The organism is Sphingomonas changnyeongensis (assembly GCF_009913435.1).
In the GTDB taxonomy this organism is placed as follows: Bacteria; Pseudomonadota; Alphaproteobacteria; order Sphingomonadales; family Sphingomonadaceae; genus Sphingomonas_B; species Sphingomonas_B changnyeongensis.
The window spans coordinates 2,350,738-2,405,713 of record NZ_CP047895.1 but is presented as its reverse complement, the minus strand read 5'-3'; the positions used below and the strand labels follow the sequence as shown (position 1 = coordinate 2,405,713).

Here is a 54,976-nt window from a genome sequence, read left to right as displayed (position 1 = left end):
TTGAGGCGCCGATTGCCGACTGGGTGAAGGAAGAGGCGGTCGAGCCGGAAATGATCGAGGAACGGCTGCGCGCGATGCTCGACGCCGAGATGGCGGCCAAGGCCGCCGATCTCGACGCCGACACCTGGACGCAGGTGGAAAAGAGCATCCTGCTGCAGACGCTCGACCATCACTGGAAGGAGCATCTGGCGACGCTCGATGCGCTGCGCCAGGTCGTCCATCTGCGCGCTTATGCGCAGAAGACGCCGATCAACGAATATAAGCAGGAAGCCTTTGCACTGTTCGAGCGCATGCTGGAGGTGATCCGCGAGGACGTGACCCGCACGCTCGCCTTTGCCCGCTTCATGCCGCAGGAACCGGCCCCGCCGCTTCCCGCCATGCCCGACATTTTCACCACCCATATCGATCCGCTGACCGGCGAGAATGACAGCCTTGGCATCGATCCTGACGGGCTGGTCACCACCCGCCTGCCGCCGCTGCAGATCGTGCAGCCCGATACGGGCAATGAGCTGGGCGACGATCCTGCCCAGTGGGTGGGACGGGTCAGCCGCAATGCGCCCTGCCCATGCGGGTCGGGGCTGAAATACAAGCATTGCCACGGCGCGCTGTGACGCGCCCGGCGCGGGCGGGCTAGGGCGGCGGCAATGCCCGGCCCTGCCTGGGCGGCCCCGGCGGTGCCGGCCATCTGGCCGCTCGCCGGGGGCTTTGCCCTTGCCGCCGCGCTCTATGCCAGTGTCGGGTTCGGCGGCGGCTCAACCTATGCCGCGCTGCTGGCGCTGTCGGGCTTTGACTATCGGCTGCTGCCGGCGATCGCGCTCAGCTGCAATCTGATCGTCGTCACCGGCGGCACGATCCGCTTTGCCGCCGTCAGGCAGCTGCCCTGGCGGCGGGCGCTGCCTTTGGCGGCCATCGCCGCCCCCTTTGCCTGGGCAGGCGGGCTGACGCCGGTGGCGGAGCGGCTGTTCCTTGGTCTGCTGGGCGTGTCGCTGCTGGTCGCAGCGCTCGCCCTGCTGCTCGCCCCGCCGCAACCGGTCGCCGCGTCCGCGCCCGACGCGCGGCGCCCGCGCTGGCGCGAGCCGGTGATCGGGGCGGGGATCGGCTATCTGTCGGGGCTGGTGGGCATTGGCGGGGGGATTTTCCTCGCCCCCGTGCTGCACCTGACGCGCTGGGCACCGCCGCGGCAGGTGGCGGCGACGGCGTCGCTGTTCATCCTGGTCAACTCGCTCGCCGGGCTGGCCGGGCAGGTGCAGAAGCTGGCCGGGGCTGGGCTTGCCGGTGCGGCCGCCGGCGCATGGCCGCTGGCGCTGGCCGTGCTGGTGGGGGGCAGATCGGTTCGTTCGCCGGAGCGCGGCTGCTGGGCGAGGCGCTGGTCCGGCGGCTGACCGGGCTGTTGATCCTCTATGTCGCGCTGCGGCTGATCGCGCAGGTGGCGGGCATTTAGATCACGCCCCACGCACCCAGCGCCAGCCGCGCGCCGATGGCGATCACGACCAGCGCGAACCCGGTTTCGATGAGCCGTTTCTGCCCGGCCAGACGGCTGCCGAGCAAAATGCCTGCCGCCGCCCCCGGCACGCCGCCGGCGACCATCAGCGCCGCCACCGCCCAGTCGACCCGGCCCGACAAAGCATAGGACAGGGTGGTGCCCGCGCCGAACATGGCGACGGCGACCAGCGATGTCGCGACCGCATTTGCCATCGGCATGCGCGTTGCCAGCATCAGCCCCGGCACGATCAGAAAGCCGCCGCCAATGCCGAAAAACCCCGACAGCAGCCCGACCGCCAGCCCGATCGGCACCAGCCGGGGCAGCAGCCGGGGGGCCGTGTCCCGCGTCAGCCGGACATCGGGATCCTGCCCGCCGCGCCGGGGGCGCAGCATCGCCGCGCCGATCACGACCATCAGCAGCCCGAACAGGCCGAGCAGCCGTGCGCCGTCCATCGCCTTGCCGGCTTCGGCACCGATCAGCGTGCCGGCAAGCCCCGCTGAGGCGAAGATCGCCGCGCAGGGCCATTTCACCCGTCCCGCGCGCGCATGGCCGGTCAGCCCGGCCAGGGCGTTCAGGGTGACGGCGACCGCGCCGGTGCCGATCGCGACATGCGGCGAGGCGATGCCGACGACCGAGACGAGCAGCGGCGTCGCCAGGATCGACCCGCCGCCGCCGATCAGCCCGAGCACCAGGCCGATCAGCGCGCCGGCCCCCAAGGCTGCGGCGGTCGGGTCCATCGCCTCAGGCCCCGACCCGGCGGTTCCAGGGCATGGCCCCGAGCAGCCGGGCCATCCCGCACCAGCCGGTCACCCCGGCAAAGGTCAGGCCGCAGCCGACAAAGGCCGACAGCGCGATGAAGCCCGGCGCGACCGTGAGGCCGAGGATCAACCCGGCGAGGATCAGCAGCCCGGCGGCGATCTGCACCTGGCGCATCAGCTCGATCGGCTGGCCGCGCTCGGCGATGACCGGCAGGCCCGCCTTGCGCCAGCCGTCCAGCCCGCCGTCCAGCACATAGGCCGGGCAGGGCGATGCCGCATCCAGCCGGCGGCCATGGGCAGCGGTGCGCGCGCCGGAGCGGCAGTGAAAGATGATCGCCGGCGCCGCGCCGGGATCGATCGACACCAGCCGCGACAGCGGCATGTTGCGCGCACCGGGCAGGCGGGTGCGGGCATGTTCGTCGGCCTCGCGGACGTCGATCAGCAGCGCGCCGCGCGCGATCAGCGCCTGGGCATCAGCGGGGGAAATCGGAGTTGGGGAAATCTGGGTCATGTCAGTTCGCCTTGCAATAAAGCTGGTAAAGGGTGGCGAGCAGCGTCTCGATGCGGGGATCGGCGATCCGGTACCAGAGCGACTGACCCTCGCGGCGAAAGGTCACCAGCCCTTCGTCGCGCATCCGGGCCAGATGCTGCGACAGCGCCGACTGGGACAGGCCGGCCTGATCGGCCAGATCGCCCACCGTCATCTCGCCCTGTTCGACCAGGCGGCACAGCACCATCAGCCGGCGCTGGTTGGCCATCGCCTTCAGAATGTCGGCCACCAGCGCGGCATTGGCCTCGAAATCGGCCATCGCCAGCGGCGGATGGATCGGCACGCGGACGGGATCGGCGGGGGACGCTGGCGGCATCGGGACGTTTCTCCATTAGCACTTGCTAAATAAGGAGATGCTAATATATTGTCAAGCACAGCCGCCTGGCCAGCCCCGCAGGCCGGGACGGCGCACACGCAGGAGACTGGCCATGGCCGCCACCATCACCGCCTTTTTCGATGAACCGACCAACACCGTCAGCTATCTGGTGATCGACCCGGAAACGCGCGACGCCGCGGTCATCGACCCGGTGCTCGATTATGATCCCGGGGCCGGCACGGTCGACATCGCCTCGGCCGACCGCATCCTTGCCGCTGCCGCAGCGGCCGATGCGCGGATCGTCTGGGTGCTTGAAACCCACGCCCATGCCGATCACCTGACGGCTGCGCCCTATATCAAGGCGCGGACCGGCGCGATGATCGGGATCGGCACCGACATCCGGCAGGTGCAGCAGATTTTCCGGCCGATGTTCGATGCCGGGGATCTGGCCGCCGATGGCGGGGATTTCGACCGGCTGTTCGTCGATGGCGAACGCTTTGCGATCGGCAATCTCGAGGTCGAGGTGATGCACACGCCCGGCCATACGCCTGCCGATGTCAGCTACCGGATCGGCGATGCGGTGTTTGTCGGCGATACGCTGTTCATGCCCGATTACGGCACCGCCCGCGCCGATTTTCCCGGCGGCGATGCGCGGCAGCTGTTCCGCTCGATCCGCCGGCTGCTGGCGCTGCCGCGCGCGACGCGGCTGTTCATGTGCCATGATTACAAGGCTCCGGGCCGCGATGCCTATGCCTGGGAAACCACCGTCGGCGATGAGCGCGACCACAGCGTCCATGTCCATGACGGGGTGGACGAGGATGCGTTTGTCGCGATGCGCACCGCGCGCGACGCCGGGCTGGCCGCGCCCCGGCTGCTGCTGCCGTCGATCCAGGTCAACATCCGCGCCGGGCGCTTCCCGCCGGCCGAGGAAAATGGCGTGCGGTTCCTGCGCATCCCGGTGCGCCCGAAAGGCGGGGCGGCGGCGATGCTGTCGGCCATGGACTGATGCCGGGCGGCGGGCGCGGCAGCGCGCGCCCCGCCGCAGCGTTGCGGCAAGTTTCGATTAACGGCCGGTAAACCCAAAAAAAATCATCGGTTCGCGGCCCGACTGGCGAAAGTCTTTCCACAATGAAGAGCGGCCGGAAGAATTCGGCCGTCGCGGGCCGGCGATACCGGCCCAGGGCCGCAGAAGGCGGCCTTTCTTCCAGAAGGATTTTCTTATGTCGTTTACCGTGAACACCAACATCGGCGCGATGGCTGCCCTGCAGAGCCTCTCTGCGACCAACAAGGGCATGGCGACCACCCAGAGCCGCATCAACACCGGCCTGTCGGTCTCCTCGACCAAGGACGACTCCGCGTCGTTCACCATCGCGCAGACGCTGCGCGGCAATCTGGGCGGGCTTCAGGCGGTGACGTCGTCGCTCAACCGTGCCAAGAGCGTGACCGATGTGGCCGTTGCCGGTGCGGAACAGATTTCCGACATCGTCAACGAGATGAAGAAGAAGGCCTATGAAGCGGCTGACGCTGGTATCGACCAGGCCAGCCGTGACGCGATCAACCAGGATTTCGTTGCGCTGCGCAACCGGATCACCACGATCGTGAACTCGGCCGACTTCAACGGCACCAACCTGCTCAAGAGCGGTGGCGGCAGCGTTTCGGCGCTCCAGTCGCTGCAGACCTCGGGCGCGGGTTCGGCCTGGGTGCCGGATTCGCTGTCGGTCGCCAACCAGGCGCTCGGCCTTGGCGGGTCGGTCGTCACCATCGCGTCGGGTGGCCAGATCAACACCCAGGCTGCGGCCCAGGCGATGGTCAACACGATCACCACGACCCAGAACAACCTGAAGACCACGCTGAGCACGCTCGGCGCGGCTTCGCGCCGGATCGACGCGCAGCTCACCTTCACCAGCAAGCTGAGCGACGTCGTCGAATCGGGCATCGGCAACCTGGTCGATGCGGATCTGGCGAAGGAATCGGCCCGCTTGCAGGCCCTGCAGGTGAAGCAGCAGCTGGGTATCCAGGCGCTGTCGATCGCCAACCAGGCGCCGCAGGCGATCATCTCGCTGTTCCGTTAATCGGACGGCCGGAACTGATACGGCAAACTTCGTTGGGGGCCGGTCCTTCGGGACCGGCCCCCTTTTTTTGAGCCGCGCGGGCAGCGTCGCAGGCGGCAGTTTTTTCCCAGTGGCCGTCCGGCCGGGGCGGCACCGTTCTATGATGAGATGGTAAACCGGGGACGGGATCCCCGGTCGGGGACCATCTGGAATGAGCATCTATCCGCACCAACTGCCCGACGCGCTGGCCGCCCATCCGGCGAGTATCCTGTCGCTCGACTGTTTCGACACCCTGCTGTGGCGCCACGGGCACCGGCCGACCGACGTGTTCGCCGATTTCGGCCCCGACATGCCGGCGCAGGACCAGCGGATCCGCGCCGAGTCCGAGGCGCGGGCCTATGCCTATCTGTCGCGCGGCGCGGCCGAGGTGCATCTGACCGACATTTATTCGCGCGCCATGCCGACGGCGACGCCTGAGGACTGGGCGCGCGCCGCCGCCGCCGAGGTCGCGGCCGAACAGCGCCATTGCTACGGCTTTGCCCCCACGATCGCCCTGATGCGCAACGCCCGCGCGGCGGGGGCAAAGATCGTGATCGTGTCCGACACCTATCTGAAGGAAGCCGAGCTGCGCGCGCTGATCGCGGCGGCGGCGGGGCCGGACGTCGCCCAGATGATCGACCGCATCTTCTGTTCGTCGGATTATGGCGTCGGCAAGCCCATGGGCCTGTTCCGCCATGTGCTCGACCAGCTGAAGGTCGCGCCGGCCGACATCCTGCACATCGGCGACAATCACGACGCCGACTGGCGGGCACCGACCGAGCTGGGCATCCAGGCGCTGCATCTGCGCCAGTTCAGCGACGAGACCGACCAGCGGCTGCGGCTGGAGGCCAATGCCTTTGCGATGCTGCACGGCAGCCGCCGGGCGCACACGGCATGGCAGCCCCACCGCGCCCGCATCGCGATTGCCGAGCCGCAGATCGGCGATCCCGCCGCGATTCTCGGCTATTCGGTGCTGGGTCCGCTGTTTGCGACCTTCGATCGCTGGCTGAAGGACGAGGCCAGCCGCCTTGCGGCGGCGCGGCCGGGCGGGCGCGTCCATGCGCTGTTCCTGCTGCGCGACGGCCATCTGCCGCATGCCATGTGGCAGGCCTCGGGCGGCCATCCCGATGTCGGCGCCCACCGCGTCGAAATCAGCCGCTTCACCAGCATCGCATCGAGCTTCATGACCGAGGCCGATATCCGCCGGCATCTGTCGCAGACCGCCGGCACGGGTAACTTCGCCGCCATCGCCAAGCAGCTGCTGTTCACCAAGGCGGAGGCCAAGGCGATGGGCGTGACCGGTGATGACGGCCAGATCAACATGGGTTTCCTCAAGAAGATGCAGCGCCGCCAGGTGACCGACCAGGTGCTGCGCCGGTCGCGCGCGTTCGGCAACCGGCTGATCGCCCATGTCCGTGCCGCCTGCGATCCCCAGCCGGGCGATACGCTGATGCTGGTCGATCTCGGCTATAACGGCACCGTGCAGAACGCGATCGAGCCGCTGCTGGCCGAGCGGCTGGGCGTGCATGTCGCCGGGCGCTATCTGGTGCTCAAGGAAGACCAGATGAGCGGGCGAGACAAGGCCGGGCTGTTCGATGCCCGCCATTATGACAGCGCCGCGCTCGCGACCTTCATCGACAATATCGCCGCCGTCGAACAGCTGGCGACCGTCGCCCAGGGCAGCGTCGTCGATTATGCGGTCGACGGCACCCCGATCCGCGCCGACAGCCATGTCGCCCATGAACAGGGCAGCACCCGCGATCTCGTCCAGATGGCGTGTCTCGAATATGGGCGGGCGGGCTTTCCCAACTGGGCGAAATCGCCGGCCTCGGACACCGAGACGACGCGGCGCGAGGCGGCGGCCGCCATCCTGGTGCGGCTGCTGTTCCTGCCGCTCGAATCCGAGCTGAAGGTGCTCGAACAGTTCGAACATGACGTCAATCTGGGCGGCGAGCAGATGGTCAGGCTGTTCGACCGCGCCAGCGGCAGCGAAGGGCTGCGCCGCCACGGCCTGTTCTACATGAAGAACGCGTCGCGCATGTTCCAGCCGGCCGAATTGCGCGGGCAGGGGCTGCCGCTCAGCCTCGCGCTGTTCTCGCAGCGCCGCCTCGCGCTCGAGCTGCGCCGCGCCGATTTCGAGGAGCCGGTGATCGAATTGCCGATCATCATCGCCGAAGGCGGCAATGTCAGCATGGCAAGCGTGACCGCCAGCCGCACCCATGACGGCTTTTTCGCCGCCACCATCCCGGTCGGCGATTATCGCTTCTCGGTCGGCGTGCAGTTTGGCCGGTTGTATGAATGGGTGGAAATCCGCTCGGCCGATTTCGTGCCGGCGAATGGCCTGCTGTTCGGCGAGGCGGTGCAGAATCTGGTCACGTTCGAGGCAAAACCGTCGCTCGAGGGCTTTGATGCGGTCGCGGGCGGGCTGGTGCACTGCACCGATCCGGCCGGGTTCATGATGATCCCCCCGGCGGGCAAGCGCGGCGGGCCGGACATGGTGCTGACCGTCATCTTCCGCCCGATCGTGGCGCGCGCCGATGAAACCGTGGCGCCTGCCACCCCGGCCGAGGCGGTGCGCGCCGCATGAGGCCCCTGCGCGCGAGCCTTGCCCAGGACGTCGCCGCGCTGATCGCGCTTGTGGGGGCGGAGGCGGTGATGCCGCGCTTCCGCTGCCTCGCCGCCGACGAGATTGACGAAAAGACGCCCGGCGATCTGGTGACGGTCGCCGACCGCGAGGCCGAGCTGCGGCTGACGGCGGGGCTGGCCGCACTGGCACCGGGCGCACGGGTGATCGGCGAGGAAGCGGTTGCCGCCAATCCCCGGCTGATGGACGGCATCGGCACCGGCGAGGTGTGGATCATCGATCCGATCGACGGCACCGGCAATTTCGCCGCCGGCGAGGGGCCGTTCGCGATGATGGTCGCGCGGCTGATCGATGGCGAGACGGTGGGCGGCTGGATCCACCACCCGGCTGACGGGCGGATGATCGTCGCCGAACGCGGCGCGGGCGTGACCGGGCTGGACCGCGACGCGCGCGAGCCGGAACGCCCGGCGCTGGCCGGCATCGTCAGCCGCCTTGAACGTCCGGCGGCGGCAGAGGGCGCGATTGCCGCGCTCGCCGCGCGCTGGGGCGCCCCCCGGCCCAGCCGCCGCTGTGCGGGGGCCGAATATCCGCTGATCGCGGCGGGAACGCTCGATTATGCCGTTTACTGGCGCACCCTGGTCTGGGATCATGCCGCCGGGGCGCTGATCCTTGAAGAAGCAGGCGGCATCGCCCGCCGCCTCGACGGCAGCCCGTTTCGTGCCGCAGGGCCGGGGGCGGGGGTGCTGCTGGCACGCGATGCAGGCGTGGCCGCCGACATCGCGCCGTTTTTCGCGCCCGGCCTGCTGACCCCGCACGCCGCGCGCGCGGCCTGATCGCGGCAGCAATGGTTCGGGCGCGTCCTCAGCCGCGCCTGACGTGCACGAACGGCTCTGCTGTGACCGGATAGCCAAGGCCGTCGGGGATGCACAGATGGGCGGCCCCGTCGCGCTCCTCGACCCAGGGGGTGATCAGCTCGACCGGATGGACGAGCGCATGGTCGCGCGCGGCGTCGAAACTGTCGAACTGGGCCAGCCGTTCCAGATTGCGGCGGGTGGGGAAGATCAGCTGCGCCTCGCCGCGCGCCGCCATGTCGAGCACGGCGGCCGCGCTCGCCCAGAATGCGCGCACATTCTCCGTCCCGTCGGCGACCGGATCGGGTGCATCGGCAGGCACCGGGGCGATGTAGAAACGGGTGTCGAACGTCCGGCTTTCCTTGAAATTGGGCCGCCAGCGCGCAAACGGCGTGAGGTCGGCGGGAGTCAGTCCATAATCGCTGCCCGTCTCCTCGCGCGTTTCGCGCAGCGCGGCGATCCGCGCCGCCGCATCGTCGGGATCGAGCGCGTCCAGCCCCAGCGCGGGCAGCGCTGCCTCGACCCGGTCTTCGTCATCGATGCGCCCGCCGGGAAACACCAGCGCCCCGGCGGCAAAGGCCATGATCGCGCCGCGTTCGACCATCAGCAGCTCGGGCGGGCCATCGGCGGCGGGGCGGAACAGGACGAGCGTGGCGGCGGGGATCGCGTCTGACATGGATCAGGTCTTGGCCGAAAAACGCGCGGCAAGAAAGTCGATCAGCGCGGTCACCCGCGCCGGGCGCAGCATGCCGGGCGGGGTCACCAGATGCAGCGCAATGGGCGGCCAGCGCCACTCGGTCAGGATCGCCTCCAGCCGCCCGGCGGCCAGATCGGCATCGATGATGAAATCCGGCAGCACGGTGATGCCAAGCCCCGCCCGCACGCTGTGCAGCAGCGCCTCGCCGCTGTTGGCGAGCAGCGGCCCCTGGGGCCGGATCGCGATCTCGCTGCCGTCCGTCCCGGTATAGCGCCAGACATCGGTCGGCAGGTTGGTGTAGGACAGGCAGCGATGATCGGCCAGCTGGGCCGGGTGGGTCGGCCGGCCGTGCCGCGCCAGATAGGCGGGGGCGGCGACTGTGTGGCGCGCGATCGGGGCAAGGCGGCGGGCGCGCAGCGAACTGTCGGGCAGCTGGGCGATGCGCAGCGCGACGTCGAACCCCTGTTCGACCAGATCGACCGACCGGTCGTCCAGATGCAGGTCGACCGTCACATCGGGATAGCGGGCGAAGAAATCGGGCAAAGCGGGCGCAACGCGCTCAAGCCCGAAGGTCATCGGCGCGGCCAGCCGGACAAGGCCGCGCGGGCTGAGCGCGGCATCGGCGGCGTCTTCCTCGGCGCACTGGCCCTCGGTCAGGACGCGCGCGGCGCGCGGGGCGAGCGCGCGGCCGGTTTCGGTGAGCGACAGGGTGCGCGACGTGCGGTGGAACAGGGTCGCGCCCAGCCGCTCCTCAAGCCGCGACACTGCCTTGGACACCGTCGCCTTGGACAGGCCGAGCGCGCGGGCGGCTGCGCTGAAGGAGCGCTGCTCGACCACATGGGCGAAGATCGCCCAGGCTTCAAAATCGGGAAGACGCATCACCGGCCCTTTGGCTCAGAAACGGAAACGATAGGTTTCCAACGTTTCTCTTTTCGGATCAATCCCGGATGCTATCTGAAGGCGGTGCAAGACGGGAGACTGTCGATGATCGAGAAAAGAGCTTTTGCGACCCTGGGCCATGCCGATCATGGCTGGCTGAAGGCCCGGCATCATTTTTCCTTTGCCAATTACTATGATCCGGCGCGGGTCAGCTGGGGCGCGCTCCGGGTGTGGAACGATGACGAGATCGCGCCCAACAGCGGATTTCCGCCGCATCCGCACCAGAATATGGAAATCATCACCTATGTCCGCTCGGGCGCGATCACCCATCAGGATTCGATGGGCAATGTCGGGCGCACCGAGGCGGGCGATGTGCAGGTGATGAGCGCGGGCAGCGGCGTGCGCCATGCCGAATATAATCTCGAACCCGAAGTGACGCGCATCTTCCAGATCTGGATCGAGCCGAAGCGGCTGGGCGGCACGCCCGGCTGGGGTGCCAAGCCCTTTCCCAAGGGCGACCGGTCGGGCCGGTTCGTGACGCTGGCGAGCGGCTTTGACGACGAGATCGCGGCCGGTGCGCTGCCGATCCGCGCCGATGCCCGGGTGCTGGGCGCGACGCTGAAGGCGGGCGAGAGCATCGACTATGATCTGGGCGAGGGGCGGCACGGCTATCTGGTGCCCGCGACCGGCGAGATCGAGGTCGACGGCATGCTGCTGTCGGCGCGCGATGGCGGCGCGCTGTCGGGCGGCGGCCGGTTCCGCATCACCGCCCGCGCCGATGCCGAGCTGGTGATGGTCGATTCCGAATAAGGCCGGGTCCGCAGATCCGCTCAACCGTTGATCAAGGGAGCATGTCGATGACGAAGCTGCTGGTTCTCTATTATTCCTCCTACGGCCATGTCGAGGCGATGGCCGAGGCCGTGGCCGAGGGCGCGCGCGCCGAAGGCGTCGAGGTGAAGATTGCCCGTGTGCCGGAAACGGTGCCGGCCGATATCGCCGCCGCCGCCCATTTCCAGACCCCGGCTCATCCCGAAATCGCCAGCGTGGATGCGCTTGCCGATTATGACGCGATCGTCGTCGGCGCGCCCACCCGCTTTGGCCGCATGCCGTCGCAGCTGGCGGCGTTTCTCGACAAGGCGGGCGGCCTGTGGGCGCGCGGCGCGCTCAATGGCAAGGTCGGCGCGGCCTTCACCTCCTCGGCCAGCCAGCATGGCGGCAACGAGACGACCCTGTTCTCGATCCTGACCAACCTGCTGCATTTCGGCATGACCATCGTGGGTCTGGATTATGGCTATCAGGGCCAGCTGGGCCATGACGAGGTGCGCGGCGGCGCGCCCTATGGCGCGACGACGATTGCGGGCGGGCAGGGCGAACGCCAGCCGAGCGAGGCCGATCTGGCCGGTGCGCGCTATCTGGGCGCGCGCGCGGCGCGCACCGCCGCCCGGCTCGCCAGCTGAAACCCTGGCTGCATTTCCCTCTCCCGGTCGGCCGGGAGAGGGGGTAGGGAGCGGGGATGCTCGACGACCGCATCCTCTATATCGACGCCGAAGCGCTGGTGATCGACAAGCCTTCGGGCCTGCCGGTCGACCGTCCGCGCGACGGGACGCCCGCGCTCGCCGACATGGCCGAGGGGCTGCGCTTCGGCTTTGCGCGGCCGCCCGGGCTGGTCCACCGGCTGGACCGCGACACGTCGGGCTGCCTGCTGCTTGCCCGCAATCATGGCGCGCACCGGCGGTTTTCGGCCAGCTTTGCCGAGGGTGCGGTCGCCAAGACCTATCATGCGGTGCTGGCCGGCGTGCCGGACGGCGAGGCCGGGGTGATCGAGCTGTCGCTGGCCAAGGTGTCGAGCCCGTCGGGCGGCTGGCGCATCATTCCGGCGCGCAAAGGCAAGCCGGCGGTCACCCATTGGCAGGTCGAACAGGTGATTGACGGGCGCGCGCTCGTCCGTTTCGAGCCAAAGACCGGGCGCACCCATCAGCTGCGCGTCCATGCGGCAAGCGGTCTTGGGCTGCCGATCATCGGCGATCCGACCTATGGGGCAGGCGGCGACGTGCCGCTGCTGCTCCATGCCAGCCGGCTGGTGATGCCGCGCCGCAGCAAGCCCGCCATCGATGTCGCGGCACCGCTGCCCGCGCGGTTCGGCGGTTTTGCGGCGGGCGGGGCGGGCTGATCCCGTGCCCGTGCCTGCGCCCGACCGGCCGGCGCTGCCCGAAGCGGCGATCGAGGAACGCTTCCTCGCCGCCACCGGGCCGGGCGGGCAGAATGTCAACAAGGTCGCGACCGCCGTGCAGCTGCGGCTCGATGTCTTTGCCCTGCGCCTGCCGCCGCCCGTCTATCAGCGGCTGAAGGAACTGGCCGGCAGCCGCTGGACCAAGGAGGGCGAGATCGTGATCACCGTCCGCGCCCACCGCACCCAGGATGCGAACCGGCAGGATGCCCGCGCCCGGCTGGCCGAGCTGGTCGGCCGCGCGTTCGAGCGCCCGGCCAAGCGCGTGAAGACGCGGCCCAGCCGCGCCGCCAAGGCCCGGCGCGTCGATGCAAAGAAAAGCCGCAGCATCGTCAAGCAGGGGCGGGGCCGGATCACCCCGGACTGACCGGGGGCGGAAACGGCCAGGGCTTGCAGGCGGGGGCGGGCGTCCCTAACTGCCGACGCCTCAGACGGGGACCAGCCATGTACACGTTCGACATCGCCGCCGGCAGCAAGGCCGAGCTTTACCGCGATCTGGCCGGCGCGCTCGACGCGCTGACCGCGGGCGAGAGCGACGCCATCGCCAATATGGCCAATGCAGCGGCGCTGATCTATGAATATCTGCCCGATCTGAACTGGGCGGGCTTCTACCGGCTGGTCGGCGACCAACTGGTGCTCGGCCCGTTCCAGGGCAAGACCGCATGCATCCGCATCGCCATCGGCAGCGGCGTGTGCGGCACGGCGGCGGCGACGCGCGAGATCCAGCTGGTGCCCGACGTCCATGCCTTTCCCGGCCATATCGCCTGCGACGCGGCCTCGGCGTCCGAACTGGTGGTGCCGGTCGTCCATGACGGGCGGCTGATCGGCGTGCTCGACCTGGACAGCCCCAGCCCGACGCGTTTCGATGCCGAGGATGCCGCCGGCTGTGCCGCGCTGGTTGCGCTGATCGCGCCGCGTATCGCGGGGTGATTCAGCCCGGCGCGAAAATGCTCTAGCTCAGCCGGTCAACCTCCTCAGCCGACAGCGAGCCGGGGATGATCATGATCGGGCAGCGCAGCCGCCCGGCATCGGCCCCGGCGAAATAGCTGACCAGCGGCCCCGGCGCGCCGCTTGCGGCCGCGCCCAGCACCAGTGCCGCAACCTCGTCATGCGCGGCAAGCAGCGCGCGCACCACCTGCACCGGATCGCCCTGGCGGACCATGATCGACGGGCGGATGCCCGCTTCCTCGACCAGCGTGCCGGCGGCGGCGGCGACCAGAGCCTCGGCACGCTGGCGCGCCTCCTCCTCGATCGTCGCCTGCACGCCGCCCCATTGCACGAACTCCGCCGGCTCGATCAGCGCCAGCACCAGCACCGCCCCGCCGGTCTTGGCGGCACGCCGCGCGGCAAAGCGCAGTGCCAGTTCGGCCTCTTTCGTCTCGTCCACGACAGCCAGATAGGTCCGCATGGCCACACCCCTGAGATCCAGAATGGCTGGATGAACCAATGGCCGCGTCGCTGCAAGCGCTTGACCCGACGGGCCCGGTTGGCCGAAGGAGCGCAGCGCACGAAGACGTAAAGGAAGATCCATGCCGATCGAGCTCAAAATGCCCGCCCTGTCGCCGACGATGGAGGAAGGCACGCTCGCCAAGTGGCTCGTCAAGGAAGGCGATGCCGTCCGCTCCGGCGATATTCTGGCCGAGATCGAGACCGACAAGGCGACGATGGAGTTCGAGGCGGTCGATGAAGGCGTCATCACGCAGATTCTGGTCGCCGCCGGCACCGATGGCGTGAAAGTCGGCACGGTGATCGCGCGGCTGGCGGGCGAGGGCGAAGAGGCCGGTGCCGCGCCGGCCCCCGTCGCTGCTCCGGCCCCCGCGCCCGCCCCGGCATCCGCACCCACGCCTGCTGCCCCTGTGGTGGCCGCGCCCGCCCCTGTGCCGGCCCCTGCTGCCGCCGCGTCGGGCGAACGGATCAAGGCATCGCCGCTTGCCCGCCGGCTGGCCGAGGCGCGCGGCGTCGATCTTGCGGGCCTGACCGGGTCCGGCCCGGGCGGCCGGATCGTCAAGGCCGATGTCGATGCCGCCGGCGCGCCCGCCGCCGCCGCTGCCGCTGCGCCGGTTGCGGCAGTGGCCCCGGTTGCCCCGGTCGCCGCCGCCCCGGTCACGGCCGCTGCCGCTGCGCCCGCTGGTTTTGCGACCGACATTCCGCATGAAGCGATCAAGCTCAGCAACATGCGCAAGACGATCGCCCGCCGCCTGACCGAGGCCAAGCAGACGATCCCGCATATCTATCTGACCCTTGATGTGCGGCTCGACGCGCTGCTCAAGCTGCGCGGCGAACTGAATGCGGCGCTGGGCGCGCGCGGCGTCAAGCTGTCGGTCAACGACATGCTGATCAAGGCGCTGGCCGTCGCGCTGCGCCAGGTGCCGGAATGCAATGTCACCTTCGCGGGCGACCAGCTGATCAAATACAGCCGCGCCGACATCGCGGTCGCCGTGTCGGTGCCCAACGGGCTGATCACGCCGATCGTCACCGGAGCCGAAGCCAAGGGCGTCGCCGCGATCGCCACCGAGATGAAGGAACTGGCCGGCCGCGCCAAGGACGGCAAGCTGCAGCCGCACGAATATCAGGGCGGCACCGCCAGCCTGTCCAACATGGGCATGTTCGGCATCAAGCAGTTCGAGGCGGTGATCAACCCGCCCCAGGGCATGATCATGGCGATCGGCGCGGGCGAGAAGCGGCCCTTCGTGATCGACGATTCGCTGCAGATCGCGACGGTGATGTCGGCGACCGGCAGCTTTGACCACCGCGCCATCGACGGGGCGGACGGGGCGCGGCTGATGCAGGCGTTCCGCGAGATCGTCGAGCAGCCGCTCGCGCTCGTCGCCTGAGCGGGGCGGCGATGGCCCCGGCACCGGCCCCCGAATCCCCGCGCCGCCGCCCGGCGAGCCGGCGCTGCGCGTGACCACCATGCCCGCCGACGCCAACCCCTATGGCGACATCTTCGGCGGCTGGCTGATGAGCCAGATGGACATGGCAGCCGGGCTGGTCGCGGCGCGCCATGCCAAGGGGCGCGCGGTGACCATCGCGGTCGACGCTATGCAGTTTCACCGCCCCGTCGTCGTGGGCGACGAGGTGTCGGTCTATGCCCGCCTGGTCCGGGTGGGGCGCACCAGCATGACCATCGAGGTCGAAAGCTGGTGCCGCGACCGGCATGGCGAACAGCTGTGTAAGGTCACCGAGGCGCGGTTCGTGTTCGTGGCGATCGACGAAGCGCGGCGGCCGCGCGCGATCTCGGCGGGCTGACGATTATCCTGGCGCCTGCGGGCGCCGCCGGGCGGCATCCGCCGGATGCCGTCCGCATCAATGTTGGATGGTGACGCAAATGGCGGAAAATTACGATCTGGTCGTCCTCGGTTCGGGTCCCGGCGGCTATGTGGCGGCGATCCGCGCCAGCCAGCTTGGCCTCAGGACCGCGATCGTCGAGCGCGAGTCGCTGGGCGGCATCTGCCTCAACTGGGGCTGCATCCCCACCAAGGCGCTGCTGCGTTCGGGCGAGATGCTGCACCATATGCGCCATGCCAAGGATTACGGGCTGGTGGCTGAAAAGATCGGCGCGGATCTGGACGCGGTGGTCAAGCGCTCGCGCGGGGTGGCGAAGCAGCTCAATCAGGGCGTCACCCATCTGATGAAGAAGAACAAGATCGCCGTGCATATGGGCGAGGGGCGGCTGACCGCCCCCGGCCGGCTGACCGTGACCGGCGCGGACGGCAAGGCGACCGAACTGGCGGCGAAGAACATCATCGTCGCCACCGGCGCGCGGGCGCGTGAGCTGCCCTTTGCCAAGGCCGATGGCAAGCGCGTGTGGACCTATCGTCACGCCATGGTTCCAACCGAGCTGCCGTCGCGGCTGCTGGTGATCGGATCGGGCGCGATCGGGATCGAGTTCGCCAGCTTCTACAATGATATGGGCGCGAAGGTGACGGTCGTGGAAATGATGGACCGCATCGTGCCGGTCGAGGATCACGAGGTGTCGGCCTTCCTTGAAAAGGCGCTGGTCAGGCAGGGCATGACGATCATGACCGGCGCGGGCGTGAGCGCGCTCGAGGTCGGCGCGGACGGCGTGACCGCCCGGCTGAAGGACAAGACCGGCAAGGACCTGACCGAGACGTTCAGCCATGTGATCGTCGCGGTCGGCATCGTGCCCAACACCGAGAATATCGGGCTTGCCGAACTGGGCGTCGCGATGGACGAGCGCGGCTTCCTGAAGACCGACGCCATGTGCCGGACGAACATTCCCGGCCTGTGGGCGATCGGCGACATCACCGCGCCGCCCTGGCTGGCGCACAAGGCGAGCCATGAGGGCGTGATCGCCGCCGAGGCGATTGCCGGCCACCATCCCCATGCGATGGACCCGCGCAACATCCCCGGCTGCACCTATTGCCATCCGCAGGTGGCGAGCGTCGGCCTGACCGAGGCGCGCGCCCGCGAGGCCGGCTATGACGTCAAGGTCGGCAGCTTTCCGTTCATCGGCAATGGCAAGGCGATCGCGCTGGGCGAGGCGGAAGGCTTTGTGAAAACGGTGTTCGACGCCGCGACCGGCGAACTGCTCGGCGCGCACATGGTCGGCACCGAAGTGACCGAACTGATCCAGGGCTTCACCGTCGGCAAGACGCTGGAGACGACCGAGGCCGAGCTGATGGCGACCGTTTTCCCGCATCCGACGCTGTCGGAAATGATGCACGAAAGCGTGCTCGCCGCCTATGGACGCGCGCTCCACATCTGACGGCCGGGGGCAGGAAAAAGCACGCCATAGGGCCGGGATCGCGCGCCACCGGCTTGTCAGCCCGCCCGGCGCCTGCCAGCACAGGCGCCGGGAGGATTGATGATGCGCATGAATGTGATTGGCCTGACAATGGGTGCGGCACTCGCTCTGGGCGGTGTTGCCGGCGAGGCGCGCGCTGCGACCGACAAGGTCGTGGTGGTGACGGCGGCACGGATGGTCGATGTGCTGTCGGGCCGGATGGTCGAGCGCCCGGTGGTGGTCATCAAGGGCGGCCGCATCGCATCGATCGGCACCGATCTGCCGGCCGGGCTGCCCGCTGATGCGCAACGGATCGATCTGGCCGGCAAGACGATCCTGCCCGGGCTGATCGACATGCATGTCCATCTCGACAGCAATCCCGTTTACGGCGGCTATACCGGGCTGCAGTTCACCGATCTGTTCTGGGCGGTGCAGGGCGTCGCCAACGCCCAGTCGATGCTGCGCGCCGGCTTCACCACCGTGCGCAATGTCGGGTCGAGCGATTATGCCGATGTCGCCTACAAGCAGGCGATTGACGAGGGGCTGATCACCGGGCCGCGCATCGTGCCGGCGGCCCATGCGCTGGGCGCGACCGGCGGGCATTGCGACGAGACCTATCTGCCGCCTTCGTTCCGCGCCAAGGGCGAGGCGGTGGGCGACGGCCCGCAGCAGCTGCGCCAGAAGGTGCGCGAGCAGCGCAAATATGGTGCGGAGGTGATCAAGGTCTGCGCGACCGGCGGGGTGTTTTCCCGCAACACCGAGCCGGGCCAGCAGCAGCTGGCCGAGGAGGAGCTGCGCGCGATCGCCGACGAGGCGCATCAATGGGGGCTGCGCACCGCCGCCCATGCCCATGGTGCTGCCGGCATCAAGGCGGCGATCCGCGCCGGCATCGACACCATCGAACATGCAAGTCTGGTTGACGAAGAGGGCATCCGCTTGGCCGCCGAGCGCAAGCAGCCGGTGTGGTTTTCGATGGATATCTTCAACACCGAATACACCCAGGCCGAAGGCAAGAAGAACGGCGTGCTGGAGGACAATCTGCGCAAGGACCGCGAGGTCGCCCAGATCCAGCGCGATAATTTCCGCAAGGCGCACAGGGCCGGGGTGCGGATGGTGTTCGGCAGCGATGCCGGGGTGATGCCGCACGGCACCGCCGGCGGGCAGTTCCGCGTGATGGTCGAATATGGGATGACGCCCATCGAGGCGATCCAGGCGGCGACGCGCAACGCCGCCGAGGCGTTGGGGCGCACCGGCGATGTCGGCGCGATCGCGGTCGGCCGTTATGGCGATATTGTCGCGGTGGACGGCGATCCGACGCAGGATGTCCGGCTGCTCGAACGCCCGGCCATGGTGATCAAGGGCGGCGAGGTGGTCGCGACGCGCTCGTGAGCGGACGGTCGGAGCGGGCGTCCGGCCCGATGCGCGGCCCGGCACCCGGCCTCTGGCCGGGGCTGGTGCTGATCGCGCTGGCGCTGGCACTGGGCATTGCGGCCCGCCTGTCCGGCCATCTGCCCGGCGATGTCGAAGCGCTGCAGGCATTTGGCCGGGCGCGGGGCAGCGCCGGGCTCCATGCTCCCGGCCTGTGGCTGGTGGTGACCGGGCTGGGCGACTGGCCGGCGCGTGTCGCCGTCGCGCTGGCGGCGGCGGCGCTGCTGGTGCGCCGCCACCGGCGCCGGGCCGCTTTGGTCATGCTGCTGACCCTGCTTGTTCAGACGCTTGCCAACTCCGCGCTCAAATGGGCATTCGGCCGGCCCCGGCCCGATCTGTTCGCGCATCTCGACCATGTCTCGGACCTGAGCTATCCGAGCGGCCATGCCGCACAGACGGCTTGTGTGTGGCTGCTCGCCGCGCTGCTCGTCGACCGGCGTCTGGCCTGGGCGGGGGTGCCGCTGGTCGTCGCGGTCGGCGTGTCGCGGGTGGCGCTGGGCGTGCACTGGCCGTCCGACGTGCTGGGCGGCTGGCTGGTCGGGGCCGGCTGGGCGCTGATCGGCTGGCATATGGCGATGCGGCCGGGAATGGGCGTGGGACGATGGAACTGACCGAACATGAAGCGGCATTGGTGCTCTATTCCGGCGGGCAGGACAGCGCGACCTGCCTGGCCTGGGCGCTTGAGCGGTTCGCGCGTGTCGAGACGATCGGCTTTGCCTATGGCCAGCGCCATGCGATCGAGCTGGAGACGCGGCTGAAGCTGCGCGCCGGCATGGCGGCGCTCAAGCCCGGCTGGGCGGCGCGGCTGGGCGAGGATCATCTGCTCGACCTGGCTGTGCTGGGGGCGATATCCGACACTTCGCTGACCCGTGACGCCGAAATCGCGATGGGGCGGAGGGGCTGCCCAACAGCTTCGTGCCGGGGCGCAATCTGCTGTTCTTCACCCTGGCCGGCGCGGTCGCCTATCGGCGCGGCATCCGCCATCTGGTCGGCGGGATGTGCGAGACCGATTATTCCGGCTATCCCGATTGCCGCGACGACACGCTCAAGGCGCTGCAGGTGGCGCTCAACCTCGGCATGGACCGGCGCTTCGTCCTGCACACGCCGCTGATGTGGCGCGACAAGCCCGCGACCTGGGCGATGGCCGAACGGCTGGGCGGGGCGGGGCTGATCGAGCTGATCCGCGTCGACAGCCATAGCTGCTATCTGGGCGACCGCACGGTCCTCAACGACTGGGGCTATGGCTGCGGCCATTGCCCGGCCTGTGAACTGCGCGCCGCCGGCTGGCACGGCTTTGCGACAAATCGCGACAAAATCGCCGGCGCCGCGACAAAGGATTGCGACAGCCGCGACGCATAACCGGTTCGTGGCCGGGCCTACCCCTCCCGGTTTGTGATCGACCCCATGAGGCGGCCCCGCTCTTCCACCCCTGGAGCGGGGCCGTTTCTGTATCCGCGCCTGTTCATCTACGGGTTATTCCTGATTGTCAGGGATCTTGCGCGTTAAGCGGCAGGCATTAAATCAGCACTCATGCGGGCCGGGCCCCTCTGGCGATCGTTGTGACGGTCGTGATGTCGGACCGCATCGAGCACGCTCGATGATCGGGTCCGGCTTCGGTTTTCAGCCGGCTTTGGTGATCGACGCTCGTATCCTGATCGTGGAGGAGCGAGAAATGTCGTCTTTCAAGAACAAGATTGTGGTTGCCGCCGCCCTGGGCGGTGCGTTTCTGTCCGTCCCCGCGCTTGCGGCTGAGCCCGGCCGTTGCGCCGCCGGCACGGTGGTTGAGGCGGGTGCCGACAAGGTGGTGATCTGCGCCGGGAACCAGCAGCTGGAAACCGGCAAGATCCTGACGGTGCGCCGTCTGGTCCCGGCCCAGGGTGCCGGCCGCCAGCCGATGTTCATCAATGCCGAGCGCGCGACCATCCGCGTCACCGGCGCGGGTAACGGCCAGCTGGTCGAAGCCGTGATCGTCAAGGGCGATGTCCGTCGCCATGACCGGGTCGATCTCGATCTGGTGCTCTGACCGGCACTGCTTTCGGGCAAGAGATTGAACGGCCGGGGGCGGCATGGGCCACCCCCGGCCGTTTTCTTGTGCCCGACCCGTTTTGCAGCCTGCCTCAGCGCGCGGCGGCGTGGGCGGTGACGGTCTGCGCGCCGCGATCGTCGAACGCCGCCAGCGTCAGCGCATCGCCTTCGGCCCGCGCGCACAGGGTCAGCGGCCGGTCGGCAAAGGCGGGGGCCAGCGCGCGGAAACCGAACCGCCCGACCGGCCGGTCCCCCAGCACATCCTGCGCCAGATGCAGCAACAGGGTCGCGACCAGCGGGCCGTGCACGACCAGCCCGGAATAGCCCTCGACCTCGCGGGCATAGGGCAGATCGTAATGGATGCGGTGGCTGTTGAAGGTCAGCGCTGAATAGCGGAACAGCAGCGCCGGGCCGGGCAGCAGCGTGCGCCGGTGCGGCCAGTCGTCCAGCGCCGGTGGCGGAGCGGCGGGCTGTGGCTGGCTGGCGGGCGCTCCGGCCTCGGCGGGCGCGCGGAACACGATCGTCTGCATCTCGTCCTGCACCGGCTGCCCGTCGGCGGTCAGCGTGTGCGCGACCTCGACAAAGACCAGCGGGCCGGTTGCCCCCTGTTTCGCGCGCACCGCCGCGATCCGGCTGGTCCGGCTGACCGCCGCGCCCGGCGCGATGCGGCCGTTGAGCACCATTTCGGATGCCGCCCACATGCGCCGGGGCAGCGGCACCGGCGGCAGGAAATCGCCGCGCGGCGGATGGCCGTCGGGGCCAAGCCCGGCGGTCGGCGCATCGGGCAGGCACAGGCACCAGCCGAGGCCGAGCAAAGGTGCATCGGCGGCAAGGTCGAGCGTTACCCGGTAGCGCGCGGCCAGCCCCGGCGTCGCCACATCTGCCGCTGAAACGCTGCGGCCCACCCAGTCCTGCCAGTCGGTCATCCCTGGCCCCTCAGGCGATCCGGGCGGGCTGGGCGGCGGCGTCGCTGTCGAGCGACTGTTGCGGGCCATCGCTTCCCAGGGGAACACGAACCAGTCCTTGACCTGGGTGCGGTCGATCGTGCGGGCGCGATATTCGACCGTCGCGCGCGATACGACATTGTCGATCAGCACGGCAAAGCGGATCCGCTCCGCAGGCGCGCCTTCGGCGGCCAGGCTGGTCCGCAGCCTCAGGATCGTGCCGCCGCTGTCGTTGATGTCGTCGACGAACAGCAATGTCTCCCCGGCCCGTGCGCGCGCGGCAAGCCGCGCCAGCACATCGTCGGCAAACTCCTTGACCGCGCTCGACAGGTCGCACGACAGCGTCGGGATGCCGGTCGCGTGGCTCAGGAACACCGCCGGGGCCAGCCCGCCGCGCCCGATGCCGATCAGGAAATCGGGCCGCCAGCCGGGTTCGGCGGCAATGCCGGCCGCCAGCGTGCGGACATCGGCGACGAACCGGTCATAGCCGATTTCGGTGAACACCGGCATCAGGCGGTCTCCAGATAGCTGTCGATCGCCGCCAGATGCCGCGCAACCGTGTCGTCGTCGAGGAACGAGCCGAGGAAGCTGTTGCGCGCCAGCGTCGCCAGCGCCGCCCGGTCAAGGCCGCGCGCGGTTGCGACGGCATGGTAATTCTCGCCGATATAGCCGCCGAAATAGGCCGGATCGTCGGAGTTGACCGTCGCCCGCAGCCCGAGTTCGAGCATCCGGTCGATCGGGTGGCGGTCGAGCGACGGGATCACGCACAGCTTCAGATTGGACAGCGGGCAGACGGTCAGCGTCATGCCGCTGCGCGCCAGCCGCGCGGTCAGCGCCGCATCCTCGAGCGCACGGTTGCCATGGTCGAGCCGGTCGATCCCGAGCAGATCGAGCGCCTGCACGACATAATCGGGCGGGCCTTCCTCCCCGGCATGGGCGACGCGCCTGAGGCCGAGCGCGCCGGCCGCGGCGAACAGCCGGGCGAATTTTTCCGGCGGATGGCCGCGTTCCGACGAATCGAGCCCGATGGCGGCGATCCGGTCGAGATAGGGGGCGGCGGCGGCCAGGGTGGCAAAGCCGTCGGCCTCGTCCAGATGGCGCAGGATGCACATGATCAGCCGCGAGGTGATGCCCAGGTCGCGCTCCGCCGCCGCGCAGGCGGCGGACAGCCCCTCGATCACCTCTGCAAACGGAATGCCGCGCGCGGTGTGGGTCTGCGGATCGAACATGATTTCGGCATGGACGACGCCGTCGGCGGCTGCGCGGGCGAAATAGGCGGCGGCCAGATCGTGGAAATCCGCCGCCGTGCGCAGCACCGCCGCACCTTGATAATAGATATCAAGAAAATCCTGCAGATTGCTGAACTGATAAGCCGATCTCAGTTCCTCGACCGAGCCATAGGGCAGGGCGATGCCGCCGCGTTCGGCCAGGGCGAACATCAGTTCGGGTTCCAGGCTGCCCTCGATATGAAGATGGAGTTCGGCCTTGGGCAGGCCGGTGATGAAGGTGCGAAGGTCTGACATTATGGCCACAAGGATCGCGGCTTTCGGCGCGCCGCACAAGCCCCGGCGGCGGCGGCGGCGCATGATCGCGATGAACGGGTTTTTGACCATTTGCCGGCGAGCGGCCTAAGAGGGAAGGATGCTGCCACGAAAACCGGGCCCGACGAACGGGCCAGACATTTGGGGAAAGGCACGGCCATGACATTGAAGGCGGATCTGTTCTGGTCGTTCCGCAGCCCTTACAGCTATCTCGCGATGCCGCGTTACCGGGCGCTGGTGCGCGATCATGACCTTGAGATCGTGCTGCGTCCGGTCTGGCCGCTTGCGGTGCGCGATCCGGGGTTTTTCGCGCACAATCATCCCAACTGGCTGAAATATACGCGCCTCGACGTGCTGCGGCTTGCCGATTTCCACGGCGTGCCCTTTGCACCGCCCCGGCCCGATCCGATCGTGCAGGACATCGACACCGGCGAGATCGCGGCCGAACAGCCCTTCATCCGCCGGCTCGTCCGCCTCGGCCAGGCGGCGGCGCGGCGCGGCGCGGGCTTTGCCTTTGCCGACGAGGTGTCGCGGCTGATCTGGGGCGGCACCGAAAACTGGCATGAGGGCGCGCATCTGGCGAGCGCCGCGGCCTGGGCGGGGCTGGTGCTCGAGGAGCTGGACGCCGAGGTGGCCGACGATGCCGCCGCGCTCGATCAGGAGATTGAGGGCAATCAGCAGGCGCTGGAGGCGGCGGGCCATTGGGGCGTGCCGACTTTGGTGTTCCAGGGCGAGCCGTTTTTCGGGCAGGACCGGATCGAACTTGCCAAATGGCGGATGGAACAGGCCGGGCTGACGGAGCGCGAATGACCGGGGCGACGACGCATTTCTTCACCGCCGATGACGGCATCCGCCTCGCCTGGCATGAAATGGGCACCGGCCGGCCGCTGATCCTGATCCACGGGCTGTTTTCCAACGCCGCGACCAACTGGATCCGTTACGGCCATGCCGCCAAGGCGGCGGCGCTCGGCTACCGGGTGATCATGCCCGATCTGCGCGCGCACGGGCAGAGCGCGGCACCGCATGATCCGCGCCATTATCCGGGCGATGTGCTGGCCGATGACGGGCTGGCGCTGATCGCCCATCTCGGGCTGACCGATTATGATCTGGGCGGCTATTCGCTCGGCGCGCGCACGACGATGCGGATGATCGTGCGCGGCGCGACGCCGGGCCGGGCCATTCTGTCGGGCATGGGGCTGGAAGGGCTGATCGGCACATCGGGGCGCGCCGCGCATTTCCGCCACATCCTGACCAATCTCGGCAGCTTCGCGCGCGGCACGCCGGAATGGAATGCCGAGGCGTTTCTGAAGACGACCGGCGGCGATCCGGCGGCGCTGATCCATATTCTCGACACCTTCACCGACACGCCGGCCGAGGCGATCGGCGCGATCGCCATGCCGACCCTGGTGCTGTGCGGGGTCGAGGACCGCGACAATGGCTCCGCCCCGGCGCTGGCCGAGGCGCTGCCGCGGGGCGAACTGGTCGAGATTCCCGGCGGCCATATGTCGGCGGTGGTGAAGCGCGAGCTGGGCGATGCGCTCGCCGTCTGGCTGGGGCCGGCGGGCTGAAACAGAGCGTGATGCCGGGCGGGATCGCCCGGCGGAGCCGTTATCTCCGGCTCCGCCGCGCGGGCCTTATCTGAACGGCGGCTCGTTGAACGCGCGCAGCTTGCGGCTGTGCAGCTTGGCACCCTCGCGCAACAGCTCGGCACAGGCTTCGATGCCGATCTGCATATGCTCGTTGATCGCGCGCTCGTAAAAACGGTTGGCCTGGCCGGGCAGCTTCAGCTCGCCGTGCAGCGGCTTGTCCGACACGCACAGCAGCGTCCCGTACGGGATGCGGAAGCGGAAGCCCTGGGCGGCGATGGTCGCCGATTCCATGTCCACGCCCACCGCGCGCGACTGGGAGAAACGCAGCGCCGATTTGGAATAGCGCAGCTCCCAGTTGCGATCGTCGGTGGTGACGATGGTGCCGGTGCGCAGGCGGCGCTTGAGCATGTCGGGGCTTTCGCCCGACACCGTTTCCGCCGCGCGGGCGAGCGCCTGCTGCACTTCGGCGATGGCCGGCACCGGGATTTCCGGCGGCAGCACATCGTCAAGCACATGGTCGTCGCGCAGATAGGCATGGGCGAGCACATAGTCGCCGATGCGCTGGCTGGGCCTGAGGCCGCCGCAATGGCCGATCATCAGCCACGCCTCGGGCCGCAGCACCGCCAGATGGTCGGTGATCGTCTTGGCGTTGGACGGGCCGACGCCGATGTTGACCAGGCTGATGCCGGTCTTGTCCCCGGCCATCAGATGCCAGGCCGGCATCTGGTGCCGCCGCCACGCATAATCGGCGACCGCGCGTTCGGGATCGAGCGTCTCGCGGGTCATGAACAGCCCGCCCGGACCGGACAGCGCGGTATAGCGCTCATCCTCCTTCAGCGTCCGGCATGCCCATTGCACGAACTCGTCGACATAGCGGTGATAGTTGGTGAACAGGATGTAGCGCTGGACATGCTCGGGCGGCGTGCCGGTGTAATGGCGCAGCCGGGCCAGCGAGAAATCGGTGCGCAGCCCGTCGAACAGCGCCAGCGGCCGGGGCGTGTCGGGATCGTCGGACGGCAGACCGTCGGCGATCTCGTCACCGATATGCGCCAGTTCGGTCGCCGGGAACCAGCGTGCCAGCTCGGCCGGGGCGACGCCTTCGAGCGTCAGGTCATGGCCGGGATCGAGCACATAGGGGAAGGGAATTTCCTGCCGGCTGCGCCCGACCTCCACGGTCACGCCATAGCCGGACATCAGCAGGTCCAGCTGTTCGGCCAGATAGCCGGCAAAGCTGCGCGGCCGCGTGACGGTGGTGGCATAGATGCCGGGGGCGACCAGCCGGCCAAAGGCGCGCAGCGGCGGCGGCGTGGGCGAATCGCCGCGGTAGCGGATGCGCAGTTCGGGATAGCAGAACAGCCCGGCCTCGCGGGCGGCGCGGTCGGGCTTGATGCCGTCGACCACAAAGGCGGAAATCGCGGCCTGCAGGGCCTCGACCGCAGCGTCATAGATGCGCGCCAGTTCGTCGATGAGCGCGCCTGGGGTTTGTTCGATGATCTGTGCTGTCATGACCAGCAGATAACGGGCCGGCATGACATTGCCAAGACGCCCGTTCAGCAGGGGCGCGGCGAACGCCTGGGGGCGGGGGAGAGGGGGCGGGCTGAACCTGCCCCCCCTTCTCCCCGGCCAATCGATCAGAGCTGGCCCAGCAGATGCTCGGCCGAGCTGACGCGGAACTCGCCCGGCGCCTCGACGTTCAGTTCGCGCACCACGCCGTCCTCGACGATCATCGAGAAACGCTGGCCGCGCTTGCCCATGCCGAACTTGCTGCCGTCCATGGTCAGGCCCAGCGCCTCGACCAGATCGCCATTGCCGTCGGCCAGCATCGTCACCTTGCCCTCGGCCCCTGCCGACTTGGCCCAGGCGGCAAGCACAAAGGCGTCGTTGACGGCGGTGCAGGCCACTTCGTCCACGCCCTTCGCCTTCAGCTCGTCGATCTTGTCGACAAAGCCCGGCAGGTGGCGCGCCGAGCAGGTCGGGGTGAAGGCACCGGGAACGGAGAAAAGGGCGACGCGGCGGCCCTTGAAGAAATCCTCCGAAGACACCTGATCGGGGCCCGATTCGGTCACCTTGGTCAGCGTCACGGCGGGCAGCTTGTCGCCGGCATTGATGGTCATGCGGATCTCCTTTGTCGCTCCGGGCCCTCGAGTCGGGCACGCGCCGCTAGGTCGGGTCGGCGCAGCCTCAGGTCAAGCGGGCTGAAGCCGATTGCGGACCGATTGGGGTTCGCGCGCGCCGGGCCTATATGGAGGCGATGGAGTCGCGCTTTCTTTCCGGCCAGTTGCTGCTCGCCCTGCCGGGCATCGGCGATCCGCGCTTCGAGCGCGCAGTGATCGCCATGTGCGCGCATGACGAGCGCGGGGCGCTGGGCATCGGCATCGGCAAGCTTGCCCCCCGGCTCGGCTTTCACGCGCTGCTCGATCAGTTCGGCATCTCGCCAGGCGAGGCACCCGATGTTCCCGTTCATATCGGCGGGCCGGTGGAGCCGCAGCGCGGCTTCGTGCTCCACACGCTCGACTGGGGCGGGCAGGACACGATCGAGGTGGCGGGGCGGTTCGCGCTCACCAACACGGTCGATGTGCTGCGCGCGATCGCGGCCGGCAAGGGGCCGGCGCGCTGGCTGGCCGCGCTCGGCTATGCCGGCTGGGCCGACGGCCAGCTGGAGGAGGAACTGACCCGGCATGGCTGGTTCATGACCGAAGCCGAGGAAAAGCTGCTGTTCGACACGCCGGTCAATGAACGCTGGGGTGCCGCCTATCGCCAGGCGGGCATCGATCCGCGCCTGCTCGCCCCCACTGCCGGGCTGGCCTGATCGCCCGTCATCAAGCCGTCACCGCCCGGCCATAGGGCGGGGTGACGCTTGAGGGGACCGGCATCATGGCACATGGACAGGCAGCGACGATGAAGGCGGTCGGGGCCGCCGCGATCCAGCACAAGGGGCTGTCGCGCCAGGGCTTGCTCGAACGCGCCTTTGCGTTTGCGTTTCGCGGGCTGGTCTATGCGCAGATCTGGGAAGACCCCGATGTCGATATGGAGGCGCTTGCCATCCAGCCCGACAGCCGGATGGTCGCGATCGCCAGCGGCGGCTGCAACGTGCTCAGCTATCTGACCGCAGGGCCGGCGCACATCACCGCGGTCGATCTCAACACCGCCCATGTCGCGCTCAACCGGCTGAAGCTCGCCGCCGCGCGGCATTTGCCCGATTATGCGGCGTTCCGGCGCTTTTTCGCCGAGGCCGACACGCCCGAGAATATCCGCGCCTATCGCGACCATGTCCGCCCGCTTCTGGACGAGGTGTCGCGCCGTTACTGGGAAGGGCGCGACCTGATCGGCCGGCGGCGCATCCGCGGCTTTGCCAGCGGCATCTACAAGCGCGGCCTCCTGGGCGGGTTCATCGGCCTGGCGCACGGCCTCGCCCGGCTTTACCGCGTCGATCCGCGCGAGCTGCTGTCGGCCCGCACGGTCGAGGAACAGCGCGCGATCTTCGACCGCCGCCTCGCCCCGGTGTTCGACAAGAAGTTCGTACGCTGGCTGACCGACCAGCCGGCGTCGCTGTTCGGCCTGGGCATCCCGCCCGCCCAATATGAGGCGCTGGCCGGCGACGAGCCGGCGGGCATGGCGGCGGTGCTGCGCGCGCGGCTGGAAAAGCTCGCCTGCGATTTCGACATTCGCGACAATTATTTCGCCTGGCAGGCGTTCGGGCGCGGCTATGGCAAGGAACCCGCCGCCCCGCTGCCGCCCTATCTGCAGGCCGCCAACCATGCGCTGGTCGTTTCGCGGGTGGACCGGGTGACCGTGCGCCATGCCAACTTTACCGACCATCTCGCCGAACAGCCCGATGCGAGCCTTGACCGCTATGTGCTGCTCGACGCGCAGGACTGGATGACCGATGCGCAGCTGACCGCCCTGTGGCGCGAGATCACCCGCACCGCCCGGCCGGGCGCGCGTGTGCTGTTCCGCACCGCCGCCGCGCCGACCCTGCTGCCCGGGCGCGTGCCCGACGACATTCTCGGCCGCTGGGACTATGCCGAGGCGCAGTCGCGCGACCTGACGCGGCGCGACCGCTCGTCAATCTATGGCGGCGTGCATCTTTATGTGCTGCGCGGCTGATCGTCGGCGGGGGGTGCCGCATGGCTGACGGGGCGCTCACCGGGCCGGGCTCGCTCGCGGGGCGGATGGATGCGATCTACCGCAGCCAGCGCCATTTCTATGATCTCACGCGCAAATATTATCTGCTCGGCCGTGATCGGCTGATTGCCGAACTGGCGCCGCCGCCGGGCGGAACCGTGCTCGAAATCGGCTGCGGCACGGCGCGCAACCTGATCGCGGCGGCGCGCGCCTGGCCGGGGGCGCGCTGGTTCGGGATCGATATCTCGGCCGCGATGCTCGACACCGCCGGCCGGGCGGTGCGCCGCGCCGGGCTTGGCGGCACGGTCGCGCTTGCGCGCGGGGATGCGACCGCGTTCGATCTGGCCGCGCTGTTCGGTGCGGACGGGCAGCGGCCGCAGCCTCCGGCGCACGGCGTCGACCGGGTGTTCATGTCCTACACCCTGTCGATGATCCCCGACTGGCGGGCCGCGCTCGATCAGGCGGCGCGAGCGCTGGCGCCGGGCGGGCGGCTGCACATCGTCGATTTCGGGCAGCAGGAAGGCTTGCCGCGCTGGTTCCGCCGGCTGTTGTTCGCCTGGCTGGCGCGGTTCGACGTGTCGCCGCGTGCCGGGCTGGAGGCCGAGCTGGCGGCGCTTGCCGCGCGGCACGGGCTGACGCTGCGCTTCACCCGGCTGTTTCGCGGCTATGCCTGGCAGGCGCGGCTCGACCGGCCGGCCACGGGGTCAGCGCCATAGCAGCAGCGCGGCGACGCCTAGGCCGAGCGCGACGACCACAGCGCGCAGCCGGTCGGGATCGATCCGTCCCGCCAGCCTGCCGCCCGCCATGCCCCGGCCAGCGCGGCGACCGCCATCACGCCCGCCGCCGCGCGGTCGAGCGGCGCTGCCGCGAGGAACAGCAGCACCGCCCCCAGATTGGCAGCCAGCGCAAGGCCCTGTTTGAGCGCATTCAAGCGCACCAGATTATCGTTGATGCCAAGCGCCAGCAGCGCGAGCAGCATGACGCTCAGCCCCGCGCCGAAATAGCCGCCATAGATGCAGGCGGCAAACACCGCCGCGCCGAGCGCCAGCGCGCCCGCCGCCGGGCGCGTGCCCGCGATCGACCGTCTGGTCAGCCAGCGTTTGAGCCATGGCTGGCCGGCAAGCAGCAGGCAGCCGGCGATCAGCAGCCAGGGGGCAAGCGCGGCAAAGCGGCGCTCCCCGCCGGCCAGCGCCAGCGCACCGCCCGCCAGCCCGCCGAGCAGCGCGAGCGGGGCGAGCCGAATCAGCCGCCCGCCCTGTCCGGCAAGATCGGCGCGCTCGCCGATCACCCCGCCCAGATAGCCGGGCAGCAGCGCAACGCTGCTCGTCACATTGGCGGCAAGCGGCGGCAGGCCGACCGCGATCAGGGCAGGAAAGCTGACCAGCGAGCCGCCGCCCGCCAGCGCATTGATGCCGCCGGCGATGAAGCCGGCCAGCGCCAGCAGCGCGAACCCGCCCCCGGACCCGATCCCGAATGCGCCCGCCGGCGTCACCCTCAGGCCGCCAGCTTCATCTCCAGCCGGTCCCAGATCTCGACCAGCGCCCGGGTCAGGTCGCGCATCATCGCCTCGGTGTGCGACGGGCCGGGGGTGAAGCGCAGCCTTTCGGTCCCGCGCGGCACGGTCGGGAAGTTGATCGGCTGCACATAGACGCCATATTCGGCGAGCAGGATGTCGCTGATCCGCTTGGCGCGCACCGGATCGCCGACCATCAGCGGCACGATATGGGTGGTCGAATCCATCACCGGCAGCCCCGCTTCGGCGAACAGCCGCTTGAGCGTCGCGGCGGCCGCCTGCTGGCCCTCGCGCTCCTCGGCCGAGGCCTTCAGGTGGCGGACGCTGGCCAGCGCGCCGGCGACCAGCACCGGCGACAGCGAGGTGGTGAAGATGAAACCCGGCGCATAGGAACGGATGACGTCGATGATCACCTGATCGGCGGCGATATAGCCGCCCATCACGCCGAACGCCTTGCCCAGCGTGCCTTCGATGATCGTCACCCGGTCCGCCACCGCGTCGCGTTCGGAAATGCCGCCGCCGCGCGCGCCGTACATGCCCACGGCATGGACCTCGTCCAGATAGGTGAGCGCGCGATATTTGTCGGCAAGGTCGCAGATCTCGGCGATCGGCGCGACATCGCCGTCCATCGAATAGACGCTTTCAAACGCGATCAGCTTGGGCGTGTCGGGCGCTTCGGCGGCCAGCAGCTCTTCCAGATGGGCAAGATCATTGTGCCGGAACACGCGCTTTTCGCAGCCCGAATTGCGGATGCCCGCAATCATCGAGGCATGGTTGAGCGCGTCGGAAAAGATCACGCAGCCCGGCAGGATCTTCGCCAGCGTCGACAGCGTCGCTTCGTTCGACACATAGCCGGAGGTGAACAGCAACGCCGCTTCCTTGCCGTGCAGGTCAGCCAGCTCGCTTTCCAGATCGACATGGTAATGGGTGTTGCCGCCGATGTTGCGCGTGCCGCCCGATCCCGCGCCGACATCGTGCAGCGCGGCTTCCATCGCGGAAATGACCTTGGGGTGCTGGCCCATCGCCAGATAGTCGTTCGAACACCAGACGGTGATCGGTTTCGGCCCGTTATGCCCGGCAAAGCAGCGCGCATTGGGGAACATGCCCTTGTTGCGCAGGATATCGATGAACACCCGGTAGCGCCCCTCGGCATGGAGCCGGTCGATCGCCTGGGTGAAGATGCGCTGATAGTCCAAGGTTGCCGCTCGCGTCATCGGGTCTGGCAGCGCCCATACTCCAAATCGCCCCATGCTCGCCAGCGCGAACGTCTCGCAGAAAAATCGCTAAAGCTGATCGATTTTCTGCAGCCCGAAGCGCGCGAGCGCCGGGCGCAGCGCCTCGGTGCGCGGATCGAGCCGGGTGAAGATCGCGGTGCCGGGCACCGGGGCTGCCGGCCAGTCCTGCCCCTGCGTCAGATGGACGATGCGCCGGGCAATCCCGTCCGCGCCGTCGAGATAGGTGAGCGGGCGCGCGGCGCTGAGTTCGGGTTCGACAAGGCGGAAATGGGTGCAGGCAAGGACGACCACGTCCATCCGCTCGCCGCCCGGCTGGTCGGTCAGGCCCGTCAGGATGCGGGCATAGGCGGCCGGGTCCGTCGCTTCGCCGCGCAGCTTGGCCTCGGCAAGGTCGACCAGTTCGGCCGAGCCGTGGCGCAGCACCGTGCAGTCGCCGGCAAACTCCGCCGCCAGCCGATCGACATAGGGCTGGCGCACCGTCGCCTCGGTGCCGAGCACGCCGATCACCCGGCTTTTGGAGGCGAGGGCGGCGGGCTTGATCGCCGGCACCGTGCCGACGACCGGCAGGTCGAGCGCTGCGCGCACATGGCCAAGCGCGATGGTGGAGGCGGTGTTGCAGGCGATGATCGCCACGCGCGGCTGGAACCGCTCGACCAGCCGGCCAAGCAGCGCCGGCACCCGTGCGGCGATTTCCGCCTCGGTGCGCGTGCCATAGGGATAGCCGGCGCTGTCGGCCGCATAGACGATCGGCGCGGTCGGCAGCAGCCGCTGCGCGGCGGCGAGCACGGACATGCCGCCCACGCCTGAATCGAAGAATAAAAGGGGGCGCATATCGGTCACACCGCCCGCCCTAAAGCATTTGCGGGCCGGGTGGAATCACCCGGCGGCCCATCACGGCGCCCTCCCGCCCTCCCGCTTGCCCGCCCGCTATTGTTTCCGCCGGTGCGGCGGCTATGGTCGCGGCCCATGGGGGACATCCAGATCGTATCAACGGCCGCGCTTCCCGGCCTGCTTGCCATTGCCGCCATCGGCTATCTGCTCGGCAGCATCCCGTTCGGGCTGGTGCTGACCCGGGCAACCGGGGCGGGGGATCTGCGCCGCATCGGATCGGGCAATATCGGCGCGACCAATGTGCTGCGCACCGGCCGCAAGGGGCTGGCGGCGGCGACACTGGTGCTCGATGCGCTGAAAGGCGCGGCGGCGGTCTGGGCCGGGATGGCGCTTGGCGACGGCACGGCGGAGAGCGCGGGGGCGCTGATCGGCGGGGCGATGGCCTTTGTCGGCCATTGCTATCCGGTTTGGCTCGGCTTTCGCGGCGGCAAGGGGGTGGCGACGTTCGGCGGCGTCGCGCTCGGCCTGTGGTGGCCGCTCGGGCTCGTCTATCTGGGCGTCTGGGTTGGGGTGCTGCTGGCCAGCCGCATCTCCTCGGTCGGCGGCTTTGCCGCGGCCATCGCCGCGCCGCTCGCCGCCTGGGCCTGGGGGCGTCCGGGGCGGCGCTGCTGTTTGCGGGCTTTGCGCTGCTCGTCTTCTGGCGGCACCGCGACAATATCCGCCGCCTGATCGCCGGCACCGAACCGCGGATCGGGCGCGGCAATGGCTGATGGCGGGCAGAAGGCAAAGCTCAGGCTGATCCGCACGCCCAATATCGGTCCCGTCACCTATCGCCAGCTGATGGCCCGGTTCGGGTCTGCCGAGGCGGCGCTCGATGCGCTGCCGGGGCTTGCCGCGCGCGGCGGTGCGCGCAGCTTCGTTGCTGCCGATCCGCGCGCCGTGGAGCGCGAGCTGGCCGCTGTCGACCGGCTGGGCGCGCGGATGATCTTCATCGACGATCCCGCCTATCCGCCGCTGCTCGCCGCGCTCGACAACGCGCCGGCGGCGATCACCGTGCGCGGCGACATGGCGCTGGCGAACCGCCCCTGCGTGGCGATGGTCGGCGCGCGCAACGCCTCGGCTGCCGCCTGCCGCTTTGCGCGCGGGCTGGCGCAGCAGCTGGCCGGGGAGAGCCTGGGCGGTGAGGGGGTGAGCATCGTCTCAGGCCTGGCGCGCGGGATCGACACCGCCGCGCATCTGGGCGCGCTTGGCGGCGGCACGGTCGCGGTGATCGCAGGCGGCATCGACACGGTGTTTCCGCCCGAAAATGCCGAGCTTCAGCAACGCATCGCTGCCGACGGGCTGCTGATCGCCGAACAGCCGCCCGGCACCGAGCCGCGCGCCCGGCATTTTCCCTATCGCAATCGCATCATCGCCGGGCTTGCGCTCGGCACGGTGGTGATCGAGGCGGCGCCGCGCTCCGGCTCGCTGATCACCGCGCGCATCGCGGGTGAGATCGGCCGCGAGGTGATGGCGGTGCCGGGATCGCCGCTCGACCCGCGCGCCCAGGGCTGCAACGCGCTGATCCGCGAGGGGGCGACCCTCGTCCAGTCCGCCGCCGACATCATGGAGGCGCTGCGCCCGATCGATCCGCGCATCGTCGCGGGGCCGGCCGGCGGCTATCGGGGGCCGCCCATTGCCGCCGATGCCGATGACGCCGACCGCGCAGCCGTCATCGCCCTGCTCGGCCCGGTGCCGGTGCCGGTCGACGAGCTGATCCGCCAGTCGGGCCGCGCCGCGCCGATCGTGCAGACGGTGCTGCTCGAGCTTGAACTGGCCGGGCGGCTCGAACGCCATGCCGGGGCGCGGGTGAGCCTGATCTGATGCGTCTGCCGGGGCTTTACGTGCAGGTGCTGCTGGCGATCCTTGCCGGCGTGCTGCTCGGCGCGCTGTGGCCTGAGCTTGGCACGGCGATGAAGCCGCTCGGCGATGCGTTCATCAAGCTCATCCGCATGCTGATCGGCCCGATCATCTTCGTGACGGTGACGCTGGGCATCGCCAAGGTCGGCGATCTGCGCGCGGTCGGCCGGGTCGGGCTGAAGGCGTTCGTCTATTTCGAGGCGGTGACGACGCTGGCGATGGTCATCGGGCTGGTGGTCGTCAATCTGGTGCGGCCGGGGGCCGGCATCGGTGCCGATCCGGCGACGCTCGATGCCGGATCGGTCGCCGCCTATGGCGCGCGCGCCGAGGCTGGCGGGGTCAGCGATTTCCTGCTCGCCATCATTCCCGACAGCTTTCTCGGCGCGCTGGCCGGGGGCGAGCTGCTGCAGGTGCTGCTGGTCGCGGTGCTGAGCGGCATCGCGCTCGCGCGCGGCGGCAGCCATGCGCAGGGCGCGCTCGAGGTGATGGACCGGGTCGGCGATTTCCTGTTCCAGATCATCGCGCTGCTGATGCGGCTTGCCCCGGTCGGGGCGTTCGGGGCGATGGCCTTCACCATCGGGCGCTACGGCATCGGGACGCTCGCCCAGCTCGGCGCGCTGATGGCGAGCGTCTATCTGACCTGTGCGCTGTTCATCGCGGTCGTGCTCGGGCTGATCGCGCGGCTGGCGGGCTTCAGCCTGTGGGCGTTCCTGCGCTATATCGGCGATGAGCTGCTGATCGTGCTCGGCACCTCATCGTCCGAAACCGCGCTGCCGCCGCTGATGGCGAAGCTCGAAAAACTGGGCTGTGCGCGCCAGGTGGTCGGGCTGGTGGTGCCGACCGGCTACAGCTTCAACCTTGACGGCACGTCGATCTATCTGACGATGGCGGCGATCTTCATCGCCCAGGCGGTGGGGGTCGATCTGTCGCTTGGCGATCAGCTGGCGCTGCTTGCCGTGCTGCTGGTGACCTCGAAAGGCGCGGCGGGGGTGACGGGTGCCGGGTACGTGACGCTGGCGGCGACGCTCAGCGCCGTCGATACGGTGCCGGTGGCGGGCATTGCGCTGATCCTCGGCGTCGACCGGTTCATGTCGGAGGCGCGGGCGATCACCAACCTGATCGGCAATGGCGTCGCGACCATCGCCATCGCCCGCTGGGAAGGCGCGCTCGACCGCGAAACGCTGGCGAGGGAATTGCGCCGGGGCGACTGATCAGGCGCGTTCGCGCGTCGCGCTGAAGCGGATCGCCGGATAGCGGCCGGCGACATAGTTCACCTCCCACGCATCCTTGGCCATGAACACCAGCGCGTCGTCGCGGTCGCGGGCAAGCCCGCCGCGATGGAACTCGGCGAAGCTTTTGAGATCGGCCTCGCTGCCCGCGATCCAGCGCGCAGTGTCCCAGGGCGACGCCTCGAGCCGGGCATCGACCTTGTATTCGACCTCGAGCCGCGAAACGAGCACTTCGAGCTGGAGCTGGCCGACCACGCCCACCACCCACTGGCTGCCGATTTCGGGGTAGAAGACCTGGATGATGCCTTCCTCGGCCAGATCGTCGAGCGCCTTGCGCAGCTGCTTGGTCTTGGTCGGATCCTTGAGCGCGACGCGGCGCAGCAGCTCGGGCGCGAAATTGGGCAGGCCGGTGATGACGCGCGGCGCGCCATCGGTCAGCGTGTCGCCGACGCGCAGCGTGCCGTGATTGGGGATGCCGATGATGTCGCCCGGCCAGGCTTCCTCCGCCGTCTCGCGCTCGCGGGCAAAGAACAGGATCGGGCTGTGCACCGAAATCGCCTTGCCGGTGCCGACCTGGGTGAGCTTCATGCCCCGGCGGAACCGGCCCGAGCACAGGCGCATGAACGCCACCCGGTCGCGGTGCATCGGGTTCATGTTGGCCTGCACCTTGAAGATGAAGCCGGTGACGGCCTGATCGTCGGGCGACACCGGGGCCGGATCGGCCGGCTGGGGCCGGGGGCTGGGCGCAAAGCGGGCGAGCGCGTCGATCAGTTCGGCCACGCCGAAATCCTTGAGCGCCGACCCGAAATAGACGGGCGTCAGGTCGCCGTGGCGATAGGCCTCGGCGTCAAACGCCGCATAGCCGGCACCGGCCAGTTCGGTCTCCTCGGTCAGCCGCGCCAGCGCATCGGCGCTGATCGCGGCGGCAAGCCGGGGATCGTCAAGGCCGCTCACCGCCGTCACATCGCCCTCGAACGCCGCCGTGCCGTCGGCGGCGGGACGCATCAGCCGCTGGCCTTCCAGATCGTAAAGCCCTTCGAACATGCCGCCCATGCCGACCGGCCAGTTCATCGGCGCGACGTCGAGCGCGAGCTGATCGGCAATCTCGTCGAGCAGCGAAAACGGCTCGCGCCCCTCGCGGTCGACCTTGTTGATGAAGGTGATGATCGGCACCGAACGCAGCCGGCAGACCTCGAACAGCTTGCGCGTCTGCGCCTCGATCCCGCGCGCCGCGTCGATCACCATCACCGCTGAATCGACCGCGGTCAGCGTGCGGTAGGTGTCTTCGGAGAAATCCTCATGCCCCGGCGTGTCGAGCAGGTTGAAGGTCAGCCCGTCGCGCTCGAACGTCATCACCGACGATGTGACCGAAATGCCGCGCTGCTGCTCGATCTTCATCCAGTCGGACCGTGCCCGCCGCGCGGCGCCGCGCGCCTTGACCTCGCCCGCGGCATGGATCGCGCCGCCGAACAGCAGCAGCTTTTCGGTGAGCGTGGTCTTGCCGGCATCGGGGTGCGAAATGATCGCAAAGGTGCGCCGGTCCGGGCGGGTCGAGGGGCGTGCGTCCATGGTCGGCGGGCCTTAGAGCATTTCCAGGCCGGGGGGAAACATCCGGCGACGCGGAAAATGCGGCACGACCGCGGCGTTTGCGGCGATGTGGCAGATCCTCAGCCGACCGCCACCGCGTCGCCGACCCGCGCCGCCAGCACCAGTTCGGGGATGGTTTGCAGATAAATGCCGAACCAGGGGGTGAACAGCTGTGGCCGGGCCGCATATTCGGCCTCGAGCGCGTCGGGCGCGATCCAGCGCCATCCGCCGACCTCGCGCGGGTCGGGAACCGGGGCCGCATCGGTTGCGCCGGTGAACAGATGCACGATCTCGTTTTCATACCAGCCATCGTTCAGCTCGGCATGATAGGCGGTGCGCCCGGCGGCATGCAGCCGGGGCGCGAGACCCATCTCCTCGCCAAGGCGCCGCGCCGCCGCCGCCGCATCAGCCTCGCCGGCGCGCGGATGGCCGCAACAGGCGTTCGACCACAGCCCGCCGCAATGATATTTGGACTGCGCCCGCTGCTGGAGCAGGATTTCGCCCGCGCTGTTGAACAAAAACACGGAAAAAGCCCTGTGGCGCAATGCCTTGCGGTGCGCGCTCAGCTTGGCGTGCAGCCCCGTCGGCTGGTCCCACTCGTCAACCAGGATGACGGCTTCCTCTTCATCGTTCATCGTTTGGCGATCCGCTCTTGCCGTTTGCCCGCTGCGGACACTAGCATGTGTCAACTAAGTCTGACAGTGGAGTGCCGGTGAGCGGATTTCCTTTTGCGGCCATCGTCGGACAGGACGAAATGAAGACCGCGCTGCTGATTGCGGCGGTGGAGCCGCGAATCGGCGGCGTGATGGTGTTCGGGGATCGCGGCACCGGCAAGTCGACGGCGGCGCGCGCGCTGGCCGCGCTGCTGCCGCCGATGCGGGTGGCGGCGGGCTGCCGGTTCAACTGCGATCCAGACCGGGGCGGCTGCGCGGCCGGGTCCGGCGACTGCGCGGCCGGCGAGGTCATCGAGGTGCCGGTGCCGTTCGTCGACCTGCCGCTGGGCGCGACCGAGGACCGGATCACCGGCGCGCTCGACATCGAACGCGCGCTGGTCGGCGGGGAAAAGGCGTTCGAGCCGGGGCTGCTCGCCCGCGCCAATCGCGGGTTCCTGTATATCGACGAGATCAACCTGCTTGAGGATCATCTGGTCGATCTGCTGCTCGACGTGTCGCAGTCGGGCGAGAATCTGGTCGAGCGCGAGGGGCTGAGCATCCGCCATCCCGCCCGCTTCGTGCTGATCGGCAGCGGCAACCCGGAAGAAGGCGAACTGCGCCCCCAGCTGCTCGACCGGTTCGGGCTGGCGGTCGAGGTGCGCTCGCCCGCCGATCTGGCCGCGCGGGTGGAAATCATGCGCCGCTGTGACGCGCATGACCGCGATCCCGCCGGCTTTGCGGCGCGCTTTGCCGATGACAATCGCGCGATCCTGGACCGGATCGCGGCGGCGCGGGCGGCGCTATCCGGCATCGCGGTCGACGAGGATGTGCTGGCCGATGCCGCTGCCTTGTGCCTTGCGCTGGGCGTCGACGGCCTGCGCGGCGAACTCACGCTGATGCGCGCGGCGCGGGCGCTGGCGGCGCTGGGCGGTGAGGACCATGTGACGCGCGATCACATCCGCGCGGTCGCGCCGCTGGCGCTGCGCCACCGGCTGCGCCGCAACGTGCTGGACGAGACCGGATCGACGGTCCGCATCGACCGGGCGATGGCCGAACTCTGGCCGTGAGCGCAGCGCCAGCCGTCGCCGCCCCGCGCGCAACCACGGGGTCCGGAGTTCCGCCGGCGGCCCCGGAGCCGCCCGGGCCGGTGGCCGCTGGTGAAACAGACGCAGCTGATGAAACGAACGATGTCCAGCCGGACGATCTCGCCGATGCGTTGACGGCGATCCGGCTGTTTGCCTGTGATCCCATCGGGCTGGGCGGGCTGTGGCTGCGCTGCGACGATCTGGTGTTCGAGCGGCTGCGGCCGCTGATCGATGCAGCGCTGCCGCCGGCGATGGCACGGCGGCGCGTGCCGCTCGCGATTGACGATGACCGGCTGCTCGGCGGCATCGATATCGGTGCCAGCCTTGCCGCCGGGCGACCGGTGCGCGTCGCCGGGCTGATCGAGGAGGCGGCGGGCGGGCTGTTGATCCTGCGCGGGGCCGGGCGGATGGATGAGGCGCTGGCCGCACGCCTCGCCCAGGCGCTCGATGCGCGGCAGGTGGCGCTGCTGCTGGTCGATGACGGCCGGGCCGGGGAGGCGGAGGGCGATGATCCCGTGCCGCCCGCGCCGCTAACCGACCGGCTGGCCTTTCACATCGATCTGCGCGGGCTGCGGACCTTGCACCCGGCGGCGGATGCCGATCCCGCATTGTCCGGGAGCGCCGCTGGCGGCGCGATGCCGCCCGCCGATGATGCGACGCTGACCGCGCTTGCCGGGGCGAGCATCGCCTTTGGCATCGCCTCTGGCCGGGCACCTTTGCTCGCGCTCCGGGCGGCGGCGGCGGCGGCGGCGCTCGCCGGGCGCGATGCGGTCGCGCGCGACGATGCGCTGTGCGCCGCGCGTTTGGTGCTTGGTCCCCGCGCAACGCAGCTGCCGCCGGCTGAGCCGGACGATGCCGCCGATCCGCCGCCCGAGCCGCCGGAATCGTCCGATCCGCCCGACGATCCCCCGGAAAGCGAGGATCAGCCCGCGCCCGAGCTGCCGCTTGAGGATCTGGTGCTCGATGCCGTGCGCGCCAGCCTGCCGCCCGAGCTGTTCGAACGGCTGGCCGCCGAACGGCGGCGGATGCAGGGCGGCCAGCGCGGACGCGGGGCGCGCGGCGCGGCGCGGCGGCGCGGACGGCCGGTCGGGGTGCGGCCGGGCCTGCCCCGGGCGGCAACCGGCTGGCGCTGGTTGCGACGCTGCGCATGGCCGCGCCGTGGCAGCGGGTGCGCGGGCGTGTGCCGGGCGGGCCGCTCAGGCTCGCGCGCGAGGATCTGCGCATCCGCCGGTTCGAGGACCGGGAGACGGTGCTGACGGTGTTCTGCGTCGATGCGTCCGGCTCCGCCGCGTTTCAGCGGCTGGCCGAGGCCAAGGGCGCGGTCGAGCTGCTGCTTGAGCGCGCCTATGCCCGGCGCGCCGAAGTGGCGCTGATCGCCTTTCGCGGCACGGGGGCCGAGACGCTGTTGCCGCCGACGCGCTCGCTCACCCGCGCGCGGCGGCTGCTTGCCGCTTTGCCGGGCGGCGGCGGCACGCCGCTTGCCGCCGGGCTGGATGCCGCGCTCGGCGTCGCCACCGCGCAGGGCGCGCGCGGGCGCACCACCCAGCTTGTCGTGCTGACCGACGGGCGGGCGAACATCGCCGCCGATGGTTCGCAGGGCCGCGCGCGGGCGGGCGAAGATGCGATCGCCGCCGCCCGGCGCATCGCCATGGCCGGGCTGGGCGCGGTGGTGATCGATATCGGCCCGCGCCCGCAGGGCGAGGCCGCGGCGCTCGCCACCGCCATGGCCGGGCGGTATCTGCATCTGCCGCGCGCCGACGCGGCGGCGATGATGGCGGCGGTGCCATGACCGCGCCCGACTGGCGGCGCGAGGGCCGGGGCTGGCCGCTCGCCGAACACAGCCGGTTCGTGGCCGATGGCCCGCTGGTCTGGCATGTCCAGCGGCTGGGAAGTGGCCCGGTGCTGCTGCTGATCCACGGCACCGGGGCGGCGACGCACAGCTGGCGCGGGCTGGCACCGCTGCTGGCCGATCGCTTTACGGTCGTCGCGGTCGACCTGCCGGGCCATGGCTTTACGCGCGGGCGGCTGCCGACCGGGCTGGCCCTGCCGGGGATCGCCCGCGCCCTGGGCGCATTGTGCGCGGCAGAGGGAATCGCGCCCGCCGCGCTGATCGGCCACAGTGCGGGCGCTGCGATCGCCGTGCGGATGGTGATGGACGGCGCGGTGCCCGCCGCTGCCCCGTCGCCGCCCGTCCATGTCATCGGCCTGTGCCCGGCGCTCAGGCCCTTTGGCGGCGATGCGGCCGGGCTGATGTCGGGCATGGCGCGGCTGATGTTCGCCAATCCGGCAATGCCCTGGCTGGCGGCAGGGCTGGCCCGTTTTGCCGTGCGGACCGACAGTTTTCTTGCGCGCAGCACCGGATCGCGCATCGATGCCGAGGGGCAGCGCTTTACGGGCGGCTGTTCGCATCGCCCGGGCACTGCGCCGGGGCGATCGGGCTGATGGCCGATTGGGATCTTGCGCCCGTCGCGGCGGCGCTGCCCAGGCTGGGCGTGCCGATGACGATCCTGCACGGCACGCGCGACGCCGCCGTGCCGCTTGGCGAGGGGCGGGCGGCAGCGGCTGAGGCCGGGGCGGCGTTCCAGCCGCTCGCCGGGCTTGGCCATCTGGCGCATGAGGAAGACCCGGCCGGGGTCGCGGCGCTGATCCGCGCCGCGCTGGCCGAAACTGCGGAGGCAGATGGGGCCAGATGAACGAAAGCTATGGCTGGATCGAGTTCGCGGTGTTCGGGCCGCTGATCCTGGGCGTGCTGTTCTGGCAGCTCTGGTCGGTCAACCGGGAGATCCGCGCCGACCGCGCGCGTCGCGCGGCTGACGAGGCACAGGCTCGGCCCGCGAGTCTCTCCCCCGGGCCGGCCAGTCCGCCCCCGGCTCAGCCGGGCGGCGGGGCATGCGGAAGGGCAGCATCCACTGGACGGCGGGCGAGACGAACCGCGTCAGTGACAGGCTTTCATGGACGGCGGCGACGCGTTCGCCGAACAGCGTCGTCTCCAGCGCCGAGCGCGCATAAAAGGGCGTGTCCTCCCATGTGCGGAGCACCCGTGCGATGCCCTGATCGGCGCGGGTTTCGCGGTTCATCAGCCACAATGTGCGCGGCAGCGGCGCGGCCGGGGGCAGTTCGGCCTCGCTGACGCCGCCCTGATGATCGAAACGCAGCGCCGCGGCAAAGCGCGACCGGTCGGCCCTGACCCCTTCATAGAGCACGGCGACATCGGACCCCAGATGGGCGCGCGACCATTGCCAGTCGACAAAGCCGTCCTCCAGCGATTCGGATCCGTCATTGCAGTCGAAATAGGCATGGCCGTTCCAGCTGATGCCGGGGCTGTCCATCACCACTTCCACCCGCGCGCGCGGCGCGATCGGGCGCCAGTGGTGGCGGCCGTCGGGATCGAGGGTGAAGCTGTTCGGGTTGATGAACTCGGGCAGCAGCCGCACCCGGCCGCGCACGCGGCGGGGCAGGGGGTGGCGATCTCGTCAATGTCGATCACCAGCCCTTCGCCGGTCCAGCGCATCGCGCTCGGACCGACGGCAAGCAGGTCGGGCGCGCGCGCGACGGCGGCGGCCCCCCGCTCGGTCATCGCCCAGCGCGCGCCGCGCGGGCCGTAAAGCGCGACGTTGATCGCGCTGTGGCGGATCGGCTCGCCCCGCCCGCTCGCCTTGTAATAAGGCGAGAAGACCGAGCCGACAAAGCCGATGATCGTCAGCCCGAAATCGCCTCCGTCCGAGAGGGCGTCGACATACCACCAGGCATAGCCGCCGGGCGCGACCGCCCGGTCGAAGCGAGGTCCGCCAGCACGGTCGTCGCTGCCAGCCGACCGGACAAGGCCGCCATCGGCACCCCCGCGCCCGGATGGACACTCCCGCCCGCGCAATAAAGCCCAGGGATCCGTGTCCGGCTGCCGGGGCGGAGGAAGGACGCCGCCCATCCGTGCGAGGCCCGTCCATAAAGGGCTCCACCCGTCGAGGGATAGAGGTGCTCGAAATCCGTCGGCGTCACCACGACCGGGGGACGGGTTGGGCTGAGGGTTAGCCCGCATGCCCGCAGCCGCGCCTGCATCTGCCTGGTGCATGTCTCGATCTCCTCTTGGCCATAATCATGGCGGTCGCCATTGGCGGGGGCATTGACGATGATCTGGAAGCGCTCCGGCCCGCCCGGCGCGCTGGTCTCGTCCGCTGCCGCGCGGTCGAGCGCGCAGACATAGACGGTCGGGTCCTGCGGCGGGCGACCGTTCGCGATATCGCTGAACTCTGCCCGGTAATCGTCGGAAAACAGAACATTGTGCCTGACGAGCGGCAGACCCCCGGGCTCTGCCTGCATCAAAAAGGTGAAGGCCGAGAGCGACCGGCGCTGCGGCGCGGGCGCGCTGACCGCGCGGGCAACGCCGCTCCCGAACCGGCCGGCGGCGAGCGCCGCCACATCAGCCCCCGCGATCACCGCACGGGCGGCGATGCGTTCGCCGGACTGGAGCCTGACGCCCGTCACCCGGCCACCGCCGGTTTCGATCTCGGTCACCGTCGCGCCGGTGCGGATCACCGCGCCGTGGCGGGCAGCGAGCCGGGCGAGCGCCAAAGCGAGCGCATGGATGCCGCCCTCGATCAGCCACACCCCGGCCTGTTCGACATGGGCAATGAGCGCGAGCGTGGCGGGCGCGCGATAGGGCGACGAGCCGCAATAGGTCGCATAACGGGCGAACAGCTGCACCAGCCGCGGATCGCGGAACGTGCCGCCGAGCATGCGGGCAAGCGGGGTATAGGGATGGATGGCGGCCAGCGCGCCCAGCCGCATCATCCCGATCCGCCATGTCAGGCCGATGGGGTTGGTGCGCGGCGCGCGTATGAAGCTGTGCTCGAGCGTTGCAAAGCTGTGCCGCGCCTGCGCCATGAAGGCGCGGAACCCGTCGGCCTCGCGCGGCCCGGCAAAATCGGCGATGGCCGCCGCGCTCGCCTCCGGATCGGCGTGCAGGTCCAGCCGGCTGCCATCGCTCCAGCCATGGCGGGCAAGGATGTCGGCCTTGGTGATCGCCACTTCATCGTCGAGCGCGGCCCCGGCTTCGGCGAACACCTCGTCGAACACGTCGCGCAGCGTGAACACCGTCGGCCCGCCATCGACCGCGACCGGACCGCCGGTGCCCGGCACCTCGACCATGCGCGCCTTGCCGCCCGGTGCCGCCTGGCGTTCGATCAGCGTGACCGGGACGCCGCGCGCGGCGAGCAGCGTGGCGGCGACCAGACCGCCAATGCCGGCCCCCACCACCACGACCCCCTGATCGTCCGCCTGATGCCCCGCCGCCACGCCGATACCGCCCCTCCCGCTTGTCGGTTGACCTGGACATAACATGCGTCCAACCATCTGGACAGATGGGGTGAACGACCGCAATGGCTAACCGTCTCGACAGGCTGCGGCTCGGCTGGACGGGCTGGCGCAACCGGCTGCTCGCCGCCCCCGGCTTTCGCCGCTGGGCCGCGCGCGTCGCCCCGCTGCGCCCGGTCGCGCACCGTTATGCCCGCGACCTGTTCGATCTGTCGGCGGGCTTCATCTATTCGCAAATCACCCAGGCGCTGATCGAATCGGGGCTGCTCGCCGCGCTGGCCGAACGGCCGCATGACGAGGCCGGGGCCGCGCGCGCCGCCGGCCTGACGCCGGAGGCGGTGCGGGTGCTGCTGCGCGCGGGCGAGCCGCTGGCGCTGACCGAGCGGGTGGGCGATCTGTGGACGCTGGGCACGCGCGGCGCGGCGATGTCGACCAGCCCGGGCGTGGCGGAAATGATCGCCCATCACCGGCTGCTCTATGCCGATCTCGCCGATCCGCTGGCGATGCTGCGCGGCGGCGGGCCGGGGCGGCTGGCGGCGCTGTGGCGCTATGACGGCACGGCGGAGCCGGCGGATACGGCCAGCTATTCGGCGCTGATGGCGGCAAGCCAGCCGATGGTCGTCGAACAGGCGCTCGCCGCTTATGATTTTGCGCGTCACCGCCACATGCTCGACATTGGCGGCGGGCTGGGCGCTTTTGCCGAGGCGGTGTGCCGCGCGACTCCCGGCCTGTCGGCGGCGGTGTTCGATCTGCCCCCGGTCGCGGCGCGTGCCGCAGCGCGCTTTGCCGGGCTTGGCCTGCCGATCCAGGCGATTCCCGGCAGCTTCACCTGCGATCCGCTGCCCGGCGGGCATGATCTGATCACGCTTGTCCGGGTCGCGCACGACCATGATGACGCGCCGGTCGCAGCCCTGCTCACGCGCATCCATGCCGCGCTGCCGCCGGGCGGGACGCTGCTGATCGTCGAGCCGCTCGCGGATGTCAGGTCCGCACCGCGTGTCGGGGCATCCTATTTCGGCTTTTATCTTGCCGCGATGCGCTCGGGCAGGCCGCGCAGCTTTGCCGAATATCGCGCGATGGCCAGGGCGGCGGGCTTTGCCTCGGTCCGCCTTCGGCCGACCCCGCTTCCCCTTGCTGCCAGCGTGATCGTCATCCGCCGCTGACGTCAATTCAGGTTGACACCAGATAGTGTCAAGATCATCATACATCTGACCCGGTATCCATTCCTGACCTTACGGAATGGAATGGGCCTCCGGGGGAGGGTCGGATATGGAATCACTTGCGGTCATCATCGAAGCGCCTGAACGGCTTTCGTTGCGGCCGCTTGCGCTCACCGATGTCGGTGATGACGATCTTCTGGTCGACATTGCGTGGAGCGGCATCAGCACCGGCACTGAAAAGCTGCTGTGGACGGGGCGGATGCCGCCCTTTCCCGGCATGGGCTATCCGCTTGTCCCGGGCTACGAATCGGTCGGGCGCGTGACCGATGCCGGGGTCAATGCCCGGGCACGGATCGGTGAATGGGTGTTCGTGCCGGGCGCGCGCTGCTTCAAGGGCGCAAACGGGCTGTTCGGCGGTGCTGCGGCGCGGGTGATCGTGCCGGCGGCGCGGGCGATCCCGATCCCCGAGGCGCTGGGTGAGGCCGGGGTGCTGATGGCGCTCGCGGCGACCGCGCATCACATGCTGCCGGGCTTTGATCCTCCCGATTTGATCGTCGGGCACGGCGTGCTTGGCCGGCTGCTGGCGCGGATCGCGATCGCGCGCGGCGCGCCTGCGCCGACCGTCTGGGAAATCGATCCGCTGCGGCGCGGCGGAGCCGAAGGCTACCGGGTGATAGATCCGGCCGATGACGACCGGCGCGACTATCGTGCCATTTATGACGTAAGCGGCGCACACGGACTGATCGACGAGCTGATCGGCAGGCTGGCGCGCGGCGGCGAGCTGGTGCTTGGCGGCTTTTACCAGCAGCCGGTCGCCTTTGCGTTTCCGCCGGCGTTCCAGCGCGAGGCGCGCATCCGCATCGCCGCCGAGTTTCAGCCCGGCGACCTCGCTGCAACGCGCACATTGATCGAGGATGGCAGCCTGTCGCTCGACGGGCTGGTTACCGACGTCCGCCCTGCGGACAGGGCTGCGGAGGCCTATGCGACCGCATTTGGCGATCCGCGCTGCCTGAAAATGGTCATCGATTGGAGGACAAGGGCATGACGATGCTGGATGTGGATGCGCTGCGTGCGGAAGCCGCGGTCGATCCCGACCCGGTGCCGACCGGCGCCGCCACCAAGACGACGCAGATCATCGCGATTTACGGCAAGGGCGGATCGGGCAAGAGCTTTGCGCTCGCCAACCTGTCCTACATGCTCGCCCAGCAGGGCAAGCGCGTGCTGCTGATCGGTTGCGACCCGAAGAGCGACACGACCTCGCTGCTGTTCGGCGGCAAGTCCACGCCGACGATCATCGAAACCTCGTCGCGCAAGAAGCTCGCCGGCGATGAACTGAACATCGAGGATGTCTGCTTCCAGCGCGACGGTGTGTTCGCGATGGAACTGGGCGGGCCCGAGGTTGGCCGCGGCTGTGGCGGGCGCGGGATCATCCATGGCTTCGAGACGCTGGAAAAGCTCGGGTTCCACGACTGGGGCTTTGACTATGTGCTGCTCGACTTTCTGGGCGATGTGGTCTGTGGCGGCTTCGGCCTGCCGATCGCGCGCGACATGTGCCAGAAGGTGATCGTCGTCGGCTCGAACGATCTCCAGTCGCTCTACGTCGCCAACAATGTCTGCAAGGCGGTCGAATATTTCCGCAAGCTCGGCGGCAATGTCGGCGTCGCCGGCATGATCGTGAACAAGGATGACGGCACTGGCGAGGCGCATGCCTTTGCCGATGCGGTCGGCATCCCGGTGCTGTGCGCCATCCCCGCGCATGAGGATATTCGCCGCAAATCGGCCAATTACCAGATCATCGGCCGCCCCGGTGGGCAATGGGGTTCGCTGTTCGAGGAGCTGGCAACCAATGTGCAGACGGCGCCGCCGCTGCAGCCGCGCCCGCTCGACCAGGACGGGCTGCTCGGCCTGTTCAAGCCCGAGGACACCGGCGGCAATGTGACGCTGATGCCCGCCACCCAGGCCGATATGCGCGGCGGCACCTATCATGAGCGGCCGTCCCTCGAAGTCATTTACGACGAGGTCTGAGCGATGACCGATCTCGCCCCTTCGACCCGAACGCTCGACCGGATCGACGCCGCGCCCGACGCGCCGTCGCCGGCGGTTGGCGGAGGAACCGGGTCTGCCCCGGTGGAGGCGGCCGGCTGCCATGCGGGTGCTGAAAAGCTGCGCGCCCAGGCGGCGGCCGCCGGCAAGGCGGAGCTGCTCGACGGCTATGCCCGCGACTATCCCACGGGGCCGCATGACCAGCCGCAGAGCATGTGCCCGGCCTTTGGCTCGCTGCGTGTCGGGCTGCGGATGCGGCGCACGGCAACCGTGCTGTCGGGCTCGGCCTGCTGCGTCTATGGCCTGACCTTCACCTCCCATTTCTACGGCGCGCGCCGCACCGTCGGCTATGTGCCGTTCAACTCCGAAACGCTTGTCACCGGCAAGCTGTTCGAGGACATCCGCGACGCGGTGTTCCAGCTCGCCGATCCGGCACTTTACGACACGATCATCGTCACCAATCTGTGCGTGCCGACGGCATCCGGCGTGCCGCTGCAGCTGCTGCCGCGCGATATCAACGGCGTGCGCGTGATCGGCATTGATGTGCCGGGCTTTGGCGTGCCCACCCATGCCGAGGCGAAGGATGTGCTGGCCGGCGCGATGCTGAGCTATGCGCGCAAGGAGGCCGAGGCTGGCCCCGTCCAGGCCCCGCGCGAGCGCGCCGATCTGCCGACGGTCACGCTGCTCGGCGAAATGTTCCCGGCCGATCCGGTGGGCATCGGCATGATGCTCGCGCCGCTCGGGCTGCAGGCAGGTCCTGTCGTGCCGACACGCGAATGGCGCGAGCTTTATGGCGCGCTCGATTGTGCGGCGGTCGCCGCGATCCATCCTTTCTACACCGCCAGCATCCGCGAGTTTCAGGCCGCGGGCCGGCCGGTGATCGGCTCCGCGCCGGTTGGCGTGGACGGCACGGCCGACTGGCTGGCCGCGATCGGCGAGGCGTGCGGGATCGCCGCCGACAAGGTCGCCGCCGCCCAGAACCAGTTCCTGCCCGCCATTCGCGGCGCGCTGGCCGCACGGCCGGTGCGCGGGCGGATCACTGTATCGGGCTATGAAGGTTCGGAGTTGCTTGTGGCCCGGCTGCTCGTCGAAAGCGGGGCGGAGGTGCCCTATGTCGGCACCGCCTGTCCCCGCACCGCCTGGTCGGACTCCGACCGGGCATGGCTGGAGGCGCGCGGCACCTTCGTCCAGTACCGGGCGAGCCTCGAGCAGGACATTGCGGCGGTCGAGGAATATCGGCCGGATCTGGCCATCGGCACCACCCCGGTCGTCCAGCATGCGAAGGCCAAGGCGCTGCCGGCGCTGTATTTCACCAATCTCATTTCTGCGCGGCCGCTGATGGGGCCGGCCGGGGCGGGCAGCCTGGCGATGGTGGTGGGTGCCGCACTCGCCAATCAGGGGCGGTTCGACCGGATGCGCGATTTCTTCGACGGCGTCGGCGAGGGCGCGGCCGCCGGGGTGTGGGAAGATGTCCCGGTCGACCGGCCGGACTTCAAGGCGAAATATGCCGCGCGGCGCATCGCTGCCGCCAAGTCAGAGGAGGCGATCGGACAATGACGCTGATCCTCGATCATGACCGGGCGGGCGGCTATTGGGGGGCCGTTTATGCCTTCACTGCGGTCAAGGGGCTGCAGGTGATCATCGACGGGCCGGTCGGGTGCGAAAACCTGCCGGTCACCTCGGTCCTTCACTATACCGACGCGCTGCCGCCGCACGAGCTGCCGATCACCGTCACCGGCCTGTCGGAGCAGGAGCTGGGCCGCGACGGCACCGAGGGCGCGATGCGCCGGGCCTGGGACACGCTCGATCCAGACCTGCCGGCGGTCGTCGTCACCGGCTCGATCGCCGAAATGATCGGCGGAGGTGTGACGCCCGAGGGCACGACCATCCAGCGTTTCCTGCCGCGCACGATCGACGAGGATCAGTGGCAGGCGGCCGATCGCGCCCTTGCATGGCTGTGGACCCAGTTCGGGCCGAAGAAAATGCCCGGGCCCAAGCGCCTGAAAGAGGGTGAGCGCCCGCGCGTCAACATCATCGGGCCGATGTACGGCACGTTCAACATGCCCTCCGACCTCGCCGAAATCCGCCGGCTGGTCGAAGGCATCGGGGCCGAGGTGAACATGGTGTTCCCGCTCGGCACCCATCTGGCGGATATCCGCCGCCTCGCCGATGCCAGCGTCAACATCTGCATGTACCGCGAGTTCGGGCGGCTGCTGTGCGAGGCGCTCGACCGGCCCTATCTGCAAGCGCCGATCGGGCTGCAGTCGACCACCGCATTCCTGCGCAAGCTGGGCGAGCTGACGGGGCTGGATCCCGAGCCGTTCATCGCCCGCGAAAAGCACACGACGATCAAGCCGCTCTGGGATCTGTGGCGCTCGGTGACCCAGGATTTCTTCGGCACCGCCAGTTTCGGTATCGTCGCCAACGAAACCTATGCCCGCGGCGTCCGCCATTTCCTGGAAGAGGATATGGGGCTGCCCTGCGCGTTCAGCTTTGGCCGCACGGCGGGCGTGAAGCCCGATAACGAGGCGGTGCGCCAGGCGATCAGGGCCAATCCGCCGCTCATCCTGTTCGGCAGCTATAACGAGCGGATGTACATGGCCGAGTGCGGCGCGCGCGGCATGTATGTGCCGGCCAGTTTTCCCGGCGCGGTGATCCGCCGCCATATCGGCACGCCGTTCATGGGCTATTCCGGCTGCACCTATATCGTGCAGGAGGTGTGCAACGCGCTGTTCGACGCGCTGTTCCACATCCTGCCGCTGTCGACCCAGATGGATGCCGTCGATCCGACGCCGGCACGTGCCATGGCCGAGCTGGCCTGGGAGGCCGAGGCCAAGGCCAAGCTTGACGCAATCCTCGAGGCCCAGCCGGTGCTGGTCCGCATTTCGGCGGCCAAGCGGCTGCGCGATGCGGCCGAGCGCGCGGCGCGCCGGCACGGCGAGCATGTGGTGACGGCCGAGCGCCTCGCCGATGCGCTGCTCGAGGGGCAGCCGGCATGAGCATTTCACCCTTTTCCTTCGTCTGTGCCGGCTGCGCGCCGGGATCGGGCGGGGAGCATGGATCCGCACGGCGACTGGCGTCGTGCGGAGGTCGCCCGGAGGCGTTCGCGCCGCATTGTTACCGGCCGGGCAGATTGGAGACGGAAGCATGAGCGATACCAGAGACGATCGCTTCGGTCCGGGGACCTATCTCACCCCAGACGAAGCGAAGGAATTCCACAAACTGTTTGTCAGCAGCTTCATCCTGTTCACGCTGGTGGCCATCGTCGCCCACTTCCTTGCCTGGATGTGGCGGCCGTGGATCCCGGGGCCTGACGGTTATGCGGCGCTGCAGACTGGCGTGGATTTCGCCAGCACCGCCATCACCAGCCTGATGGCCTGAGGGGAGGACGAGACATGTGGAGAATCTGGCTGATTTTCGACCCGCGACGGACGCTGGTCGCACTTGCCGTGTTCCTGTTCGTGCTCGCGCTGCTGATCCATTTCATCCTGCTCAGCACGGACCGGTTCAACTGGCTCGATGGACCGAAGAAGGCGGCCGCCGTGGCAACGGCGCCGGCTGCGACGGATCAGGCAACACCCTGATCCGCTCGTCGGGACGGGACGGCTCCGGCCTGTCCCGTCCCAGCCGGCCGGTCCGACCGGCCGGCTGACCGGCCCGAGAAATCGGGGCTATTCATCGCATGCATGCCCGCCAGCAGGCAGGGGAGGGGTTAAGTCATGGCGCTCTTGAGCTATGAACGAAAGTACCGCGTCCGTGGCGGGACGCTCATCGGGGGCGACCTGTTCGACTTCTGGGTGGGCCCGTTTTATGTCGGGTTCTTCGGGGTCACTGCGGCGTTCTTCTCGCTGCTCGGCACCGGGCTGATCCTGTATGCGGCCTCGCTGGGGCCGACCTGGAACCCGTGGCTGATCTCGATCGAGCCGCCCGATCTGTCGTACGGCCTGGCGCTCGCGCCGCTGCGCGAAGGCGGGTTCTGGCAGATCATCACCGTCTGCGCGATCGGCGCATTCGTCAGCTGGGCGCTCCGCGAGGTCGAGATCTGCCGCAAGCTCGGCATGGGCTATCATGTGCCCATCGCCTTCGGCATGGCGATCTTCGCCTATGTGACGCTGGTCGTCATCCGGCCGATGCTGCTTGGTGCATGGGGGCATGGCTTCCCCTATGGCATCTTCAGCCATCTCGATTGGGTGTCGAACACCGGCTATCAGTATCTCCACTTCCACTATAACCCGGCGCACATGCTGGCGGTGTCGTTCTTCTTCACCACCACGCTCGCGCTCGCCATGCATGGCGGGCTGGTGCTGTCCGCGACGAACCCGCCCAAGGGCGGCACCGTCAAGACGCCGGAATATGAAGATACATTCTTCCGCGACCTGATCGGCTATTCGGTCGGCACGATGGGCATCCACCGCGTCGGGCTGCTGCTCGCGCTCAATGCGGGCTTCTGGAGCGCGGTGTGCATCGTGATCTCCGGACCGTTCTGGACCCGCGGCTGGCCCGAATGGTGGACCTGGTGGCTCAACCTGCCGATCTGGTCCTGAGGAGGCACGCGCCATGTCCCGCTATTATTCGCTGTTCAACGAAATCCAGCTGCGCACGGCCCCCGAATATGGGGTGCCGCTGCCGGCCGGGAATGATCCGCGCCTCGGCAAGGGCGGTTTCAACTATTGGATGGGCAAGCTGGGTGCGGCCCAGATCGGGCCATTCTATCTGGGCAAGCTCGGTCTTGCCTCGCTGCTGTGCGGCTTTCTGGCCATCGAGATCATCGGGCTCAACATGGCCGCCTCGGTCAACTGGAGCCCGGTCGAGTTCGTTCGCCAGCTGCCCTGGCTCGCGCTCGAGCCGCCGGGGCCGGAATGGGGCTTTTCGCCCTTTGTGCCCCTTGCCCAGGGCGGGTGGTGGATCCTGGCGGGCTTCTTTCTGACCGCGTCGATCATGCTCTGGTGGCTGCGCACCTTCATGCGGGCAAAGGCGCTTGGCATGGGAACGCATATTCCATGGGCGTTTGCGAGTGCGATCTGGCTTTATCTGGTGCTCGGCTTCATCCGCCCCGCGCTGATGGGCAGCTGGTCCGAAGCGGTGCCGTTCGGCATCTTCCCGCACCTTGACTGGACGGCTGCGTTTTCGATCCGGTACGGGAACCTGTTCTACAATCCGTTCCATTGTCTCTCGATCGTCTTCCTCTATGGCTCGACGCTGCTGTTTGCGATGCACGGCGCGACGATCCTCGCCACCGCCCGTTACGGGGCCGAGCGCGAGATCGAGCAGATCACCGACCGTGGCACCGCCACCGAACGCGGCGCATTGTTCTGGCGCTGGACCATGGGCTTCAATGCCAACATGGAATCCATCCATCGCTGGGCCTGGTGGTTTGCGGTGCTGACCACGCTGACCGGCGGGATCGGCATCCTGCTGACCGGCACCGTGGTCGACAATTGGTATCTGTGGGCGGTCGAGCATCATTATGCCCCGTCTTATCCCGACAGCGGCACCATCGATCCGGCGACGCTGCCGCCGGTGCCGATGGAAACTCCGCCGGCCGCCCCGGCCGCACTCTAAGCGAGGACCGCGCTATGAACCGTCACCTCGTCCTTGTCGCCGGCATCCCAGCGCTGATGGCTCTTGCCGGATGTGAACTGGGCCCGAAGAAGATCGAACAGACCGGCTATCGTGGCGCGGGCCTCGCCCAGGTCATCGACACCGACAATATCAAACCGGCGGGGACCATTCCCCCGCCGCCCTATCCGCTCCCTGCGGACGAAGGGCCCAAGGCATCCGAAGTCTATGAGAATGTTCAGGTGCTCGGCGGCCTCTCGGCGGAACGCTTCAACCATCTGATGGCATCGATCACCCAGTGGGTGTCGCCGGAACAGGGCTGCAACTACTGCCACAATCCGGAAAACATGGCGTCGGACGAGATCTACACCAAGGTCGTCGCCCGGCGGATGCTGCAGATGAACCTGAAGATCAACGCCGCCTGGTCGCCGCACGTCAAGCAGACCGGCGTCACCTGCTATACCTGCCACCGCGGCCAGCCGGTGCCGGCCAATGTGTGGGCGCGCAAGCCGGTTGACGATCCCTCGACCATCCGCGGCAACAAGCGCGGCCAGAACAGCGCCGATGTCGATGTTGCCTATGCCTCGCTGCCCAACCGGTCGTTCGAGGAGTATCTCTCGTCCAATCCAAAGGATGCGCGCGTGGCCTCATCCAGCGCTTATCCGGGCTGGAACCCCGGGGTCGGGACCCGCAATGCCGAAGACACCTATGGCATCATGATGCACCTGTCCTCGGCGCTCGGCGTCAACTGCACCTATTGTCACAACAGCCAGTCCTTCCGGTCCTGGCCGCTCAGCCGGGCGCAGCGCGCGACCGCCTGGTACGGCATCCGCATGGTCCGCGACATCAACCATGGCTATATTTCGCCGCTTCAGGCGGTGTTCCCGGCCAACCGCAAGGGCCCGCTGGGCGATCCTTACAAGGTCAACTGCCTGACCTGCCATCAGGGCCTGCCCAAGCCGCTCGGCGGGCAGAGCATGATTGCCGATTATCCCTATCTGCGGATCGCAGCCGCCGGACCACCGCCCGCCCGGAAGCGGCGGCGCCGGCGCCGGCTGAGACCGCAACCGAAGCGCCTGCCGCTCAGTAACGCCCGCAGCCAGGCGTAGGCCTTGGTCACTCCGGACCCTGTCCGGGGTGACCTTTTTTATCTGGCGACAGTTGATCCGGCGCGCAGCGTCTCGGCCCCGCGTGCCTCTTGGCCCGCCTGCTTCCGCCATCTCGTCAGAGGCCCGGTCACGCGGGTGGATCGGCGCTGCGGATCGATCCGTGGCTGGAGTTGATGGCCGCATGGCGTGGTTCCGGCCAGCGCGGCTCGTCATCCCGGCTTGGCAGCGTGTCGATGGGATGCCGATGCCCGGCCGTCCGAGGCCGCGGGCAAGGGCGATCGCCGCAAACGCCACGCCTGCGATCGGCGCGAACAACGCAAGCGCGGGCTCGAGCTGGCAGCTGGTCATGCGCGGGGGCATGGCTCTGCCACACACGGGTTCCGTCCACCAACTGCGACAATCGGCGACAAAATCGGGCCGCAGCCGACACAGCGGCACGACAATCCTCTATGATAAAAGGGTGTCGGACGGGTTTTCCCCTCCCGTTCGCCGGCATACCCGGATCGGGCCTCGCTCTTCCCCCCTTGGAGCGAGGCCCTTTTCACAGGCGCAGGCCTGCGGCAGGCAGGGCCGATGAGTGCATGCTGGCTATGCGGGCGGCCGATCGGCGCGCGCCGCGAATGGCATCATCCGATCCCGCGCAGCCGGGGCGGGCGCGAGGTGGTCGCGCTGCACCCGATCTGCCACCACACGATCCACGCCCGTTTTTCGAATGTGCAGCTCGCCCGCATCGGGGCAGACCGCACGCCAATCGCCGGCGATCCGGAAATCGCCCGCTTCCTGCGCTGGATCGCCGACAAGCCGCCCGATTTCCACGCGCCCACGCGGACCCGGCGGCGCTAGAGCGGTTTCCCGTCAGGTGGACTCACCTGACGGTTCGGAAAACGCGGCAAACCAACAAATTAGAGCGGTTTCCAGGCCCGGTCGGG

57 protein-coding genes and 2 pseudogenes (1 of these 59 cut by a window edge) are annotated in these 54,976 nt (G+C 69.2%); 42 read left to right on the top strand and 17 right to left on the bottom strand.

The genetic code is table 11. The annotated features are described in order from the left end of the window. Together secA and GVO57_RS11865 are read left to right on the top strand one after the other, a co-directional pair. Positions 1 to 611 carry the final stretch of a preprotein translocase subunit SecA gene (gene secA / locus GVO57_RS11870; protein WP_160593311.1) on the top strand. The gene continues 2,125 nt to the left of window position 1, outside the view, so 611 of the gene's 2,736 nt are visible here — the last part of the coding sequence; the start codon falls outside the window, past its left edge; the stop codon is at positions 609 to 611. A 33-nt stretch (positions 612 to 644) separates the two neighbouring features. Continuing rightward, positions 645 to 1,382, top strand: coding sequence for a sulfite exporter TauE/SafE family protein (locus GVO57_RS11865; RefSeq protein ID WP_327785519.1), 738 nt, complete (start codon positions 645 to 647; stop codon positions 1,380 to 1,382). A 55-nt stretch (positions 1,383 to 1,437) separates the two neighbouring features. On the opposite strand, the gene GVO57_RS11860 is transcribed toward GVO57_RS11865, so the two are convergent. From GVO57_RS11860 to GVO57_RS11850, 3 genes are read right to left on the bottom strand one after another with little or no spacing between them, the layout of a single operon-like run. Next, positions 1,438 to 2,220, bottom strand: coding sequence for a sulfite exporter TauE/SafE family protein (locus tag GVO57_RS11860; protein WP_160593310.1), 783 nt, complete (start codon positions 2,218 to 2,220; stop codon positions 1,438 to 1,440). A 4-nt stretch (positions 2,221 to 2,224) separates the two neighbouring features. Next, positions 2,225 to 2,752, bottom strand: coding sequence for a rhodanese-like domain-containing protein (locus GVO57_RS11855; protein ID WP_456115026.1), 528 nt, complete (start codon positions 2,750 to 2,752; stop codon positions 2,225 to 2,227). Position 2,753: 1 nt separating this feature from the next. Beyond that, positions 2,754 to 3,107: an ArsR/SmtB family transcription factor gene (locus tag GVO57_RS11850; RefSeq protein ID WP_201752644.1), complete on the bottom strand. Its 354-nt coding sequence runs from the start codon at positions 3,105 to 3,107 to the stop codon at positions 2,754 to 2,756. Between the two features lie 112 nt (positions 3,108 to 3,219). On the opposite strand from GVO57_RS11850, the gene GVO57_RS11845 reads away from it, so the two are divergent. From GVO57_RS11845 to GVO57_RS11830, 4 genes are all read left to right on the top strand, one after another. Beyond that, a complete protein-coding gene (locus tag GVO57_RS11845) occupies positions 3,220 to 4,113 on the top strand; it encodes an MBL fold metallo-hydrolase (protein ID WP_160593309.1) in 894 nt (297 codons plus the stop codon). A 214-nt stretch (positions 4,114 to 4,327) separates the two neighbouring features. After that, positions 4,328 to 5,179, top strand: coding sequence for a flagellin (locus tag GVO57_RS11840; protein ID WP_160593308.1), 852 nt, complete (start codon positions 4,328 to 4,330; stop codon positions 5,177 to 5,179). A 190-nt stretch (positions 5,180 to 5,369) separates the two neighbouring features. Then, a complete protein-coding gene (locus tag GVO57_RS11835; RefSeq protein ID WP_160593307.1) occupies positions 5,370 to 7,784 on the top strand; it encodes an HAD family hydrolase in 2,415 nt (804 codons plus the stop codon). Then, a complete protein-coding gene (locus GVO57_RS11830; protein ID WP_160593306.1) occupies positions 7,781 to 8,614 on the top strand; it encodes an inositol monophosphatase family protein in 834 nt (277 codons plus the stop codon). The genes GVO57_RS11835 and GVO57_RS11830 overlap by 4 nt, the downstream gene beginning before the upstream one ends. A gap of 28 nt (positions 8,615 to 8,642) precedes the next feature. On the opposite strand, the gene GVO57_RS11825 is transcribed toward GVO57_RS11830, so the two are convergent. Both GVO57_RS11825 and GVO57_RS11820 read right to left on the bottom strand, forming a co-directional pair. Next, on the bottom strand, positions 8,643 to 9,308 hold the full coding sequence (locus GVO57_RS11825) for an NUDIX hydrolase (RefSeq protein ID WP_160593305.1): 666 nt from the start codon (positions 9,306 to 9,308) through the stop codon (positions 8,643 to 8,645). A gap of 3 nt (positions 9,309 to 9,311) precedes the next feature. Next, a complete protein-coding gene (locus GVO57_RS11820) occupies positions 9,312 to 10,208 on the bottom strand; it encodes a LysR family transcriptional regulator (RefSeq protein ID WP_160593304.1) in 897 nt (298 codons plus the stop codon). A 105-nt stretch (positions 10,209 to 10,313) separates the two neighbouring features. On the opposite strand from GVO57_RS11820, the gene GVO57_RS11815 reads away from it, so the two are divergent. From GVO57_RS11815 to GVO57_RS11795, 5 genes are all read left to right on the top strand, one after another. After that, complete coding sequence (locus GVO57_RS11815; RefSeq protein ID WP_160593303.1) at positions 10,314 to 11,018, top strand: pirin family protein; 705 nt, start codon at positions 10,314 to 10,316, stop codon at positions 11,016 to 11,018. A 47-nt stretch (positions 11,019 to 11,065) separates the two neighbouring features. Beyond that, positions 11,066 to 11,665, top strand: coding sequence for an NAD(P)H:quinone oxidoreductase (gene wrbA / locus GVO57_RS11810; RefSeq protein ID WP_160593302.1), 600 nt, complete (start codon positions 11,066 to 11,068; stop codon positions 11,663 to 11,665). A 56-nt stretch (positions 11,666 to 11,721) separates the two neighbouring features. Further along, complete coding sequence (locus GVO57_RS11805; RefSeq protein ID WP_160593301.1) at positions 11,722 to 12,378, top strand: RluA family pseudouridine synthase; 657 nt, start codon at positions 11,722 to 11,724, stop codon at positions 12,376 to 12,378. Positions 12,379 to 12,382: 4 nt separating this feature from the next. Continuing rightward, entirely contained in the window at positions 12,383 to 12,802 is a 420-nt protein-coding gene (gene arfB / locus GVO57_RS11800; RefSeq protein ID WP_233281364.1) for an alternative ribosome rescue aminoacyl-tRNA hydrolase ArfB, read from the top strand. 77 nt (positions 12,803 to 12,879) lie between these two features. Next, a complete protein-coding gene (locus GVO57_RS11795; RefSeq protein WP_160593299.1) occupies positions 12,880 to 13,365 on the top strand; it encodes a GAF domain-containing protein in 486 nt (161 codons plus the stop codon). 22 nt (positions 13,366 to 13,387) lie between these two features. Here the strand turns inward: GVO57_RS11795 and GVO57_RS11790 are convergent, their stop codons facing one another. After that, positions 13,388 to 13,843, bottom strand: a complete 456-nt coding sequence (locus tag GVO57_RS11790; RefSeq protein ID WP_160593298.1) for a universal stress protein — start codon at positions 13,841 to 13,843, stop codon at positions 13,388 to 13,390. 121 nt (positions 13,844 to 13,964) lie between these two features. Between GVO57_RS11790 and GVO57_RS11785 the strand changes: the two genes are divergently transcribed. From GVO57_RS11785 to GVO57_RS11755, 7 genes and pseudogenes are all read left to right on the top strand, one after another. Next, on the top strand, positions 13,965 to 15,269 hold the full coding sequence (locus GVO57_RS11785) for a pyruvate dehydrogenase complex dihydrolipoamide acetyltransferase (RefSeq protein WP_160593297.1): 1,305 nt from the start codon (positions 13,965 to 13,967) through the stop codon (positions 15,267 to 15,269). A 79-nt stretch (positions 15,270 to 15,348) separates the two neighbouring features. Next, positions 15,349 to 15,684, top strand: coding sequence for an acyl-CoA thioesterase (locus GVO57_RS11780; RefSeq protein WP_160593987.1), 336 nt, complete (start codon positions 15,349 to 15,351; stop codon positions 15,682 to 15,684). 79 nt (positions 15,685 to 15,763) lie between these two features. Further along, complete coding sequence (lpdA, locus tag GVO57_RS11775) at positions 15,764 to 17,164, top strand: dihydrolipoyl dehydrogenase (protein ID WP_160593296.1); 1,401 nt, start codon at positions 15,764 to 15,766, stop codon at positions 17,162 to 17,164. Between the two features lie 108 nt (positions 17,165 to 17,272). Next, positions 17,273 to 18,571, top strand: coding sequence for a Xaa-Pro dipeptidase (locus GVO57_RS11770; RefSeq protein ID WP_407695690.1), 1,299 nt, complete (start codon positions 17,273 to 17,275; stop codon positions 18,569 to 18,571). Continuing rightward, the gene (locus GVO57_RS11765; protein ID WP_160593295.1) at positions 18,568 to 19,221 is read left to right on the top strand and encodes a phosphatase PAP2 family protein; all 654 of its coding nucleotides are present in this window, start codon (positions 18,568 to 18,570) and stop codon (positions 19,219 to 19,221) included. The genes GVO57_RS11770 and GVO57_RS11765 overlap by 4 nt, the downstream gene beginning before the upstream one ends. Continuing rightward, positions 19,212 to 19,969: pseudogene (gene queC / locus GVO57_RS11760) on the top strand (7-cyano-7-deazaguanine synthase QueC). The gene GVO57_RS11765 and the pseudogene queC overlap by 10 nt, the downstream one beginning before the upstream one ends. A 274-nt stretch (positions 19,970 to 20,243) precedes the next feature. After that, positions 20,244 to 20,633, top strand: coding sequence for a hypothetical protein (locus GVO57_RS11755; RefSeq protein ID WP_160593294.1), 390 nt, complete (start codon positions 20,244 to 20,246; stop codon positions 20,631 to 20,633). Positions 20,634 to 20,727: 94 nt separating this feature from the next. On the opposite strand, the gene GVO57_RS15485 is transcribed toward GVO57_RS11755, so the two are convergent. Continuing rightward, positions 20,728 to 22,089 carry a phosphoribosyltransferase family protein gene (locus tag GVO57_RS15485; RefSeq protein WP_160593293.1) on the bottom strand — a complete coding sequence of 454 codons (1,362 nt, stop codon included), beginning with the start codon at positions 22,087 to 22,089 and terminating at the stop codon, positions 20,728 to 20,730. Next, a complete protein-coding gene (locus GVO57_RS11745; RefSeq protein ID WP_160593292.1) occupies positions 22,089 to 23,102 on the bottom strand; it encodes an adenosine deaminase in 1,014 nt (337 codons plus the stop codon). The genes GVO57_RS15485 and GVO57_RS11745 overlap by 1 nt, the downstream gene beginning before the upstream one ends. 177 nt (positions 23,103 to 23,279) lie before the next feature. Here GVO57_RS11745 and GVO57_RS11740 point away from each other — a divergent pair, with 177 nt between their 5' ends. Together GVO57_RS11740 and GVO57_RS11735 are read left to right on the top strand one after the other, a co-directional pair. Further along, a complete protein-coding gene (locus GVO57_RS11740) occupies positions 23,280 to 23,930 on the top strand; it encodes a 2-hydroxychromene-2-carboxylate isomerase (protein ID WP_160593291.1) in 651 nt (216 codons plus the stop codon). Then, on the top strand, positions 23,927 to 24,688 hold the full coding sequence (locus tag GVO57_RS11735; protein WP_160593290.1) for an alpha/beta fold hydrolase: 762 nt from the start codon (positions 23,927 to 23,929) through the stop codon (positions 24,686 to 24,688). Before GVO57_RS11740 ends, GVO57_RS11735 begins: the two co-directional genes overlap by 4 nt. A gap of 66 nt (positions 24,689 to 24,754) precedes the next feature. On the opposite strand, the gene GVO57_RS11730 is transcribed toward GVO57_RS11735, so the two are convergent. Beyond that, positions 24,755 to 26,215 (bottom strand): AMP nucleosidase, encoded by a 1,461-nt coding sequence (locus tag GVO57_RS11730; protein WP_160593289.1) that lies wholly within the window; start codon positions 26,213 to 26,215, stop codon positions 24,755 to 24,757. 125 nt (positions 26,216 to 26,340) lie between these two features. Continuing rightward, positions 26,341 to 26,823, bottom strand: a complete 483-nt coding sequence (locus tag GVO57_RS11725; protein WP_160593288.1) for a peroxiredoxin — start codon at positions 26,821 to 26,823, stop codon at positions 26,341 to 26,343. A 137-nt stretch (positions 26,824 to 26,960) separates the two neighbouring features. Here GVO57_RS11725 and GVO57_RS11720 point away from each other — a divergent pair, with 137 nt between their 5' ends. From GVO57_RS11720 to GVO57_RS11710, 3 genes are all read left to right on the top strand, one after another. Next, the gene (locus tag GVO57_RS11720) at positions 26,961 to 27,518 is read left to right on the top strand and encodes a YqgE/AlgH family protein (protein WP_160593985.1); all 558 of its coding nucleotides are present in this window, start codon (positions 26,961 to 26,963) and stop codon (positions 27,516 to 27,518) included. Between the two features lie 65 nt (positions 27,519 to 27,583). Next, positions 27,584 to 28,816: a DUF3419 family protein gene (locus GVO57_RS11715; RefSeq protein WP_160593287.1), complete on the top strand. Its 1,233-nt coding sequence runs from the start codon at positions 27,584 to 27,586 to the stop codon at positions 28,814 to 28,816. Between the two features lie 20 nt (positions 28,817 to 28,836). Next, positions 28,837 to 29,550 carry a class I SAM-dependent methyltransferase gene (locus GVO57_RS11710; RefSeq protein ID WP_233281363.1) on the top strand — a complete coding sequence of 238 codons (714 nt, stop codon included), beginning with the start codon at positions 28,837 to 28,839 and terminating at the stop codon, positions 29,548 to 29,550. Between the two features lie 17 nt (positions 29,551 to 29,567). On the opposite strand, the gene GVO57_RS11705 is transcribed toward GVO57_RS11710, so the two are convergent. From GVO57_RS11705 to murI, 3 genes are all read right to left on the bottom strand, one after another. Then, on the bottom strand, positions 29,568 to 30,326 hold the full coding sequence (locus GVO57_RS11705; RefSeq protein WP_201752641.1) for a sulfite exporter TauE/SafE family protein: 759 nt from the start codon (positions 30,324 to 30,326) through the stop codon (positions 29,568 to 29,570). Between the two features lie 2 nt (positions 30,327 to 30,328). After that, complete coding sequence (gene hemA / locus GVO57_RS11700; protein ID WP_160593286.1) at positions 30,329 to 31,561, bottom strand: 5-aminolevulinate synthase; 1,233 nt, start codon at positions 31,559 to 31,561, stop codon at positions 30,329 to 30,331. A gap of 69 nt (positions 31,562 to 31,630) precedes the next feature. Then, on the bottom strand, positions 31,631 to 32,413 hold the full coding sequence (murI, locus tag GVO57_RS11695; protein ID WP_160593285.1) for a glutamate racemase: 783 nt from the start codon (positions 32,411 to 32,413) through the stop codon (positions 31,631 to 31,633). Between the two features lie 135 nt (positions 32,414 to 32,548). Between murI and plsY the strand changes: the two are divergent. From plsY to dctA, 3 genes and pseudogenes are all read left to right on the top strand, one after another. Next, positions 32,549 to 33,183, top strand: a pseudogene (gene plsY / locus GVO57_RS11690) (glycerol-3-phosphate 1-O-acyltransferase PlsY). Continuing rightward, on the top strand, positions 33,176 to 34,276 hold the full coding sequence (gene dprA, locus GVO57_RS11685) for a DNA-processing protein DprA (protein ID WP_160593284.1): 1,101 nt from the start codon (positions 33,176 to 33,178) through the stop codon (positions 34,274 to 34,276). The pseudogene plsY and the gene dprA overlap by 8 nt, the downstream one beginning before the upstream one ends. Further along, positions 34,276 to 35,523 (top strand): C4-dicarboxylate transporter DctA, encoded by a 1,248-nt coding sequence (dctA, locus tag GVO57_RS11680; protein WP_160593283.1) that lies wholly within the window; start codon positions 34,276 to 34,278, stop codon positions 35,521 to 35,523. The genes dprA and dctA overlap by 1 nt, the downstream gene beginning before the upstream one ends. Here the strand turns inward: dctA and GVO57_RS11675 are convergent, their stop codons facing one another. Further along, positions 35,524 to 37,110, bottom strand: a complete 1,587-nt coding sequence (locus tag GVO57_RS11675) for a peptide chain release factor 3 (RefSeq protein WP_160593282.1) — start codon at positions 37,108 to 37,110, stop codon at positions 35,524 to 35,526. It abuts the gene before it with no gap. 98 nt (positions 37,111 to 37,208) lie between these two features. Continuing rightward, positions 37,209 to 37,763, bottom strand: coding sequence for an isopentenyl-diphosphate Delta-isomerase (gene idi, locus GVO57_RS11670; RefSeq protein WP_160593281.1), 555 nt, complete (start codon positions 37,761 to 37,763; stop codon positions 37,209 to 37,211). 77 nt (positions 37,764 to 37,840) lie between these two features. Here idi and bchI point away from each other — a divergent pair, with 77 nt between their 5' ends. From bchI to GVO57_RS15080, 5 genes are all read left to right on the top strand, one after another. Further along, positions 37,841 to 38,848 (top strand): magnesium chelatase ATPase subunit I, encoded by a 1,008-nt coding sequence (gene bchI, locus GVO57_RS11665; protein ID WP_160593280.1) that lies wholly within the window; start codon positions 37,841 to 37,843, stop codon positions 38,846 to 38,848. 80 nt (positions 38,849 to 38,928) lie between these two features. Next, positions 38,929 to 40,122, top strand: a complete 1,194-nt coding sequence (locus tag GVO57_RS11660; protein ID WP_233281362.1) for a hypothetical protein — start codon at positions 38,929 to 38,931, stop codon at positions 40,120 to 40,122. After that, positions 40,035 to 40,655, top strand: coding sequence for a VWA domain-containing protein (locus tag GVO57_RS15085; RefSeq protein ID WP_233281361.1), 621 nt, complete (start codon positions 40,035 to 40,037; stop codon positions 40,653 to 40,655). Before GVO57_RS11660 ends, GVO57_RS15085 begins: the two co-directional genes overlap by 88 nt. After that, positions 40,652 to 41,308: an alpha/beta fold hydrolase gene (locus tag GVO57_RS11655; RefSeq protein ID WP_233281360.1), complete on the top strand. Its 657-nt coding sequence runs from the start codon at positions 40,652 to 40,654 to the stop codon at positions 41,306 to 41,308. Before GVO57_RS15085 ends, GVO57_RS11655 begins: the two co-directional genes overlap by 4 nt. Beyond that, positions 41,308 to 41,559, top strand: coding sequence for a hypothetical protein (locus GVO57_RS15080; RefSeq protein WP_233281359.1), 252 nt, complete (start codon positions 41,308 to 41,310; stop codon positions 41,557 to 41,559). The genes GVO57_RS11655 and GVO57_RS15080 overlap by 1 nt, the downstream gene beginning before the upstream one ends. 78 nt (positions 41,560 to 41,637) lie before the next feature. On the opposite strand, the gene GVO57_RS11650 is transcribed toward GVO57_RS15080, so the two are convergent. After that, a complete protein-coding gene (locus GVO57_RS11650) occupies positions 41,638 to 42,312 on the bottom strand; it encodes a hydroxyneurosporene dehydrogenase (protein ID WP_327785518.1) in 675 nt (224 codons plus the stop codon). Between the two features lie 253 nt (positions 42,313 to 42,565). Beyond that, complete coding sequence (gene crtD / locus GVO57_RS11645; RefSeq protein ID WP_233281358.1) at positions 42,566 to 44,158, bottom strand: 1-hydroxycarotenoid 3,4-desaturase CrtD; 1,593 nt, start codon at positions 44,156 to 44,158, stop codon at positions 42,566 to 42,568. 83 nt (positions 44,159 to 44,241) lie between these two features. On the opposite strand from crtD, the gene GVO57_RS11640 reads away from it, so the two are divergent. From GVO57_RS11640 to GVO57_RS11590, 11 genes are all read left to right on the top strand, one after another. Next, positions 44,242 to 45,339: a methyltransferase gene (locus GVO57_RS11640; protein WP_160593278.1), complete on the top strand. Its 1,098-nt coding sequence runs from the start codon at positions 44,242 to 44,244 to the stop codon at positions 45,337 to 45,339. A 106-nt stretch (positions 45,340 to 45,445) separates the two neighbouring features. After that, the gene (gene bchC, locus GVO57_RS11635; RefSeq protein ID WP_160593277.1) at positions 45,446 to 46,381 is read left to right on the top strand and encodes a chlorophyll synthesis pathway protein BchC; all 936 of its coding nucleotides are present in this window, start codon (positions 45,446 to 45,448) and stop codon (positions 46,379 to 46,381) included. Next, positions 46,378 to 47,361 carry a chlorophyllide a reductase iron protein subunit X gene (locus tag GVO57_RS11630; protein ID WP_160593276.1) on the top strand — a complete coding sequence of 328 codons (984 nt, stop codon included), beginning with the start codon at positions 46,378 to 46,380 and terminating at the stop codon, positions 47,359 to 47,361. Before bchC ends, GVO57_RS11630 begins: the two co-directional genes overlap by 4 nt. Positions 47,362 to 47,364: 3 nt before the next feature. Further along, a complete protein-coding gene (bchY, locus tag GVO57_RS11625; protein WP_160593275.1) occupies positions 47,365 to 48,936 on the top strand; it encodes a chlorophyllide a reductase subunit Y in 1,572 nt (523 codons plus the stop codon). Next, complete coding sequence (gene bchZ, locus GVO57_RS11620; protein ID WP_160593274.1) at positions 48,933 to 50,378, top strand: chlorophyllide a reductase subunit Z; 1,446 nt, start codon at positions 48,933 to 48,935, stop codon at positions 50,376 to 50,378. Before bchY ends, bchZ begins: the two co-directional genes overlap by 4 nt. A 148-nt stretch (positions 50,379 to 50,526) precedes the next feature. Then, a complete protein-coding gene (gene pufB, locus GVO57_RS11615) occupies positions 50,527 to 50,760 on the top strand; it encodes a light-harvesting antenna LH1, beta subunit (RefSeq protein ID WP_160593273.1) in 234 nt (77 codons plus the stop codon). A gap of 14 nt (positions 50,761 to 50,774) precedes the next feature. Continuing rightward, the gene (gene pufA, locus GVO57_RS11610; protein ID WP_160593272.1) at positions 50,775 to 50,963 is read left to right on the top strand and encodes a light-harvesting antenna LH1, alpha subunit; all 189 of its coding nucleotides are present in this window, start codon (positions 50,775 to 50,777) and stop codon (positions 50,961 to 50,963) included. 135 nt (positions 50,964 to 51,098) lie between these two features. Continuing rightward, entirely contained in the window at positions 51,099 to 51,923 is an 825-nt protein-coding gene (gene pufL, locus GVO57_RS11605; protein WP_160593271.1) for a photosynthetic reaction center subunit L, read from the top strand. A gap of 13 nt (positions 51,924 to 51,936) precedes the next feature. After that, positions 51,937 to 52,941, top strand: coding sequence for a photosynthetic reaction center subunit M (pufM, locus tag GVO57_RS11600; protein WP_160593270.1), 1,005 nt, complete (start codon positions 51,937 to 51,939; stop codon positions 52,939 to 52,941). Between the two features lie 14 nt (positions 52,942 to 52,955). After that, positions 52,956 to 54,047: a photosynthetic reaction center cytochrome PufC gene (gene pufC, locus GVO57_RS11595; protein ID WP_160593269.1), complete on the top strand. Its 1,092-nt coding sequence runs from the start codon at positions 52,956 to 52,958 to the stop codon at positions 54,045 to 54,047. 573 nt (positions 54,048 to 54,620) lie between these two features. Next, positions 54,621 to 54,890 (top strand): HNH endonuclease family protein, encoded by a 270-nt coding sequence (locus GVO57_RS11590; protein ID WP_160593268.1) that lies wholly within the window; start codon positions 54,621 to 54,623, stop codon positions 54,888 to 54,890. Positions 54,891 to 54,976: the final 86 nt, after the last annotated feature.

Coding starts and splice junctions, on each gene's coding strand:
- GVO57_RS11865 (WP_327785519.1), top strand. CDS start 645: ATGCCCGGCCCTGCCTGGGCGGCCCCGGCGGTGCCGGCCATCTGGCCG.
- GVO57_RS11860 (WP_160593310.1), bottom strand. CDS start 2,220: ATGGACCCGACCGCCGCAGCCTTGGGGGCCGGCGCGCTGATCGGCCTG.
- GVO57_RS11855 (WP_456115026.1), bottom strand. CDS start 2,752: ATGACCCAGATTTCCCCAACTCCGATTTCCCCCGCTGATGCCCAGGCG.
- GVO57_RS11850 (WP_201752644.1), bottom strand. CDS start 3,107: ATGCCGCCAGCGTCCCCCGCCGATCCCGTCCGCGTGCCGATCCATCCG.
- GVO57_RS11845 (WP_160593309.1), top strand. CDS start 3,220: ATGGCCGCCACCATCACCGCCTTTTTCGATGAACCGACCAACACCGTC.
- GVO57_RS11840 (WP_160593308.1), top strand. CDS start 4,328: ATGTCGTTTACCGTGAACACCAACATCGGCGCGATGGCTGCCCTGCAG.
- GVO57_RS11835 (WP_160593307.1), top strand. CDS start 5,370: ATGAGCATCTATCCGCACCAACTGCCCGACGCGCTGGCCGCCCATCCG.
- GVO57_RS11830 (WP_160593306.1), top strand. CDS start 7,781: ATGAGGCCCCTGCGCGCGAGCCTTGCCCAGGACGTCGCCGCGCTGATC.
- GVO57_RS11825 (WP_160593305.1), bottom strand. CDS start 9,308: ATGTCAGACGCGATCCCCGCCGCCACGCTCGTCCTGTTCCGCCCCGCC.
- GVO57_RS11820 (WP_160593304.1), bottom strand. CDS start 10,208: ATGCGTCTTCCCGATTTTGAAGCCTGGGCGATCTTCGCCCATGTGGTC.
- GVO57_RS11815 (WP_160593303.1), top strand. CDS start 10,314: ATGATCGAGAAAAGAGCTTTTGCGACCCTGGGCCATGCCGATCATGGC.
- wrbA (WP_160593302.1), top strand. CDS start 11,066: ATGACGAAGCTGCTGGTTCTCTATTATTCCTCCTACGGCCATGTCGAG.
- GVO57_RS11805 (WP_160593301.1), top strand. CDS start 11,722: ATGCTCGACGACCGCATCCTCTATATCGACGCCGAAGCGCTGGTGATC.
- GVO57_RS11795 (WP_160593299.1), top strand. CDS start 12,880: ATGTACACGTTCGACATCGCCGCCGGCAGCAAGGCCGAGCTTTACCGC.
- GVO57_RS11790 (WP_160593298.1), bottom strand. CDS start 13,843: ATGCGGACCTATCTGGCTGTCGTGGACGAGACGAAAGAGGCCGAACTG.
- GVO57_RS11785 (WP_160593297.1), top strand. CDS start 13,965: ATGCCGATCGAGCTCAAAATGCCCGCCCTGTCGCCGACGATGGAGGAA.
- GVO57_RS11780 (WP_160593987.1), top strand. CDS start 15,349: ATGCCCGCCGACGCCAACCCCTATGGCGACATCTTCGGCGGCTGGCTG.
- lpdA (WP_160593296.1), top strand. CDS start 15,764: ATGGCGGAAAATTACGATCTGGTCGTCCTCGGTTCGGGTCCCGGCGGC.
- GVO57_RS11770 (WP_407695690.1), top strand. CDS start 17,273: ATGAATGTGATTGGCCTGACAATGGGTGCGGCACTCGCTCTGGGCGGT.
- GVO57_RS15485 (WP_160593293.1), bottom strand. CDS start 22,089: ATGCCGGTGTTCACCGAAATCGGCTATGACCGGTTCGTCGCCGATGTC.
- GVO57_RS11745 (WP_160593292.1), bottom strand. CDS start 23,102: ATGTCAGACCTTCGCACCTTCATCACCGGCCTGCCCAAGGCCGAACTC.
- GVO57_RS11740 (WP_160593291.1), top strand. CDS start 23,280: ATGACATTGAAGGCGGATCTGTTCTGGTCGTTCCGCAGCCCTTACAGC.
- GVO57_RS11735 (WP_160593290.1), top strand. CDS start 23,927: ATGACCGGGGCGACGACGCATTTCTTCACCGCCGATGACGGCATCCGC.
- GVO57_RS11730 (WP_160593289.1), bottom strand. CDS start 26,215: ATGACAGCACAGATCATCGAACAAACCCCAGGCGCGCTCATCGACGAA.
- GVO57_RS11725 (WP_160593288.1), bottom strand. CDS start 26,823: ATGACCATCAATGCCGGCGACAAGCTGCCCGCCGTGACGCTGACCAAG.
- GVO57_RS11720 (WP_160593985.1), top strand. CDS start 26,961: ATGGAGTCGCGCTTTCTTTCCGGCCAGTTGCTGCTCGCCCTGCCGGGC.
- GVO57_RS11715 (WP_160593287.1), top strand. CDS start 27,584: ATGGCACATGGACAGGCAGCGACGATGAAGGCGGTCGGGGCCGCCGCG.
- GVO57_RS11710 (WP_233281363.1), top strand. CDS start 28,837: ATGGCTGACGGGGCGCTCACCGGGCCGGGCTCGCTCGCGGGGCGGATG.
- hemA (WP_160593286.1), bottom strand. CDS start 31,561: ATGACGCGAGCGGCAACCTTGGACTATCAGCGCATCTTCACCCAGGCG.
- murI (WP_160593285.1), bottom strand. CDS start 32,413: ATGCGCCCCCTTTTATTCTTCGATTCAGGCGTGGGCGGCATGTCCGTG.
- dprA (WP_160593284.1), top strand. CDS start 33,176: ATGGCTGATGGCGGGCAGAAGGCAAAGCTCAGGCTGATCCGCACGCCC.
- dctA (WP_160593283.1), top strand. CDS start 34,276: ATGCGTCTGCCGGGGCTTTACGTGCAGGTGCTGCTGGCGATCCTTGCC.
- GVO57_RS11675 (WP_160593282.1), bottom strand. CDS start 37,110: ATGGACGCACGCCCCTCGACCCGCCCGGACCGGCGCACCTTTGCGATC.
- idi (WP_160593281.1), bottom strand. CDS start 37,763: ATGAACGATGAAGAGGAAGCCGTCATCCTGGTTGACGAGTGGGACCAG.
- GVO57_RS11655 (WP_233281360.1), top strand. CDS start 40,652: ATGACCGCGCCCGACTGGCGGCGCGAGGGCCGGGGCTGGCCGCTCGCC.
- GVO57_RS15080 (WP_233281359.1), top strand. CDS start 41,308: ATGGCCGATTGGGATCTTGCGCCCGTCGCGGCGGCGCTGCCCAGGCTG.
- GVO57_RS11640 (WP_160593278.1), top strand. CDS start 44,242: ATGGCTAACCGTCTCGACAGGCTGCGGCTCGGCTGGACGGGCTGGCGC.
- bchC (WP_160593277.1), top strand. CDS start 45,446: ATGGAATCACTTGCGGTCATCATCGAAGCGCCTGAACGGCTTTCGTTG.
- GVO57_RS11630 (WP_160593276.1), top strand. CDS start 46,378: ATGACGATGCTGGATGTGGATGCGCTGCGTGCGGAAGCCGCGGTCGAT.
- bchY (WP_160593275.1), top strand. CDS start 47,365: ATGACCGATCTCGCCCCTTCGACCCGAACGCTCGACCGGATCGACGCC.
- bchZ (WP_160593274.1), top strand. CDS start 48,933: ATGACGCTGATCCTCGATCATGACCGGGCGGGCGGCTATTGGGGGGCC.
- pufB (WP_160593273.1), top strand. CDS start 50,527: ATGAGCGATACCAGAGACGATCGCTTCGGTCCGGGGACCTATCTCACC.
- pufA (WP_160593272.1), top strand. CDS start 50,775: ATGTGGAGAATCTGGCTGATTTTCGACCCGCGACGGACGCTGGTCGCA.
- pufL (WP_160593271.1), top strand. CDS start 51,099: ATGGCGCTCTTGAGCTATGAACGAAAGTACCGCGTCCGTGGCGGGACG.
- pufM (WP_160593270.1), top strand. CDS start 51,937: ATGTCCCGCTATTATTCGCTGTTCAACGAAATCCAGCTGCGCACGGCC.
- pufC (WP_160593269.1), top strand. CDS start 52,956: ATGAACCGTCACCTCGTCCTTGTCGCCGGCATCCCAGCGCTGATGGCT.
- GVO57_RS11590 (WP_160593268.1), top strand. CDS start 54,621: ATGAGTGCATGCTGGCTATGCGGGCGGCCGATCGGCGCGCGCCGCGAA.